The organism is Umezawaea sp., from assembly GCF_057122925.1.
Genome location: NZ_DBNGPQ010000143.1, coordinates 1 through 49,503, shown reverse-complemented (window position 1 = coordinate 49,503; position 49,503 = coordinate 1). Strand labels below are relative to the sequence as shown.

Annotated in this window: 45 protein-coding genes and 1 pseudogene; 34 read left to right on the top strand and 12 right to left on the bottom strand. The window is 72.6% G+C overall.

Features of this window, described 5'->3' with window-relative positions; translation table 11 throughout:
* Window positions 1-389: 389 nt before the first annotated feature.
* Window positions 390-848, bottom strand: a complete 459-nt coding sequence (locus AC156L_RS32935; protein WP_330875644.1) for a P-loop nucleotide/nucleoside kinase family protein — start codon at window positions 846-848, stop codon at window positions 390-392.
* Entirely contained in the window at window positions 849-2,069 is a 1,221-nt protein-coding gene (locus AC156L_RS32930) for an SGNH/GDSL hydrolase family protein (RefSeq protein ID WP_330875645.1), read from the bottom strand.
* A gap of 107 nt (window positions 2,070-2,176) precedes the next feature.
* On the opposite strand from AC156L_RS32930, the gene AC156L_RS32925 reads away from it, so the two are divergent.
* From AC156L_RS32925 to AC156L_RS32910, 4 genes are all read left to right on the top strand, one after another.
* Complete coding sequence (locus AC156L_RS32925; RefSeq protein ID WP_330875646.1) at window positions 2,177-4,177, top strand: primosomal protein N'; 2,001 nt, start codon at window positions 2,177-2,179, stop codon at window positions 4,175-4,177.
* 29 nt (window positions 4,178-4,206) lie between these two features.
* Window positions 4,207-5,979, top strand: a complete 1,773-nt coding sequence (gene ggt, locus AC156L_RS32920; protein WP_414719857.1) for a gamma-glutamyltransferase — start codon at window positions 4,207-4,209, stop codon at window positions 5,977-5,979.
* Between the two features lie 600 nt (window positions 5,980-6,579).
* Window positions 6,580-7,071 (top strand): SigE family RNA polymerase sigma factor, encoded by a 492-nt coding sequence (locus AC156L_RS32915; protein WP_330875647.1) that lies wholly within the window; start codon window positions 6,580-6,582, stop codon window positions 7,069-7,071.
* Entirely contained in the window at window positions 7,068-7,877 is an 810-nt protein-coding gene (locus AC156L_RS32910; protein ID WP_330875648.1) for a hypothetical protein, read from the top strand. Before AC156L_RS32915 ends, AC156L_RS32910 begins: the two co-directional genes overlap by 4 nt.
* A gap of 85 nt (window positions 7,878-7,962) precedes the next feature.
* Here AC156L_RS32910 and AC156L_RS32905 read toward each other — a convergent pair whose 3' ends face one another.
* Complete coding sequence (locus AC156L_RS32905; protein ID WP_330875649.1) at window positions 7,963-8,499, bottom strand: GNAT family N-acetyltransferase; 537 nt, start codon at window positions 8,497-8,499, stop codon at window positions 7,963-7,965.
* Between the two features lie 17 nt (window positions 8,500-8,516).
* Between AC156L_RS32905 and AC156L_RS32900 the strand changes: the two genes are divergently transcribed.
* From AC156L_RS32900 to AC156L_RS32870, 7 genes are all read left to right on the top strand, one after another.
* Window positions 8,517-9,080: a helix-turn-helix domain-containing protein gene (locus tag AC156L_RS32900; protein WP_330875650.1), complete on the top strand. Its 564-nt coding sequence runs from the start codon at window positions 8,517-8,519 to the stop codon at window positions 9,078-9,080.
* A 267-nt stretch (window positions 9,081-9,347) separates the two neighbouring features.
* On the top strand, window positions 9,348-9,494 hold the full coding sequence (locus AC156L_RS32895; protein WP_330875651.1) for a hypothetical protein: 147 nt from the start codon (window positions 9,348-9,350) through the stop codon (window positions 9,492-9,494).
* Window positions 9,495-9,543: 49 nt separating this feature from the next.
* A complete protein-coding gene (gene def / locus AC156L_RS32890; protein WP_330875652.1) occupies window positions 9,544-10,089 on the top strand; it encodes a peptide deformylase in 546 nt (181 codons plus the stop codon).
* A gap of 2 nt (window positions 10,090-10,091) precedes the next feature.
* Window positions 10,092-11,039, top strand: a complete 948-nt coding sequence (gene fmt / locus AC156L_RS32885; RefSeq protein WP_330875653.1) for a methionyl-tRNA formyltransferase — start codon at window positions 10,092-10,094, stop codon at window positions 11,037-11,039.
* Complete coding sequence (locus AC156L_RS32880) at window positions 11,036-12,481, top strand: RsmB/NOP family class I SAM-dependent RNA methyltransferase (RefSeq protein ID WP_330875654.1); 1,446 nt, start codon at window positions 11,036-11,038, stop codon at window positions 12,479-12,481. The genes fmt and AC156L_RS32880 overlap by 4 nt, the downstream gene beginning before the upstream one ends.
* Before the next feature lie 22 nt (window positions 12,482-12,503).
* Window positions 12,504-13,007, top strand: a complete 504-nt coding sequence (locus AC156L_RS32875; RefSeq protein WP_330875655.1) for a flavoprotein — start codon at window positions 12,504-12,506, stop codon at window positions 13,005-13,007.
* Between the two features lie 155 nt (window positions 13,008-13,162).
* On the top strand, window positions 13,163-15,610 hold the full coding sequence (locus AC156L_RS32870) for a helix-turn-helix transcriptional regulator (protein WP_330875656.1): 2,448 nt from the start codon (window positions 13,163-13,165) through the stop codon (window positions 15,608-15,610).
* Between the two features lie 204 nt (window positions 15,611-15,814).
* Here AC156L_RS32870 and AC156L_RS32865 read toward each other — a convergent pair whose 3' ends face one another.
* On the bottom strand, window positions 15,815-16,492 hold the full coding sequence (locus AC156L_RS32865; RefSeq protein ID WP_330875657.1) for an SDR family NAD(P)-dependent oxidoreductase: 678 nt from the start codon (window positions 16,490-16,492) through the stop codon (window positions 15,815-15,817).
* A 201-nt stretch (window positions 16,493-16,693) separates the two neighbouring features.
* Between AC156L_RS32865 and rpe the strand changes: the two genes are divergently transcribed.
* From rpe to AC156L_RS32830, 7 genes are all read left to right on the top strand, one after another.
* Window positions 16,694-17,353, top strand: a complete 660-nt coding sequence (rpe, locus tag AC156L_RS32860; RefSeq protein ID WP_330875719.1) for a ribulose-phosphate 3-epimerase — start codon at window positions 16,694-16,696, stop codon at window positions 17,351-17,353.
* On the top strand, window positions 17,353-18,360 hold the full coding sequence (gene ribD, locus AC156L_RS32855) for a bifunctional diaminohydroxyphosphoribosylaminopyrimidine deaminase/5-amino-6-(5-phosphoribosylamino)uracil reductase RibD (protein WP_330875658.1): 1,008 nt from the start codon (window positions 17,353-17,355) through the stop codon (window positions 18,358-18,360). The genes rpe and ribD overlap by 1 nt, the downstream gene beginning before the upstream one ends.
* A 9-nt stretch (window positions 18,361-18,369) precedes the next feature.
* Window positions 18,370-19,011 carry a riboflavin synthase gene (locus AC156L_RS32850; protein WP_330875659.1) on the top strand — a complete coding sequence of 214 codons (642 nt, stop codon included), beginning with the start codon at window positions 18,370-18,372 and terminating at the stop codon, window positions 19,009-19,011.
* Complete coding sequence (locus AC156L_RS32845; protein ID WP_330875660.1) at window positions 19,008-20,273, top strand: bifunctional 3,4-dihydroxy-2-butanone-4-phosphate synthase/GTP cyclohydrolase II; 1,266 nt, start codon at window positions 19,008-19,010, stop codon at window positions 20,271-20,273. Before AC156L_RS32850 ends, AC156L_RS32845 begins: the two co-directional genes overlap by 4 nt.
* 37 nt (window positions 20,274-20,310) lie before the next feature.
* On the top strand, window positions 20,311-20,808 hold the full coding sequence (ribH, locus tag AC156L_RS32840; protein ID WP_330875661.1) for a 6,7-dimethyl-8-ribityllumazine synthase: 498 nt from the start codon (window positions 20,311-20,313) through the stop codon (window positions 20,806-20,808).
* A 2-nt stretch (window positions 20,809-20,810) separates the two neighbouring features.
* Window positions 20,811-21,254, top strand: a complete 444-nt coding sequence (locus AC156L_RS32835; protein WP_414719860.1) for a PH domain-containing protein — start codon at window positions 20,811-20,813, stop codon at window positions 21,252-21,254.
* Between the two features lie 64 nt (window positions 21,255-21,318).
* Window positions 21,319-23,739, top strand: coding sequence for a hypothetical protein (locus AC156L_RS32830; RefSeq protein ID WP_330875663.1), 2,421 nt, complete (start codon window positions 21,319-21,321; stop codon window positions 23,737-23,739).
* A gap of 168 nt (window positions 23,740-23,907) precedes the next feature.
* Here AC156L_RS32830 and AC156L_RS32825 read toward each other — a convergent pair whose 3' ends face one another.
* A complete protein-coding gene (locus tag AC156L_RS32825; protein WP_330875664.1) occupies window positions 23,908-24,882 on the bottom strand; it encodes a helix-turn-helix transcriptional regulator in 975 nt (324 codons plus the stop codon).
* 119 nt (window positions 24,883-25,001) lie between these two features.
* Here AC156L_RS32825 and paaK point away from each other — a divergent pair, with 119 nt between their 5' ends.
* Together paaK and AC156L_RS32815 are read left to right on the top strand one after the other, a co-directional pair.
* Window positions 25,002-26,342, top strand: coding sequence for a phenylacetate--CoA ligase PaaK (gene paaK, locus AC156L_RS32820; RefSeq protein WP_330875665.1), 1,341 nt, complete (start codon window positions 25,002-25,004; stop codon window positions 26,340-26,342).
* A pseudogene (locus AC156L_RS32815) lies at window positions 26,339-26,795 on the top strand (TetR family transcriptional regulator). Before paaK ends, AC156L_RS32815 begins: the two are co-directional and overlap by 4 nt.
* On the opposite strand, the gene AC156L_RS32810 reads toward AC156L_RS32815, so the two are convergent.
* Window positions 26,792-27,271 (bottom strand): hypothetical protein, encoded by a 480-nt coding sequence (locus AC156L_RS32810; protein WP_330875666.1) that lies wholly within the window; start codon window positions 27,269-27,271, stop codon window positions 26,792-26,794. The pseudogene AC156L_RS32815 and the gene AC156L_RS32810 overlap by 4 nt on opposite strands.
* Window positions 27,272-28,768 (bottom strand): helix-turn-helix domain-containing protein, encoded by a 1,497-nt coding sequence (locus AC156L_RS32805; protein ID WP_330875667.1) that lies wholly within the window; start codon window positions 28,766-28,768, stop codon window positions 27,272-27,274.
* Between the two features lie 345 nt (window positions 28,769-29,113).
* Between AC156L_RS32805 and AC156L_RS32800 the strand changes: the two genes are divergently transcribed.
* From AC156L_RS32800 to AC156L_RS32745, 12 genes are all read left to right on the top strand, one after another.
* The gene (locus AC156L_RS32800) at window positions 29,114-29,605 is read left to right on the top strand and encodes a hypothetical protein (protein ID WP_330875668.1); all 492 of its coding nucleotides are present in this window, start codon (window positions 29,114-29,116) and stop codon (window positions 29,603-29,605) included.
* Window positions 29,606-30,221: 616 nt separating this feature from the next.
* Window positions 30,222-30,617, top strand: a complete 396-nt coding sequence (locus AC156L_RS32795) for a Rieske (2Fe-2S) protein (RefSeq protein ID WP_330875669.1) — start codon at window positions 30,222-30,224, stop codon at window positions 30,615-30,617.
* Between the two features lie 101 nt (window positions 30,618-30,718).
* A complete protein-coding gene (locus tag AC156L_RS32790) occupies window positions 30,719-31,207 on the top strand; it encodes a Rieske (2Fe-2S) protein (protein ID WP_330875670.1) in 489 nt (162 codons plus the stop codon).
* A 58-nt stretch (window positions 31,208-31,265) separates the two neighbouring features.
* A complete protein-coding gene (gene uvrC, locus AC156L_RS32785) occupies window positions 31,266-33,224 on the top strand; it encodes an excinuclease ABC subunit UvrC (protein ID WP_330875671.1) in 1,959 nt (652 codons plus the stop codon).
* Window positions 33,225-33,250: 26 nt separating this feature from the next.
* Window positions 33,251-34,108 (top strand): RNase adapter RapZ, encoded by an 858-nt coding sequence (rapZ, locus tag AC156L_RS32780; RefSeq protein ID WP_372506937.1) that lies wholly within the window; start codon window positions 33,251-33,253, stop codon window positions 34,106-34,108.
* Between the two features lie 8 nt (window positions 34,109-34,116).
* The gene (locus AC156L_RS32775) at window positions 34,117-35,136 is read left to right on the top strand and encodes a gluconeogenesis factor YvcK family protein (protein WP_330875720.1); all 1,020 of its coding nucleotides are present in this window, start codon (window positions 34,117-34,119) and stop codon (window positions 35,134-35,136) included.
* Complete coding sequence (whiA, locus tag AC156L_RS32770; RefSeq protein WP_330875672.1) at window positions 35,127-36,113, top strand: DNA-binding protein WhiA; 987 nt, start codon at window positions 35,127-35,129, stop codon at window positions 36,111-36,113. Before AC156L_RS32775 ends, whiA begins: the two co-directional genes overlap by 10 nt.
* Before the next feature lie 505 nt (window positions 36,114-36,618).
* Window positions 36,619-37,623, top strand: coding sequence for a type I glyceraldehyde-3-phosphate dehydrogenase (gap, locus tag AC156L_RS32765; RefSeq protein WP_330875673.1), 1,005 nt, complete (start codon window positions 36,619-36,621; stop codon window positions 37,621-37,623).
* A 7-nt stretch (window positions 37,624-37,630) separates the two neighbouring features.
* On the top strand, window positions 37,631-38,794 hold the full coding sequence (locus tag AC156L_RS32760; protein ID WP_330875674.1) for a phosphoglycerate kinase: 1,164 nt from the start codon (window positions 37,631-37,633) through the stop codon (window positions 38,792-38,794).
* Complete coding sequence (gene tpiA / locus AC156L_RS32755; protein WP_330875675.1) at window positions 38,794-39,582, top strand: triose-phosphate isomerase; 789 nt, start codon at window positions 38,794-38,796, stop codon at window positions 39,580-39,582. The genes AC156L_RS32760 and tpiA overlap by 1 nt, the downstream gene beginning before the upstream one ends.
* A 91-nt stretch (window positions 39,583-39,673) precedes the next feature.
* Window positions 39,674-39,907, top strand: a complete 234-nt coding sequence (gene secG, locus AC156L_RS32750) for a preprotein translocase subunit SecG (protein WP_330875676.1) — start codon at window positions 39,674-39,676, stop codon at window positions 39,905-39,907.
* A 51-nt stretch (window positions 39,908-39,958) separates the two neighbouring features.
* Window positions 39,959-40,303: an RNA polymerase-binding protein RbpA gene (locus tag AC156L_RS32745; RefSeq protein WP_106196854.1), complete on the top strand. Its 345-nt coding sequence runs from the start codon at window positions 39,959-39,961 to the stop codon at window positions 40,301-40,303.
* A 134-nt stretch (window positions 40,304-40,437) separates the two neighbouring features.
* On the opposite strand, the gene AC156L_RS32740 is transcribed toward AC156L_RS32745, so the two are convergent.
* Window positions 40,438-41,328, bottom strand: a complete 891-nt coding sequence (locus AC156L_RS32740; protein ID WP_330875677.1) for a hypothetical protein — start codon at window positions 41,326-41,328, stop codon at window positions 40,438-40,440.
* Window positions 41,329-41,517: 189 nt separating this feature from the next.
* Between AC156L_RS32740 and AC156L_RS32735 the strand changes: the two genes are divergently transcribed.
* Together AC156L_RS32735 and AC156L_RS32730 are read left to right on the top strand one after the other, a co-directional pair.
* On the top strand, window positions 41,518-42,300 hold the full coding sequence (locus AC156L_RS32735; protein ID WP_330875678.1) for a hypothetical protein: 783 nt from the start codon (window positions 41,518-41,520) through the stop codon (window positions 42,298-42,300).
* A complete protein-coding gene (locus AC156L_RS32730) occupies window positions 42,297-43,943 on the top strand; it encodes a serine/threonine-protein kinase (RefSeq protein WP_330875679.1) in 1,647 nt (548 codons plus the stop codon). The genes AC156L_RS32735 and AC156L_RS32730 overlap by 4 nt, the downstream gene beginning before the upstream one ends.
* A gap of 520 nt (window positions 43,944-44,463) precedes the next feature.
* Here AC156L_RS32730 and AC156L_RS32725 read toward each other — a convergent pair.
* The 4 genes from AC156L_RS32725 to zwf all read right to left on the bottom strand — a co-directional run.
* Window positions 44,464-45,684, bottom strand: a complete 1,221-nt coding sequence (locus AC156L_RS32725) for a sensor histidine kinase (protein WP_330875680.1) — start codon at window positions 45,682-45,684, stop codon at window positions 44,464-44,466.
* A gap of 654 nt (window positions 45,685-46,338) precedes the next feature.
* The gene (gene pgl / locus AC156L_RS32720) at window positions 46,339-47,118 is read right to left on the bottom strand and encodes a 6-phosphogluconolactonase (protein WP_330875681.1); all 780 of its coding nucleotides are present in this window, start codon (window positions 47,116-47,118) and stop codon (window positions 46,339-46,341) included.
* Window positions 47,115-48,263: a glucose-6-phosphate dehydrogenase assembly protein OpcA gene (gene opcA, locus AC156L_RS32715; protein ID WP_330875682.1), complete on the bottom strand. Its 1,149-nt coding sequence runs from the start codon at window positions 48,261-48,263 to the stop codon at window positions 47,115-47,117. Before opcA ends, pgl begins: the two co-directional genes overlap by 4 nt.
* On the bottom strand, window positions 48,260-49,503 hold a 1,244-nt coding region (zwf, locus tag AC156L_RS32710; protein ID WP_484407577.1), incomplete at its 5' end, for a glucose-6-phosphate dehydrogenase. The genes opcA and zwf, both read right to left, overlap by 4 nt.

The window sequence follows — 49,503 nt, the reverse complement described above, 5'->3', positions numbered from 1 at the left end:
ACCTGACCAACCTGATCGCTGGACGAGTTGACGAACCTGATCGGGCCCTGCGCGACTGGACCAACCGGCCTCGCTGAGCTTGCCGACCGGCTGCCTCATCTGGCCGAGCATGGCGGGTCCAGCCAGCGAGGCGCAGCCGGCGTGGCTGAACCTGTCGCCTGGTGCAACCGACGTGACCCGTCCTGACTGGCTTCAGCCAATGCCAGTAGCCCAGTCGAGCCAGCCAGCCGAGCCGAGTCTGACCCAACCCAACCCAACCCAACTCAACCCAGCACAGCCGAGCCGAGCCGTCAGGTTTCTCAGACCGTTCGGCTACTCAGGTCAACCCGCCGACCGTCAGCCAGCGGCCCCAGGGCAGCCGCGGCCCGATACCGCCCCTCCTCCCACACTCACTCCCGGACAGGGTCGAACAGGGCGATCTCAGCCGCGTCCGGTGGTTCGAACTGGGTCGTGTAGTGCTCCAGCATCGACCGCGTGATCGGCACCATCCCCGGTTGGTCGTTGCGCACCTCCAGCCGTCGCACCAGCTCCTCGAACGGCACGTCCAGGAACCGCAGCTCCACGCTCGCACCCAGCGCCCTGCCCTCCCGCAACACCACCTCCCGCTCCGCGCGCGACCAGAAGCCGTTCTCCAGCACCACCGTCACCCCCTGCACCAGCAGGGCCCGCGCGTGGCGCCAGAACACCGCCTCCAGGGCGGCGCGGAAGCGCTCGTCGAACAGGTCGACCCCGAGTGCGGCCATCCACTCGTCCGGGCACAGGCGGATGGCGGGCAGTTCCGCCGCCAGCTTCCTCGCCAGCGTCGTCTTGCCCGCCCCCGGCAGGCCGCACAGCACGATCAGGCGCATCTACAGCGCTCTCAGGTCCACCGCCGCGGCCATGGCGCGGTAGCCCGCGTCGTTGGGGTGCACGTGGTCACCGCTGTCGTACGCGGGCAGCAGAGCGCGCGGGTCGGCGGGGTCGGCCAGTGCGCGGTCGAAGTCGACCACGGCGTCGTACTCGCCGGACGTGCGGATCCACGCGTTCACCTCCGAGCGCACCGCCTCGATGCGCTCGCCGTAGGTGGCGAACCCCTTCACGGGCAGCAGCGTCGCGCCGACGACCCGCACACCCCGCGCGTGGGCCTGCCGGATGAGGGTGCGGTGGCCCGCGATCACCTCGGCGGCGGTCACCTCCGGGTTCGGGACGAAGCACTCGAACTCGACGTCGCTGGAGATGATGTCGTTGATGCCCTCCAGCACGACCACCGTGCGGACGTCCGGTCTGCCCAGCACGTCGCGCGTGAAGCGCTTCGTCGCGGACTCCCCGAAGCAGGGCGAGTCGTTGAGCACGCGGTTGCCGCCGATGCCCTCGTTGAGGACGCCGAACCGGCCGCGCAGCCGCTCGGCCAGCTCGTCGGGGTAGCGGTTGTCGGCGTCGACCGTCGACCCCACGCCGTCGGTGATGGAGTCGCCGAACGCCACGACCGTGCCACGTCTCGGCGAGGTGTCCAGCACGTCGACGCCCGTCAGGAAGTACCACGAGCGGGTGGTCTCGGTGAACGCGGCGGCCGACGTGTCGGACAGGTGCTCGCCCGACGCCCGGAAACTGGTCGCGAGGGCACTCGCGTGGAACGTCGCGGGGCCGGTCGGTCTCGCGAAGTGCAGCGTCACCGCCACCTCGTCGAGCGGACCGACGGGCAGGGCGGCCGCGTCGCTCACGATCTCGCGCCCCGCCGGGATCTCCACGCCCGCGCGGTGCCCGAAGGTCAGGCGCCGCACCGACCCCGGCCGCACCGCGCCCCCGTCGGCGGCACGGGCGATCGTCGCCCCCGTGAGCGACACCGGGCCGCTGTGCACAGTGGACAGTCGTACTCGGAGCAGCGGGCCGCCCGCGGTGACGCGGACCACCTGCCGGACGCTCTGGTCCGCGAAGCCCTCCCGCGACCAGTTCGGCTCGAAGCCCGCGACCGGCGCCTGGGGCGACGCCCCCCAGCCGCCAGCCCACCGCGCCTCGGCGGCCGAGGCGGCCGAAGGTGCGCTCATCAGCAACGATGTCGTGGCGACCAGCGCCACCGCGGTGCGTTTCACGTCCTTACCCCCGTTGGTTCGCGAGTTCTGAGGACAAGGTAGCGGCGGGGTCCGACAATTCCGGTCCGAGCGCTTTCCTGTCGTACTCCTCTGGTAGACCAAAGGGCATGGCGAGCAAAGCGACGACGAGGCGTGGTGAACGCACCCCCGCCGAGGTGCTGCCGGTCGCGCGCGTCTGTGTGGACGTCCCGCTCGCGCACCTGGACCGGGCGTTCGACTACCAGGTGTCGGCGGACCAGGCCGAGGCCGCGGTTCCGGGGTGCCGCGTGCGGGTGCGGTTCGCCGGTCAGCTCGTCGACGGGTTCCTCCTCGAACGGGTGGAGGGTTCGGAGTACGGGAAGAAGCTGACGTACCTGGAACGGGTGACGTCCCCGGAACCGGTGCTGTCGCCGGAGGTGGCGGAGCTGGCCCGCGTGGTCGCGGACCGGTTCGCGGGCACGCTGATCGACGTGCTGCGGATGGCGATCCCGCCGAGGCACGCCAGAGCGGAGGGGCAGCCGTCGCCGGAACCGGCCCCGCCGCCCGAGGTGCCGGTGGCGGCCGGGTGGACGCGGTACCCGTTCGGGCCCAACCTGCTCGACGCGCTGCTCTCCGGTCGGACGGCGCGCGCGGTGTGGCAGGCGCTGCCCGCCGAGGACTGGCCCGCGCGGCTGGCCGAGGCGGCGGCGACGGTCGCGAGCACCGGCAAGGGCGTGCTGCTGGTCGTGCCCGACCACCGCGACGTGGCGCGGTTGCGAGCGGCGTGCGCGGCGCTGGTGGGGGAGACCGGTGTGGTGACGCTGTCGGCCGACCTGGGGCCGTCCGAGCGGTACAAGAGGTGGCTCGCCGTGCGGCGCGGCTCGGTCCGGGTCGTCATCGGCACCAGGGCGGCGGCGTTCGCGCCCGTCGCGGACCTCGGCCTGGTCGTGGTGTGGGACGACGGCGACGACCTGCACTCCGAACCGAGGATGCCGTACCCGAACGTGCGGGACGTGCTGGTGCAGCGCGCCCACCTCACGGGGGCCGCGTTCCTGGTGGGCGGGTTCGCGCGCACGGCGGAGGCGCAGCTGCTCGTGGAGAGCGGGTGGGCGCACGAGGTGGTCGCGGCGCGCGAGACGCTGCGCACGGCTGCGCCGAGGGTCGCCGCCGTCGGCGACAGCGACTGGCAGGAGGTCAAGGACGCGGCGGCGCGGTCGGCCCGGCTGCCGTCGATCGCGTTCGACGCCGCGCGCGCCGCGCTGGCGGCCAGCGCTCCGGTGCTGATCCAGGTGCCGCGCCGCGGGTACGTGCCCGCGCTGGCGTGCGGGAGCTGCCGCGCGCCCACCCGGTGCCGGCGCTGCGCGGGCCCGCTGGCGCTGCCCGGCGGGTCGGACGACGGACTGCCGCGTCCGCCGTACTGCCGCTGGTGCGGGGCGACCGAGGCCGCCTACCGGTGTCCGGCGTGCGGTTCGCGCAAGCTGCGCGCGCAGATCGTCGGCGCCAGGAGAACGGCCGAGGAGCTGGGCCGCGCGTTCGCCGGCGTGCCGGTGCGGACGTCGGGCGGCGACGAGGTGCTGGCGTCGGTGACCGGCAAACCCGCGCTGGTCGTCGCGACACCGGGGGCCGAGCCGGTCGCCGAAGGCGGGTACGGAGCCGTGCTGCTGCTGGACGGCTGGTCGCTGCTCGGCCGCGCGGACCTGCGCGCCGCGGAGGAGGCGCTGCGCCGGTGGATGGCCGCCGCCGCGCTGGCGAAACCCGGTGTCGAGGGCGGGAGGGTCGTGGTCATCGCCGAGTCCGCGCTGGCGCCCGTGCAGGCGCTGGTCCGCTGGGACCCGGTGTGGCACGCCCGGCAGGAACTGGCCGCGCGCACCGAACTGGGGTTCCCGCCCGCGGTGCGGATGGCCACGGTCGACGGCTCGCCGGACGCGGTCGCGGCCCTGCTGGACGAGCTGCGGCTACCCCCGAGCGGGGAGGTGCTCGGGCCGGTGCCGCTGGACGAGGAGGGCACGAAGGAGCGCGCGCTGGTTCGGGTTTCCCGTGCCGAGGGGCGTGCGTTGGCCGCCGTGTTGACGGAAGCTCTTGGGGTGCGCAGCGCACGCAAGGACCCCGACCCCGTGCGCGTGAAGCTCGATCCGCTGGAGGTGCTGTGACCGTGTCACCCTCGGGTACGAAGAGGCCCGTGATCCGTGTGATCGCGTGTGCTCTCGTCGCGTCCACCGTTCTGCTGCCGGGCACCGCGCGGGCGAGCCAGGCCCCGCCGAGAGCACCCGAGGCCACCGGCTGGGGCGGTGCGGTGTCCAGCATCGATCCCGACGCCTCGCAGGTGGGCATCGACGTGCTGCGCCGCGGCGGCAACGCGGTCGACGCCGCCGTGGCCACCGCCGCCGCGCTCGGCGTGACCGACCCGTTCTCCGCTGGCATCGGCGGCGGCGGCTTCTTCGTCCACTACGACGCCCGCACCCGCCAGGTGTCCACCGTGGATGGTCGCGAGACCGCGCCCGCGTCCGCCACCGACGGGCTGTTCGTGGAGAACGGGGCCGCGATCCCGTTCGACCAGGCCGTGACCAGCGGGCTGTCCGTCGGCGTGCCCGGCACGCCCAGGACGTGGCAGGAAGCCCTGAAGCGGTGGGGCACGCTCTCGCTGCGCGAGGCGATCAGCCCGGCCGAGCGGATCGCGCGCGAGGGCTTCACGGTCGACGCGACCTTCGCCACGCAGATCACGAACAACGCCGCTCGCTTCGCGGACTTCCCGTCGACCAGGGAGCTGTACCTGCCGCGGGGCGCGGCGCCCGCGGTCGGCTCGCGCTTCCGCAACCCCGACCTCGCGGACACCTACCGCGAGATGGGCCGCCGCGGCGTGGACGCGTTCTACCGAGGCGAGATCGGCGCCGACCTGGTCGAGACCGTCCGCACACCCCCGGTCGACCCGGCTTCGACGCGGGTCGTGCGTCCCGGCGACCTGACCAGGTCCGACCTCGCGCGCTACACCGCGCCGCTGCGCGAACCCAGCCGCACGAGCTACCGGGGCCTCGACGTCTACGGGATGGCGCCGCCGTCGTCCGGCGGCACGACCGTCGGCGAGGCGTTGAACATCCTGGAGGGCGTCGACGTCGGCTCCCTCACCCCGACCCAGTACCTGCACCGGTTCATCGAGGCCAGCAGGCTGTCGTTCGCCGACCGCAACCGCTGGGTGGGCGACCCGGCGTTCGTCGACGTGCCCACCCGCGAACTGCTGTCGCAGCGCTTCGCCGACAGCCGCGCCTGCCTCATCGCGCCGGACAAGGTCCTGACGAGCCCGGTCGCTCCCGGCGACCCGCGCAATCCCGCCGCGTGCGCCACCGTCGGCGCCGCCGCGCCGACGCCGTACGAGGGCGAGCACACCACCCACCTGACGACCGCCGACCGGTGGGGCAACGTCGTGGCGTACACGCTGACGATCGAGCAGGAGGGCGGCAGCGGCATCGTCGTGCCGGGTCGCGGGTTCCTGCTCAACAACGAGCTGACCGACTTCTCGTTCACCCCGGTCACGCCCGGCGTACCCGACCCGAACCTGCCGGGACCGGGCAAGAGGCCGCGCTCGTCGATGGCGCCGACCATCGTGCTCGACCACGGCAAGGCCGTGCTGGCGGTGGGATCGCCGGGTGGCGCGAGCATCATCACGACGGTGTTGCAGGTGCTGGTCGGACAGGTCGACCGGGACCTGCCGCTGGTGCGGGCCATCGCCGCGCCGAGGGCTTCACAGCGCAACGCCGCGTCCACGCAGGCCGAGGCCGCGTTCCTGGGGACGCCGGAGGCCGCGGCGCTCCAGGCGCTGGGGCACCGGTTCACGTCCACGACGGAGATCGGGGCGGCGACCGGGGTGGAGTTGTTGCGCGATGGCCGGTGGAGGGCTGCCGCTGAGACGACTCGGAGGGGTGGAGGGGCTGCGAGGGTGGTGTTTCCGACGAAGTGAGGGTGGGGCTTGGTCAGGCCGTGGTGGGCCGGGTGGTGGGGGAGGACTCGGCTGCGGCTCTGGCTGGCTGAGTGCCGCTGGGTGGGGCGCCGCTGGGTGAGGCACTGCCGCGTGGGTGGTGACGGCTGGCTGGCTGGCGTGATGGTTGCCGGAGCGGTGGTGGCTGATCATCTCCAGCGGCGGATTCCAGCCGCCTGTGCCCAGGCCGCATCTGAGCCTCTTGGGCAGCACGGTGGTGACCTGCTCCGGGGCACGACGGTGCTGTGAGCCAGGGTCTTCGAGCTCAGTTCCCACCCCGCCCCCGATCCCCAGCGCCCTCATGGTCGGCCGTGCCGTGTCAAGGCATCTTTCCCGCCTTGACGCGGTGCGTCCGGCCATGGAGACCATCGCGCAAGCGGGGGGAGGTCCAGTGGTCGCAAAACGGCTCCCCACGGCAGCGGACCAGCAGCAGGCCACCGATCCCGGCACGGGCTCGGCGCTCCCGACAGCCGTCGACAGACCGAGCGCGCAGACCGAGCGCGCAGACCGAATGCAACGTATGAGGTCACTTCCGCATTAGGGGTGCGGAATCGAGGTCTGGTCGACGATCGGGAGTGGCCGATGGAGTTCGCTGAATACGTGGCAAGGCAGCGTCCCGCGCTGATGCGGTTCGCCACGGTCCTGACCTGCCGGACCTGGCTGGCCGAGGACCTGGTGAGCGATGTGCTGGGTCGGGCGTTCGAGCGCTGGGACCGGATCTCGGTGATGGCCGAGCCGAACGCCTACGTGCGGCGGATGGTCGTCAACGAGTACCTGTCCTGGCGCAGGAGGCTGACCCGTACGTCCCCGCGCGCCGAGGTCGAGCCGATGGTGATCTCGGACGGCGCGACCGAGCGGGCCGAGCGGGACGAGATGGTTCGCCGTCTCGCGGGTCTGCCCAGGAAGCAGCGCGCGGCCGTGGTGCTGCGCTACTACGCGGGCCTGTCCGACAAGGAGATCGCCACACAGCTGGGGTGCCGGGAACCGACCGTGCGCAGCCAGATCCACCGCGCGCTCAACGCTCTGCGCATCGACCTCACCGCCAGCGCCCCCAACTTCCAGGAGACCTCATGAGTGACCTGCGGACCCTCCACGACGCCTTCGCCGAGCTGGAGCGGCGCGCCGACGCCGCGGCCGCGGGTACGGCTACGGGTACGGCCCCGGTCGTGCGACCGCGGCGGGCCGTGCGGCTGGTGCCCGTCGCGGCCACCGTCGTCGCGGTGGCGGCCCTGGTCGCGGGTGCGGTGTGGCTGGTGCCGGGCGATCCCGGCTCGCACGTCGCAGGCCCGCAGTCCCCGTCGTCGCCCGCACCGACCACGACCACGACCACGGCGCGCGGCCCGGTCCCCGCGACGCCGGAAGACCTGATCGCCCGGTTCAGGGTGGTGCTCGGCGACACCGCGACGTTCGAGGTGGTCAAGGGGGTCACCGTGCCACCCCCGTCCTCGGCGAACCCCGCGCAACCGGGGACGGGATCGGCCGTGGCACCGCAGCGGGAGGACGCGAACGCCCCCACCAGCGCGTTCATCGACGGGACCCTGACCTCCGCGGGCGTCACCGGGGGCTTCAGCCTGACGATCTACCCCGGCGACTCCGAGCCCGACGTGTGGTGCGACTACTCCCGCATGGAGGTCTGCGACGTCAGCACGCTGCCCGACGGCTCCCGGCTGGCGACCGGGACCGCGAGGCGGTTTCCCGGCTCGGTGTCGTACCTGGCGTGCCTCAAGCGGCCCGACGGCACGATGGTGCTCATGCACGTCGGCAACCAGGAGGACCCCAGGGGCGCCGAGATCAACTCGCCGGGCGGTGCGATCTACGCGCCGAGGCCGCCGGTGACCCTCGACCAGATGAAGGCGATCGTCGCCTCCGACAGGTGGTGACGAGGTTGCGGGGTGGCCCGCCACCGGACGTCGAACGACGGGCCACCCCCGCGCGGGCGACGGCCGCGCCACCGCACGTGCCTGGTCACACTCGTCGGGACGGGAGGCTTCGTTGCAGCAGCACGGTGTCCAGGGTCTTCCCGTGCTTCACGCCCACGCCTGTCAGGCGGCCCGCTTCGACGAAGCCGCAGCGTTGGTGCAGGCGTTCCGAGGCCGCGTTGCCGTTGTCCGCCACGACGGCGATGATCTCGCGGATGCCCGCCGCCCCGCACCGGTCGACCAGGCTGGTCAGCAGCACCGTGCCCAGGCCCCGGCCCGCGGCCGAGGGGGCCAGGTAGATGGTGCTCTCGGCGGTGTAGCGGTAGGCCGTCTTGGTCTTCCAGGGTGAGCAGTACGCCATGCCGACCACCTCTCCCCCCACCTCGGCGGTGAGGAACGGCAGGCCGCGCGCCGTCAGGTCGGTGAGCCTGGCCTGCCACTCCGCCGCGTCGGGGGCGGTTTCGGCGAACGTGACGGTGGTGTTGTCCACGTAGTCGGCGTAGATCGCGGCAATCGCGGGCAGGTCGTCGGCGCGGGTGTCGCGGACCCGCTGATCGGCCACAATTTCCTCTATAGTGCTCACCATTCTACTATAGCGTCATGTTTGACCTGGATGAACTCGCCCGGCGGATCCAGCGGCTCCGGGCCGAGCGCGGGCACACCCTGTCCGCGCTGGCCACGCGGTGCTCGGTGAGCGTGAGCATGCTGTCCGCGGTCGAGCGGGCGGAGAAGGCGCCGACCGTCGTGGTCCTGGCGCGGATCGCGGACGGGCTGGGGGTGCCGTTGGTGTCGTTGCTGGAGGACGACGAGGAGCGGCGGTTCGTGGTTCGGCGCCGTGCGGAGCAGGAGCGGTCGACCCACCCCGGCGGGTGGGAGAAGACCGTGGTGTCGCCGGTGGTGGCCGGGGTCAACTTCGAGCTGGTGCGGGTGGTGCTGCCCGTCGGTTGTGACGCGGGCGGGTTCCCGGCCTACGCGCGCGGTTCGCACGAGTACGTGGTGGTCGAGACCGGGACGCTGCGGTTGACGGTCGGCGAGCGGGTGGTCGGCCTCGGAGCGGGCGATTCCGCCTACTTCGAGGCCGACCAGGAGCACGGGTTCGCCAACGCGGGCGGCGAGCCGTGCGTCTACCACGTGGCCGCGCTGATCATGCGGCCACGGGGGTGACCAACAGGCCCGGCGACGATCCCCGCCCGGCCCGACTCGTGGCCGGACGGGTGAACACGAGCGAGCCGGTGGTGCCCGCGAGGGTCGTCACGCCGCTCCCCGCCGGCTGGTCCGCTCCAGCCTCGTGGTCGGTGGGTGCCCACCGCCCGGCCGGGTGGCACGTCCGGGCCTACGACCAGGGGATGACGGCAGGGCGCTACTCCGAGTGGACGCGGGCGCACCCCCGCGCGGGTGATCCTGGGACCACCGAACGAAGAGGAGCCCGCCATGGTCACCACCACGATCGCCACGCCGCACACGCCCGCCGCCGTCACCGCGGCGGGCCGCGGCATCGTCAACGCCGCCCGTTTCGCGGGCCACTTCCTGCTCGCGCTGGTCGGCGTCGTGTTCCTGGGCACGGGCCTCGACCACTGAACCCGACGACTCTCCTAGACTGGTCGTCTGCCCAGTGCGAGGAGAGTGCGTGACCGTCCAACCCATCCGGCTGTTCGGCGACCCGGTGCTGCGGACACCCGCCGCCGAGGTCACCGACTTCGACGCCGAGCTGCGCACCCTGGTCAAGGACCTGTGGGACACGATGAGCGAGGCGGGCGGCGCCGGTCTGGCCGCACCGCAGCTGGGTGTCGGCCTGCGGGTGTTCACCTACCACGTCGACGGTTTCGCCGGACACCTGATCAACCCCACCTGGACCGTCGTCGGCGACGAGTTCCAGGACGGCCCCGAGGGCTGCCTGTCCATCCCGGAGATGCACTGGGACTGCCGCCGCCACCTGAACGTCGTGGCCAGGGGCTGGAACATGCACGGCGAGCCGGTGGTCGTCGAGGGCACGAACACGCTGGCCCGCTGCATCCAGCACGAGACCGACCACCTGGACGGCGTGCTGTTCCTGGACCGGCTCGACGCCGAGACCCGCAAGCAGGCGATGCGGGAGATCCGGCAGGCCGAGTGGTTCGACGGCGGGGTCCCCGTCCTGAAGCAGAGCCCGCACCCGCTCTTCGGGGGTAGGTAGTCGTGCGGTTGGTCTTCGCGGGCACACCGGAACCGGCGCTGCCGTCCCTCCGCGCCTTCATCGAGTCGCCGAACCACGAGGTCGTCGCGGTCGTCACCCGCCCGGACGCCCCCGCGGGCCGCGGTCGCCACCTCGAACGGTCGCCGGTCGGCGCGCTGGCCGACGAGCACGGCATCGAGGTGCTCACGCCCGCCAAGGCGAGCGACCCCGACTTCCTGCGCAGGCTCGCGGAGCTGGCGCCCGACGCGTGCCCCGTGGTCGCGTACGGCGCGCTGCTGCCCCAGGCCGCGCTGGACATCCCCACCCACGGATGGGTGAACCTGCACTTCTCGCTGCTGCCCGCCTGGCGCGGCGCGGCCCCCGTGCAGGCGGCCGTCCGCAACGGCGACGACATCGTCGGCGCGTCCACGTTCCGCATCGTCAAGCCGCTCGACGCGGGCCCGGTGTTCGGCACGATCACCGAGGAGGCCCGCCCCCGCGACACCGCCGGTGAGCTGCTGGCCCGGTTCGCCGAACGCGGCGCGCGGCTGCTGCTGGCCACCATCGACGGTATCGAGGACGGGACGCTGCGCCCGGTCGAGCAGCCGTCCGAGGGCGTCAGCTACGCCCCCAAGATCACCGTCGAGGACGCCCGGCTGGACTTCACCGCGCCCGCCGCGGCGGTCGACCGGCTGGCGCGCGCGGTCACGCCCGATCCGGGAGCCTGGGCCGAGTTCCGGGGCGAACGCCTCAAGCTCGGGCCCGTGACGCCCGTCGTCGTCGAGGAGGGCCAGGAGCCTCGGGAGAAGCTGGCTCCGGGAGAACTCCTGGTGCAGCGCAAGCAGGTGCTCGTCGGCACCGCCACCACACCGGTGGCGCTGGGCGACGTCCAGGCACCTGGCAAGAAGCGAATGGCCGCGACCGACTGGGCGCGCGGCGTCCGGGTCGAGGCAGGGGAGCGGATCTCATGAACGGCAATTCCTCCTCCCGACCCTCGCGGCCGTCCCGGCCGCGCAAGCCCGCGCCGCCGCGCAGGCGCGTGGGCCCGGAGCGCCCTCCCGTCGAGGACCCGGCCCGCCTGGCCGCGCTGGACACGCTGCGCGCGGTCCGCCAGCGCGACGCCTACGCGAACCTCGTGCTGCCGAAGCTGCTGCGCGAGCGGCGGATCACCGGCCGCGACGCGGCGCTGGCCACCGAACTGGCGTACGGCTCGGCGCGCGCGCAGGGCCTGCTGGACGCGGTGATCGGGGCGTGCTCCGACCGGCCGCTGTCCGATGTGGACGGGCTGCTGCTCGACGCGCTGCGCCTGGGCGCGTACCAGCTGCTGCGCACCAGGATCCCGGCGCACGCCGCCGTGGCGTCCACTGTGGACCTGGTCCGCGCGGGCCAGGGCTCCGGTGCGGCGGGCTTCGTCAACGCCGTCCTGCGCCGCGTCACCGAGCAGGACGAGGCGTCCTGGGTCGACGAGCTGGCCCCGGACCCGGATTCCGACCCGATCGGCCACGTCGCCCTCGCCAACGCGCACCCGCGCTGGATCGCGCAAGCGTTCGCGGAGGCCCTGGGCAGCCGCGACGAGCCGCTGCGCGACGCCCTGGCCGCGGACGACACCCGTCCCGAGGTGCACCTGGCCGCACGGCCGGGCGAGGTCAGCGCGGAGGAACTGGCCGCGATGACGGGCGGCGAGGTCGCCCCGTACTCGCCCTACGGCGTGCACCTGGAGTCCGGCTCCGGCGACCCCGGCGACCTCGACCCGCTGCGGGAGCACCTCGCCGTCGTGCAGGACGAGGGCAGCCAGCTCTGCGCGATCGCGCTGACGAACGTGCCGGTCGAGGGCACCGACGAGCGCTGGCTCGACCTGTGCGCGGGCCCCGGCGGCAAGGCCGTGATGCTCGGCGCGCTGGCCGCGTTGAACGGCGGCGCGCTGGACGCCGTCGAACTGGCCCCGCACCGCGCCGAGCTGGTGCGCAAGGCGACCAAGGGCCTCCCGATCACCGTCCACGTCGGCGACGCCCGCGAGACCGACCTGCCCGAGGGCGGCTTCGACCGCGTGCTCGTCGACGCGCCGTGCACCGGGCTGGGCGCGCTGCGCCGCAGGCCGGAGGCTCGGTGGCGGCGGCAGCCGTCGGACGTCGCGCCGCTGACCCGGTTGCAGCGCGAGCTGCTGACCAAGGCGCTGAAGCTGGTCCGGCCCGGCGGTGTCGTGGCGTACGTCGTGTGCTCGCCGCACCTGTCCGAGACGGTCGGCATCGTCGCGGACGTGGCCCGGCGGACCGGCGCGGAGCGGTTGGACACCAAGGAGTTCTTCCCCGGCGTCCCGCACCTGGCCGACCCGCACAACGTCCAGCTCTGGCCGCACCTGCACGGCACCGACGCGATGTTCTGCGCTCTGCTGCGGCGGCCGGCCGAGGCATGAGGAGCAGCGTGAGCGGCACCCGGTGAACGGCGGGGTGCTGGGTCTGGTCACCTCGGGCGCCGGTGGGGTCGAGCGGTGGTTCCGCACCGGCCTCGCCGCGCCCGCGGCCGACCGCGGCTGGCGGCTCGCCGTCACGCTCACGCCGACGGCCGCCCGCTGGCTCGACGAGGCGGGCGAGCTGGACCCGCTGGGGGCGCTGACGGACCTGCCGGTGCGCTGGACGTCCCGGCTGCCCGGTGAGCCCAAGCCGCACCCGCCACCGGACTGCTTCGTGTTCGCGCCCGCCACGGCGAACTCCGTGGCCAAGCTCGCGCTGGGCATCTCGGACAACCAGGCGCTGACCGTGCTCTGCGAGGCGCTGGGGACGCCGGACGTGCCGGTGATCGTGCAGCCGCAGTCGAACGAGGCCCAGCGGCGGCACCCGGCGTGGACCGGGCACCTGGAAACCCTGCGGAACGCCGGGGTGCTGGTCGTGCCCGAGGGCGGGCCGGAGCCGGTGCTGGCCGAACTCGACCGCTGGCGATGATCTTGCCCGGAGCCGCTCCCGCCGGGTCGCACCTGCTCTGACCGGGCCGTTCGGCCATTAGAAGTATTCATTCCACGCGAATTGACAGGCGCCGGACGGGCGTTGCACGCTGCACCGTGTCGATGGTCTCCGGGCGTGCGCGTGAATGGGGTTCGGTGCGCCGCTTTCTGCTGGCGGCGGGCTCCGGAGCCGGTGGTCTGCTCGTCCTGGACGGCCCGCCCGTGTCCGGCAAGACCCTCCTGCTGCACGAGGCCGTGCGCGTCGCCCGCGACCAGGACCTGCCCGTCGTGCTCGTCACGGCGACCTCCGGTGACCTGTTCGGCGGGTCGACCGACGCCGCCGAGGCGCTCGTCGCGGACCACCCGCTGCTGATCGCCGTCGACCACGCCCACCTCGACCCTGCGGGCGTGCTCGCGCTGCTGCCGAAGCTGAGCGGCACACCGCTGGCCGTGCTGATGGCGGTGAACGGCGCCACGGCGGGCACCGAGGCGCAGCGGGCCCTCGCGGCCCGCGCCGAGGTCGTCGTGCTGGGGCCGGTGGACGACGAGGCCGTCGACGAGATCGCCCGCGGGCTGCTCGGCGCGACCCCGCACGCCGACCTGCGCGCGCTCATCGCGGGAGCGGGCGGCAACCCGAGGCTGGTCACCGAGCTGATCGAGGGCCTGCGCGAGGAGGGCCAGCTGGAGCTGCGCGGCGGTGTCGCGCACGTGCGCGGCGGCTGGCTGCCGCAGCGGGTCGCGGCCCTCGTGCGCGACCGCGTCGACCTGCTGTCCGCCAAGGCGACGCAGCTGCTGCGGGTCGCCGCCGTCGTCGGCCGGTCGTTCCTGCTGCACGACGTCGCCACCATGATGAGCGAGACCACTGCCTCGCTGCTGCTGGCCGTGGACGAGGTCCTCCAGTCCGGTCTGCTCGTGCCCGCGCACGAGCGGCTGGAGTTCCCCAGCGACCTCGTGCGGCGCGCCGTCGTCGAGTCGATCCCGCGCTCGATCCTGCACGCGCTGCGCCACGACGTCGCCGTGCTGCGCCCGCCGTTCGCCGTCGAACCGACCGCGCACGCGCCGCTGCCGGGTGAGGTGGGCGGCGACGTCGTGCAGGGCGTGCGCACGCTCGCGGCGAGCGGCAGGCTCGGGTCGGCCATCGCGCTGGCGCGGGAGACGTTGGCGCAGCGCGTGCCCCCCACCGTCGCGGCGGAGCTGCACTGCGTGCTCGCGGGCATCCTGCTGGCCGACGGACGCCCCGGCGACGCGGTCGTGGAGACCGACCACGCGCTGACCATCCCGTCGGTGACCGGACCGCTGCGCAGGCTGTCCGCGGCGGGGCGGTTGCTGTCGCTGTACTTCGCGACCGGCAGCCGGGTCCGCGAGCACGCCCTGTCGCTGCTGACCGTCCGCGACCGGGACGCCGGCGACGCCGACGCCGTCATGGCCGCGACGGTGCACTCCTGCCTGGAGTGGAACGCCGGGAACCTCGCCGAGGGCGTCTACTGGGGGCGCGAGTCCACGAAGTGGCTGCCCACCGGGCCGTCGGCGTGGTGGTTCTCGCACACGCCCGTGGCCTACGCGCTGAAGCTGGCCGCGCTGGGGGAGTTCGACGAGGCCGAGGAACTGGTGGCGGGTGACGGGCCGGTCACCGACGACGCGGTCACCAGCGGTGCGCGGGCGGCCCGGCTGATCGCCCGGTCGCGGGTGCTCGTGCAGGCCGGGCGGTTGGCCGAGGCGCACTCGGCCGCTCGGGCCGGGTTGGCGCTGGCGCACGACCGCGGGCTGAGGTTGTTGGTGCCGTTGGCCTCCACGGTGCTGGGGACGGTGGCGATCTACCGCGGCGAGTACGAGGTGGCCGCCGAGCACGTGCGGCGGTACCGGGGTGACCTGGCCGGGGGGGAGGCGGTGCTGCACTCCGGGCAGTACGACTGGGTGGAGCTGCTGCTCGCCCACGCCTCCGGGGGGCCCGCGCGGGCCGTCGGGTTGGCTCGGGAGCGGGTGGCGGAGCGGAACTCGTTGCGGCGCATGGTGATCGAGGAGCCCGGTGCCGCTCCCTGGTTGGTGCGGCTGGGGTTGGCGGTGGGGGACAGCCGGATGGTGGCCGCCGTGCTGGTGGCCGCGGACGACCTCGCCGCGAACAACCCCGGCTACGGGTCGGTGTCGGTGTCCGCCGCTCACGCGCACGCGCTGGCGGATCGGGACGTGGAGGGGTTGCTGGTCGCCGCGGGGCGGCACCGGCATCCGTGGGCGAAGGCGTGCGCGAACGCGGATCTCGTCGCGCTGCACGGGGAGCGGGGGGAGGACGGCGGCCCCCACCTGGAGGTGGCGTGTCGGATCCTCGGGCAGATGGGGGCCGATGGGGAGATCGGCCGGTTGATGGCACGGCCCGTGGAGGGGGTCGGGGCCGGGGGCGCACGGGAGTGGCGGCGGTTGTCGGAGCCCGAGCGGGACATCGCGTTGTTGGTGGGGGCCGGGTTGACCAACCGGCAGGTGGCGAAGCAGTTGTTCCTGTCGCCCCACACGGTGAACTACCACCTGCGGGGGATCTTCCGGAAGTTGGGGATCAACTCTCGGGTGGAGCTGGCTCGGATGGCGCACGAGGAGGCTTCGTCGAGGTCTTGACGGGTGGCGGGGTGGGTCTGGGTGTCGCCCTGGCTGCGTGCGTCCCGTTGGGCGGGCGGGTGGCTGGGCTGGTTGCGTTGCCGCGCTTGGGGGTGGTGGGGCGGAGGGCTTGGGCGCGTTGCCTTGCGACCTGGAGCCCGGTCGTGGTGCCTGAGCACCCCCAGTGCTCAGGCACCCCCTACCGCCTGCGGGTTCGGCGGGAGGTCAGGCGCCCACGGCTGTGCCGTCGGCGTGGTGGGCCAGCGCTGCCAGGACGGCCGCCGTCACCGAGGTGGCGTGCGCGTTCTGGTCCGCCACCGAGCGGAGCACCGGGGTTTCCGGGCGGGTCGGGGTGATGACCGTGCAGTGGACGCCGTGGCGGGTGATCTCGGCCGCCAGGCCGTTGGCGTAGGTGGTGGCCGCTGCCTTGGACGCCGCGTAGGCGGTGAAGCCCGGCTGGTGGGGCGGCAGGGTCGTCGCGACGGTGACGATGGAGCCGCGCCCGCGCGGGACCATGCGGGAGGCCGCCGCGCGGCTCAGGTGGAAGACCGAGTGGGTGTTGATGGCGAAGCTCTGCGCCCAGTCGTCGTCGGTGAGGCCGGTGGCGCCGCCGGTGCGGAGCAGGTCCGCCGCGTTCACGGCGATGTCCACGGGGCCGACCTCGCGTTCCACCTGGTCGACCAGGGCCTCGACGGCGGGACCCGAGGTGATGTCCACCTGCCTGCCCGCCACGCGCAGGCCCTCGTGCTGGAGGCGTTCGACCAGGTCGCAGAGGGCGCGGCCGTCCCGGTCCACGGCTGTCACGACGGCACCGCGAGCCGCCAGCGCGGCGACCACCTCGGCTCCGACGGCGCCGCACGCGCCGGTCACCACCGCGGTCTTGCCGTCGAACTGCCGGTTCATCGCTGCCACTCCCAGATCGAACCCCCGCCCCGACGGTATGCGCCCCGGTACTCGGGTGGAACTACCTGCGTGAGTAGTGCGTCCGACGCGATGTCTTCGCAGCTCAGGGCTTTGTGGACATTGTTACCGCACAAACGAGTAGTCCGGGCCCGCGCGGTGGGGCGGCGGTACCTAGACTCCTGTTCCGTGGTCCACCAGCCGATGATCGCCCCCAGCATCCTGTCCGCCGACTTCGCCCACCTCGCCCGCGAGGCCGCGGCCGTCACCGGAGCGGACTGGCTGCACGTCGACGTGATGGACGCGCACTTCGTGCCGAACCTGACGCTGGGGCTGCCGGTGGTGAAGTCGCTGCTCAAGGCGACGGACATCCCGCTGGACTGCCACCTCATGATCGACGATCCGGACAGGTGGGCGATCGGCTACGCCGAGGCGGGCGCGCACAACGTGACCGTGCACGTCGAAGCGGCGGCCGACCCGGTCCAGCTCGCGAAGGACCTGCGCGCGGCGGGCTCCAAGGCCGGGCTGTCGATCAAGCCCGGCACGCCGCTGGAACCGTACGTCGAGGTGCTCAAGCACTACGACACGCTGCTGGTGATGTCCGTCGAGCCCGGTTTCGGCGGGCAGTCGTTCATGGCCGAGGTGCTGGACAAGGTGCGCACCGCGCGCAGGCTGGTCGACACCGGCCACCTGCGGCTGGTCGTCGAGATCGACGGCGGCATCAACTCCGACACCATCGCCGCCGCCGCGGAGGCCGGTGTCGACTGCTTCGTCGCGGGCTCGGCCGTCTACGACGCCGAGGACCCCGGCCGCGCGGTGGAGGCGCTGCGCGCGCTCGCCGCCGCGAACTCGACCCGCTCCTGATGCTCGACGAGGCGATGAGGCGCGCCATCGCCGCGAGCGAGCTGGTCAGGGGAACGACCAGCCCCAACCCGCCGGTCGGCGCCGTCGTCCTCGACCGCGACGGCGAGGTGGTCGGCGTCGGCGCGACGCAGCCGCCCGGCGGTCCGCACGCCGAGGTCGTGGCGCTCGCCGAAGCCGGTGGACGGGCACGCGGCGGCACGGCCGTCGTGACGCTCGAACCGTGCTCGCACCACGGCCGCACGCCGCCCTGCACGGGTGCGCTGCTCGCCGCGGGCGTGGCGCGCGTCCGGTACGCGGTGGCGGACCCGAACCCGAAGGCCGCCGGGGGTGGCGCGGTGCTGCGGGCGGCCGGGGTCGACGCCGAGGGCGGGCTGCTGGCCGTGGAGGTCGAGCGCGGACCGCTGCGCGCGTGGCTGCACTTCGCCCGCACCGGCCGCCCGCACGTCACGTGGAAGTACGCCTCGACGCTGGACGGCAGGGTCGCCGCCGCCGACCGCACGAGCCGGTGGATCAGCTCCGAGGAGTCGCGGGCGCAGGTGCACCTGCTGCGCACCCGGATCGATGCGATCATGGTCGGCACGGGCACCGTGCGCGCCGACGACCCCAGCCTGACCGCGCGGGGAATCCCGGAGGCCCGCCAGCCGTTGCGGGTGGTGGTGGGCGAGGGCGACCTGCCGCCGGGCGCGAAGGTGTCCGACGGCGGGGCCGAGACGCTGCACGTGCGCACGCACGACCCGGACGAGGTGCTCGCCGAGCTGGCGGCGCGCGGCGTCGTGGACGTGCTGCTCGAAGGCGGCCCGACGCTCGCCGGGGCGTTCGTCGCCGCGGGCCGGGTCGACCGGGTGTTGACCTACGTCGCGCCGAAGCTCCTGGGCGCGGGTCCGGTGGCGTTGGGCGATGCTGGGGTGGCGACCATCACCGACGCTGTCGGGTTGGTGGTCGAAGAGGTCAGTATGTGCGGGCCGGACGTGCGGATCTCCGCCGTTCCGGTGGGGTTGGACGGCTGAGGAGGAACGGTGTTCACCGGGATCGTTGAAGAGCTGGGCGAGGTTGTGGGGGTGACCGACCTGCCCGACGCCGCACGGCTGACCGTTCGAGGTCCGCTGGTGACGAGCGATGCCAAGCACGGCGACTCCATCGCGGTCAACGGGGTGTGCCTCACCGTCGTGGAGGTCGTCGACGGCGCCTTCACCGCGGACGTGATGCGCGAGACCCTCGTGCGCAGCAGCCTCGCCAAGGTGGCCACGGGCGACCGGGTCAACCTGGAGCGCGCCGCCGCGGTCGGCCAGCGGCTGGGCGGGCACATCGTGCAGGGCCACGTCGACGGCACCGGGACGGTGCTGGCGCGCGAGGCCACCGAGCACTGGGAGATCGTCCACATCGGACTGCCGCCGTCGCTGGCGCGGTACGTCGTGGAGAAGGGCTCCATCACGGTCGACGGCGTGTCGCTGACCGTCGTGACCGTCACCGACGACGAGTTCACGGTGAGCCTGATCCCCACGACGCTGGAGCTGACCACGCTCGGCAGGCGCGGCCCCGGTGACGCGGTCAACCTGGAGGTGGACGTGCTCGCGAAGTACGTCGAGCGCCTCACGATGCCGCACCTGCGCCACACTGGGGTCACGGACAGCGCCGAAGAGGGGGTGACCCGCTCGTGAGGGACTTCTCCGACATCGAGCAGGCGATCAAGGACATCGCGGACGGCAAGGCCGTGGTGGTCGTGGACGACGAGGACCGCGAGAACGAGGGCGACCTGGTGTTCGCGGCCGAGATGGCCACGCCGGAACTCGTCGCGTTCGTCATGACCGAGTGCCGCGGCCTGCTGTGCACGCCGATGGAGCCCGAGGCGCTGGACCGCCTGGAGATCGGCCAGATGGTCTCCCACAACACCGAGCGCATGGGCACCGCGTTCACCGTCTCCGTCGACGCCCGCGAAGGCGTCACGACCGGCATCTCGGCCGCCGACCGGGCGCTGACGATCCGCACGCTGGCAGACCCCGCGACGACCGCGTACGACGTGGTCCGCCCAGGTCACGTCTTCCCGCTGCGCGCCAGGGAGGGCGGCGTGCTGCGCCGCCCCGGCCACACCGAGGCCGCCGTCGACCTGGCCCGCCTCGCGGGCCTGCACCCGGCGGGCGCGATCTGCGAGATCGCCAACGCCGACGGCACCATGGCCCGCATGCCCGACCTGCGCGTGTTCGCCGAGAAGCACGGCCTGACGCTCATCTCGATCGTCGACCTCGTCGCCTACCGCCGCAGCCACGAGACCCAGGTGACGCGGGTCGCCGAGGCCCGCATCCCGACCGCGCACGGCACCTTCACCGCCGTCGGCTACGACAGCCTGCTCGACGGCATCGAGCACGTCGCGCTGGTCAACGGCGAGATCGGCGACGGCGAGGACGTGCTGGTCAGGGTGCACTCCGAGTGCCTGACCGGCGACATCTTCGGCTCGCTGCGCTGCGACTGCGGTCCGCAGCTCGACGCGGCCCTGGAGGCCGTCTCCGCGCAGGGCCGCGGCGTCGTGCTCTACATGCGCGGCCACGAGGGCCGCGGCATCGGCCTGATGCACAAGCTCCAGGCCTACCAGTTGCAGGACCAGGGCGCGGACACCGTCGACGCCAACCTCCAGCAGGGCCTGCCCGCCGACGCCCGCGACTACGGCACCGGCGCCCAGATCCTCGCGGACCTGGGCATCAAGTCCATGCGGCTGCTGACGAACAACCCGGCCAAGAGGGTCGGCCTGGAGGGCTACGGGCTGCGCGTGATCGACCGCGTGCCGCTGCCCATCTCGCCGAACCCGGAGAACCTGCGGTACCTGCGCACCAAGCGCGACCGCATGGGCCACGAGCTGCACCAGCTGGAGCAGTACGAGGCACAGGGCACCGACGGCGTCGTGGTGAGCGCGGAGAGCGCCGAATGAGCGGGCAGCACCGGATGAGCGAGCTGGGGGGCAGGGCATGAGCGGCGAGGGTCGTCCGGACATCGAGGTCCCGAGGAGCGAGGGCCTGCGGCTGGCGGTCGTCGCTACCCGGTGGCACGCCAGGATCACCGACAACCTGCTGGCGCGCGCCCTGGAGGCCGCCGCCAAGGCCGGTGTCGAGGACCCGACGGTGGTGCGGGTCGCGGGTGCCGTCGAGCTGCCCGTCGTGGTGCAGGCGCTCGCCCGCGACCACGACGCCGTGGTCGCGCTGGGCGTCGTCATCCGCGGTGGCACCCCCCACTTCGAGTACGTGTGCGACGCCGTGACGGCGGGTTTGACGCGCGTGGCCCTGGACGAATCGACTCCGGTCGGGAACGGTGTGCTCACCTGCGACACCGAGGAGCAGGCGCTCGCCCGTGCCGGCTTCCCGGACTCGGTCGAGGACAAGGGCGTGGAGGCGACGTCCGCCGCCCTGGACACCGCGCTGGTGCTCCAGGACCTGCGGCGGACGAAGGCGGAACGGGAGATCCGGTGAGCGTGGCCGTGGCCAAGACGGTGGAGTTCCGACCCAAGCGCATCCGCAAGGTCACCGTCGTGTGCGCGGTCGGGCTCGTGGCCGTGTTCACCGCGGTCGGGCTGCTGCTCGGCGACACGCCGACCGGGGTGATCTTCCGGGTGTCCGACCAGATCGCGATGGTGTGCCTGGGGGTGCTCCTGGCGTGCGGCGTGCTGCTGCTCGGCAGGCCGCGGGTGCGCGCCGACGCCGAGGGCGTCGAGGTGCGCAACGTGGTCACGGCCAGCCGGTACTCGTGGCAGGACGTCCTGCACGTGAGCTTCCCGGACGGGGCTTCGTGGGCGAGGCTGGAACTGCCCGACGACGAGTACGTCTCGGTCATGGCCGTGCAGGCCGTCGACCGCGAGCACGCGGTCGCCGCGGTACGGGCACTGCGGGAGTTGCACAAGGCCGCCACAGCACGGTGAGGGTTGTGAGCTGGAGGTGTTCGAACGGTTGAGGGGTTGGCGGGGCGTGCGCAAGGACTCTGCGGTGCAGGCGGAACGTGCCGTTCCAGCGGAACGCGCCGTGCAGCAGCAGCAGATTGTGGTGGAACAGGTGGCACCGGTGGAGCAGCAGCAAGAAGTACGCCCCGAACCCGAGCAGGCGGCCCCCGCACCCGCGGCCAACGCCTCCGTGGTCTTCGCGGGAGCGACACTCGTGGTGGGACCACCGGAGGGGGCGAGCCAGGCGGCGCTGACACTCGCGCGCTCCCTGCCCGCCGACCGAGGCCGGACCGTGGTCGTCATCGACTTCCCGTCGGGCAGCGAGAGCACGTTCTGGCAGGCGGCGGCGAACGCCCTGCGCGGCCGGGGCGGCATCCGGCTGGCGGTGTCGTTCGCGGGCAGCATGCGCCCGACAGCACCGGCCCAGTGGCTGGCGTCGCAGCTCAACGCCGAGGTCATCGCCCCGGACGGCGCGCTCACCACGGTCCCCGGCGCCGCGTTCGTGACCGGTTCGTCCGGCTACGGCAGCTGGCTCCGCTTCCTGCCCGGCGCGTCCCCGACGCCCTTCGGCAGGCGCTTCCCCGTTCCCGCGTGGGAGGCCATGGACCCGAACTCGGCGTGGCCGACCGGTGACGTCGGCATCGCCGAACCCATCCCCGCGGGCCTGTGGCTGCGCGCGCAGAGCGTGCCGTTCGACCCGAACTCCGCGGACGCGCGCGCCATCGTGGCGCTGCCGTGCCGCGAGAACGTGCTGACGATCGTGATCGGCGGGCCCGGCCAGCCGTCGATCCCGACCGAGGAGATCTGCAAGCTGCTCAACGCGCTGCCGTCCGCGGCCCGCAGCCGGGTCCGGCTGGTGCAGTACGACATCGAGTCGGGCACCGACCAGGCGCAGCTCGTGGCCGAGCAGCTCGGCGAGCCGATCACCGTCTACACCGGTCTGCCCGTGTCGAACCTGCGCGAGGGCGGCGGTGCCGTCGTGGTCGCGGTGAACCGGCGCGGCCAGCCGACGTGGCACCCGTTCGTCACCGAGCTGCGCTGCATCCCGCGCGCGATGAAGGACGAGAACGAGGTCTCCGGCTACCGCAACCCCGTGCCCGGCCTCGCCGAGCTGAGCCCCGGCGTGTTCGGGCTCGGCGACGGCGTGGTGCTGGAGGTCGTGGCCTCCGGGCTGTGGGTCCGCGAGGCCACCACCACCGGGGGTGCCGACGTGCGCTCCCTGCCGGTCGACCCGGAGTGGGCCCGCCTCACCGTGGGCACGCCGGGCCGGTCGACGCCGGGCGCGGTCGCCGTCGCGGGCGCCGCGCTGGTGGAACGCCTCGAACCCGAGGTGCGCAAGCTGCTGCGGCTGGTGTTCTGCGACGCGACCGAGACGGCCATCCCGTGGCCGACGGCCGTGGAGGAGGAGAGCACCCGGCCGACGCCGGTCTTCTCCGAACCGGACGAGCCCGTCCGCTCCGCCCCCGCCCACGCGCTGGCCGCCGAGCCCGCCACCGTCGTGACCGCGAAGCTCACCCCCGAGCCCGCCCCGGCGGCCCCGGCGGCCCCGGTGGTCGCCCACCAACCCGCTCCCCAGCCGGTCGCCCAGCCGCACGTCGAGCTGCCGACCCAGGTCACGGCCACCGCGTCGATCGAGGAGTCGGCAGGGCGGCACGAGGACCTCGCCGACTCCGAGGTGCCGCTGCGCGTCGAGGGTCCGGTGCCGACGCCGCCGTCGCCCGCGTGGGAGCCGAAGAACTCCAAGTGGGGCGAGGAGATCCACAACGAGCGCGAGACCGTCCCCGCCGACCACCGGACCACCGACCAGGAGCGCGACTCGGTCCGCCGGATCCTCGGCGAGCGCTACCCGTCCTACGCCACGGCCGTCGGCAGGCTGCTCGCGCAGCGGTCCGGCCCGCTCGTCGACACCGTGCCGGTGGAGACCCTCGTGACCGAGCTGGCGGCGCTGGCGGCGTTCGTCGGCCAGGACGAGGAGATGATCGTCGAGACCCTGCGCAAGGGCACGCTCGGCAGGCTCCGCCCGTACGTCGCGGCCATCGTCTCCGGGCTGAACAGGCTGCCGCTGCACCAGGGCATCACGACGTGCTGGAGCGTCGCGCCCGCCAACGTGGCCAACCGGTTCCGCACCGGCGAGGTGCTGGTGGAGCACGGCATCCTCAACACCCACGCCAACCCGCAGGAGTCGTTCGACGGCGGCGTCGAGTACCTGGTCTGGTCGCTCAGCGGCAGGCGCGTGGAGGTCGTGGACCGCCGCGCGGGCGTCGTGAACGAGCGCGTCCTGTTCGCACCCGGCTCCTGCTTCAAGGTGCTCGCGGTGTCCGAATCGGACGGTGCCGCGCCGACGCAGGTGCTGCTCCAGGAGGTCGCGGACTCGCGCACCGAGCGGCAGCTCGCCCAGATGCGGCCGGGCGTCCTGACCCAGCTCGAACGCGCCGCCGTGGCGCTGCGGTCGCTGTCCAACGCCTGACGCCGACCCCCTGACCGCACCCGGCGGCGCGGTCAGGGGGTTCGTCCGGCAGCGCGCGGCGCGCCAGGGGAGGGCGAGCACCACCATCCGAACCCGCGACGCGGTGGCCACGCCGTCGACGGTGCCCGGTGGGAAGCGGTGGCGCAGCTGAAGGTTCGTGGCCGAGCGTCAATCCGCGCTGAGGTGCTCGGCCCCGGCGGCCCTGGTGAACCGCTCACCCAGCACGCGCAGGTGTTCGCGCAGCTCCGGCGGGTCGAGGACCTCGAAGTCGAAGCCCATCACGCCGAGGTGGATGGCGAGCACGTCGAGGCGTTCGGCACCGGTCGTCATCAGGCAGCTGTGCTCGTCGACGGCCTCCAGCGACGCCGAGGTCGGTGACGTCTCCTCCCGCACGGCCTCGATCGGCGCGTGCACGAGCAGCCGCGCCCGGTGCCGGTACACGACGCTGCTCACCTGCCGCGACACGTACACCGCGAGGTCCTCGTGCGGGGGCTCGCGCGGGGTGAAGCGGGCGGCGAGCGTCGGGTCGCCGTCGATGCGGTCGAGCCGGAACGTCCGCCAGTCGGCGCGGTCGAGGTCCCACGCGACGAGGTACCAGCGCCTGCCGGTGTGCACCATGCCCCGCGGTTCCACGTGCCGGGGGGCCGCGTCCGCGTCGCGGCCCTGGTAGCGGAACCGGATCGCCTGGTGGTCGCGCGTCGCGCCCGCGATGGTCGTCAGCGTCCCGGCGTCGATCGTCGGCCCGAACGGTGCCAGCGTCGACGTGTGCGCGGTCAGCGCGCTGACCCGCCGCCGCAGCCTGGACGGCAGCACCTGTTCGAGCTTCGTCAGCGCCCGCACGGACGTCTCCTCGATGCCGGACACCGTCCCGTTCGCGGCGGTGCGCAGGCCGACGGCGACCGCCACCGCCTCGTCGTCGTCCAGCAGCAGCGGCGGCAGCTCGGCGCCCGCGCCCAGCTGGTAGCCGCCCGCGACGCCCGAGGTCGCGTTCACCGGGTACCCGAGGCTGCGCAGCTTGTCCACGTCGCGGCGCACCGTGCGCACGTCCACGCCGAGGCGGCTCGCGAGGTCGGCCCCGGTCCAGTCGCGGCGCACCTGCAACAGCGACAACAGGCGCAGCAGTCGAGCTGAGGTCTCCAGCATGGGACGAGTCTCGCACCCATCGCGGACAAGGACGGTCCGCGATGGGTGCGGACCTTGACCGGAAGCCCGGCGCTAATTACCGTCCATTCGGTCAGTAAACCGCGCGGAGAGGTGACCTCGTGACCACCACGCACAGCGGCGTGCCCCGGTCGAGGCGGCTCGGCGCCGCCCCGTCGCGGGACGAGCTGACGGCCGTCGAGCGGCTCGGCGTCGACGAGCTGCGCGCCCTCCAGCTCGACCGCCTCCGGTGGACGCTGCGGCACGCCTACGACAACGTCCCCTTCTACCGGGCCGCGTTCGACGCGGCGGGCGTGCACCCCGACGACTGCCGCGAGCTGGCGGACCTCGCGAAGTTCCCCGCCACCACCAAGCACGACCTGCGCGACAACTACCCGTTCGGCATGTTCGCCGTGCCGCAGCGCGACGTCCGGCGCATCCACGCGTCCAGCGGCACCACCGGCAAACCCACCGTCGTCGGCTACACCGAGCGCGACGTCGACACGTGGGCCACGGTCATGGCGCGGTCCATCTTCGCCGCGGGCGGACGGGCGGGGCACAAGGTCCACGTCGCCTACGGGTACGGGCTGTTCACCGGCGGGCTCGGCGCGCACTACGGCGCGGAGAAGCTGGGCGCGACCGTCATCCCGGCGTCGGGCGGCATGACGGCCCGCCAGGTGCAGATCATCACCGACTTCCAGCCGGAGGTCATCATGGTGACCCCCTCCTACATGCTGACGCTGCTGGACGAGTTCGAGCGCCAGGGCGTCGACCCGCGCACCAGTTCGCTCAAGACCGGCATCTTCGGCGCCGAGCCGTGGACCGAGCAGATGCGCCTGGAGATCGAGGAGCGCGCGGACCTCGACGCGGTCGACGTCTACGGCCTGTCCGAGGTCATGGGGCCGGGCGTCGCCCAGGAGTGCGCGGAGACCAAGGACGGGCTGCACGTGTGGGAGGACCACTTCCTGCCCGAGGTGATCGACCCGGAGACGGGGGAGTCCCGCCCCGACGGCGAGGACGGGGAGCTGCTGTTCACCTCGCTCACCAAGGAGGCGCTGCCGATCATCCGGTACCGCACCCGCGACCTCACGAAGCTGCTGCCCGGCACCGCGCGGCCCGCGTTCCGGCGGATGGAGAAGGTGACCGGCCGCACCGACGACATGATCATCCTGCGCGGGGTGAACGTGTTCCCCACCCAGATCGAGGAGATCGTCCTCCGGGTCGACGGGGTCGCGCCGCACTTCCAGATCCTGCTCACCCGCCGGGAGCGGCTCGACCGCCTCACCGTGCTGGTCGAGGCCCGCCCGGACACCACGGCCGACCGGCGCCGGTCCGCCGCCGACGAGATCCGTGCCGGGGTCAAGGACGGCGTCGGGGTCAGCGTCGAGGTGGACGTCGTCGACCCGGACACGCTGGAGCGCTCGGTGGGCAAGATGCGGCGCGTGATCGACCAGCGCCCGTGACCGGGGCGGCCCGCCGCGGCAGGCCGGGTCACGACCTGGAGTCGCTGCTGCGGGTCGCGGTCGGCCGGGCGCTCGACGGCCTGTTCGCGCTGGCCGCCGAGGTCGAGCGGCACGACGGCCGCGCGCTGGAACGGCTGGAGCACCTGGTGCGCGGCAGCGTCCTGCTGCTGGTCGACCGGCTGCCGTTCGTCACGCTGCCGCCGCGCGTGCGCGGCGACACCGACGCCGCCCCCGCCCGCCGCCGCTGGTTCGACGGCGCGGTCGCGGGCCTGGTCGCCCAGGCCGTCGACGACGATCCGCGGGCCGACGTCGACCCCGCCACCGCCGCCCGCCCGCTGTTCGGCGTGGTCGACTCGCCGGTCGAGTGGAACCGGCCGGGTCGGCGACGTCCGCGCCGCCGACCCGGCCGACGCCGTGGCGGCGACGGCGTCCACCGGTCTGCGCGTGCGCTAGCCGCGGGCGGCGCCCTCCGGCCACACCACGACCACCGGCACGCCGGACGCGCGGGCGTGCTCGACCACGTCGCCGGTGCCACCCCTGCCGCCCGCGGGCTGCCCGTCCCACACCGCCACGAGCAGCTCCACGCTGGCGAGCATCCGCTCGTTCGCCGCCACGTACGCCTGCCGCCCGGACAGCATGAACGGCAGGACGCTGACGATGTCCGCCCTCGCGATCAGCTCGTCGTAGGCGGCCACCCGTTCCGGCTTGAGCTTGGCGCGGTAGTCCATCGCGGGCAGCACGACCTCGACCTTGCCGCCCAGCTCCAGGACCACGCGCGCGAACAACTGGTCCGCGCCGGGGGCCAGGCAGGTCACCCCGATCAGGGATGACCCGCCCGCCTCCTCGACGAGCACCGCGCGGATCGCCGCGTGCACGGCGTCCACGCACTCCGGCACCAGATTCGTGTGCCCGGTGATGCCGACCCGCATTCAGGCCGTCCGCATGGCGCGGATGGCGTCGCGCGTGTCCTGGACACCGGGCAGGTTCCGGTGCCTCTCCGCCTCCTTCGAGAAGTCCTGCAACTTCCGCAGCACCCGGCCAGACGAGAGCCGTTCCACGGTCGGCAGCACGTCGCCGATCAGGTCGCACGCCTCCTCCGGTTCACCCGCGACCATCTTCGTGCGGGCCAACCCGATCACGTCGAACGCCCGGTTGCGCACCCGTGACGGGTCGCGCAGGTCGAGCGCCCGCCGGATGTGCAGCTCGGCCGACGGAGCCTGCCGGGGATCGTGCCCCGCCAGGTCCCTCGTCCGCGCGCCGATCACGCCCTCCAGCTCGGCCTCGTCGAAGCTGTGCAACCACCACGGCTCCGTGTCGGCCTCGCGCTGCGAGAAGCTGTCCTGCGCGAGCCCGACCACCCGGTCGAACTCCCGCACCTGACCCATCTGCGCGTACGCCCACGCCTCCCTCGTCAGCAACAGCGCCTGGAGGGTCGGCGTCGCCGTCCGCCTCGTGCCGTACTGGGCGAGCTGCACCAGCTCCAGCCCGTCCTCGGGACGCCCGAGGTCGAACATCTGCCTGGCCATCGCGGCCAGGCAGAGCGCGGCGAACGGGTCGTTGCGGCCCGCTTTCGCCATGCGGACACCGAGCACGTAGTAGCGCTGCGCGGCGTCGTGCAGCCCCGCGTCCCACGACATGCTCGCCGCCACCTTCGACAGCTCCGCACCGATGAAGAAGGCCCGTTCCGTCGTCGGGCCCGCCGGTGCGCGCGACAGCCTCTCGGCCAGCTCGTCGAGCTGACCGAGCACCGCCTTGCGGGCCAACCCGAACCCGCCCCGCCCGCCCCAACCGCGCAGTCCGTCCGCGACGCGCTGGAGCGCCGCCAACTCCTCCTCGCTGATCGCCGAACTCGACGACCACCTGGACATGGTCTGCAACGGATGTAGCCACCGCTGAAGCGGTTCGACCAGTGCGGGACCCACTGCCACAGCGGCCGCTCCCGCGAGCGCCGCTCGTCTGCTGATCGCCAAGTCGTTCCTCGCCGTCTCCTCGACCGATCGGGCAATGCTCGACGCGTCCCACGCCGCGCCGAGCACATCGGGCGGGGCAGCCGTTTCCGGGCCCGCCTGGCTCTGGATGCCGGACCGGTCGAACCACAACCGGTCGCCGGGAATGCCCAGCGTCTGCGCGAAGTGGCGCAGGCGGTCCATCCGGTCGATCGGGTTCTCACCGCTCTCGTACCGGGACAGTTGTGCTTGGCTGATGCCCAGCCAGGAGGCCATGCGGTCCTGGGTCACCCGGCTGACGTGCTGCGGGTGGCGGCGGTACGCGGCGAGGACCGCGCCCATGTCGCGTTCGGCCAGTGCCCCCGCGATCGTCAGGTGGTCCCAGAACTCGGCAGGCTGCTCGGGAGGCCCGAAGACGTCGGCTCGCGCGCTGCGCCTGCACCCGTGGCAGAGCCGGTCCGTGTTGTCGGCGGCGATCAACGCCCCGCACGGGCATGCGCGCCTGGAACTGGATGCCCTTGGGCTGTTCTGTGCCATGGCCTTCGCTCCCGTCACTGAGCGTGCACACAAGTGTATGCCGCGGTGATCGGGAGTCCATGCATTTCGTGCATAAAGCGCGGTCGACGTCGGGAAAGAGCCCCGGTGACGCCGAGTGGTGGATGCCGGCGATGCATCCGGTGCATGAGCCGCACCCGCCGGGCGTGTGGTGTCCGCGTCGCGGGACCAGCACCCTGCTCCCATCACCGTCAACGGGCCTGATCCCCGTGCCGGAGGAGATCAGCACGTGCCTGAGTGCGACCACCCGACCAGGGAGGACGACCACCCATGAGCATCACCGCCGCAACCACCTCCGAGACCGCCAAGCGACCGGGAGTCCCGCACAGCCGCGCCCACGAGCAGTTATTGGGCGAGGCCATCGCCGGGTACCGGCTCCTCGGGTGGCGGGTGTCCGTCACCGAGCAGGGGGTGTTCCTGCCCCTCGGCCCCTCCACGACCGCGCTCGCCATGCCCGCCAGGATCGGCTCCCGCGTGCTGGCCGACCTCAAGGCGCGCATGCTCGCGGGCCCGGTCACCGTCATCCCCGGCCCGCGCGAGCACTGGATCTTCCTGGCCGAACTGGTCGCCCTGCTGCCGACCCACCTCAAGGCCCCGCCGGAGGTGCAGTTCGTCAGGTCCCCGCAGCGCATCGCGCTCCCGCCGACCATGACCCGCTACGGCTCGCTCCGCTGGGCCAACCCGCCGTCGCACAGCAGGCACTGGTTCCCGCCGTTCACGGCGGTGCTGGCGCTGGCGCGGAGCGCGGCGAACGACCGCTGATTTCCGGTGGGCGCCCACGCGCCCACGTCGGAACACCCACCAGAAGTCCGGTGGGTGGACGTCTCCGCCTGTTCTCGGGGATCGAGCAGGGGAGACGGGGCCACAGGCCACCGCGGCGAACAGTCGCGGTGGAAGTGGGCCGCAACGCGAAGCACCTGGCCACGGCAACCCCGCGACCAGGTGCTCGGCTCACACCCAGGAGGGGCCACGCCCGACTCCGACGACCCGGCTCCGGACCCACCGCCGTCAGGCGTGACGACCCGTCCGGCCGCTGGAGTCGCTGCCATGGGACGTGATCGCTCCGTCCGGTCGTCGGGATACCGCGCTTGACGAGCCGCGATGACGGGTCGGGCCTGTTCGTGACGATCTGTCCGGCTGCCGGCGTGGCCTGCGGAGTCGCTGCCATCGGACGTGACCGCCCCGTCCGGCCGCCGCGACACCGCGTCCGGCGGGCCGCGATCACGCGCCGGACCCACCGCCGTCAGGCGTGACGACCCGTCCGGCCACCGGGGCACTGCCTCTGACCAGCCGCGATCACGTGCCGGACCCGCCGAGGGCAGGCGTGACCACCCCCGTCCGGCACCCGCGACCCAACCGCGGGGGCACACTGGCCGGGGTGAACCGCCGAACCCTCCTGTGCGGACTGGCCGCCCTCCCGCTCGCGGCCTGCGCCTCCACCCCCGGCAAGACCCCCGGCCCCGGCACCGCGAAACCGGGCGACCGCCTCGCCGCCCTCGCCGACGTCCCGGTGGGCGGCGGTGTCCTCGTGGACACCCCCGGCAACGGCCAGCTGCTCCTCACCCAGCCCGGGGCGGGCACGGTGAAGGCCTTCAACCCGGCCTGCCCGCACCAGGGCACCACGGTCGCCCCGCCCACCGCGGGCGAGATCACCTGCCCCACCCACCGGAGCGGCTTCGACCCCGCCACCGGCGCCGTCCTGACTGGTCCAGCGCCCAGGGGCCTGACCGAGGTGGCGGTGAGGATCACCCCGGAGGGTGTGGTCCTGGCCTGAAGACTCGCTGAATGTGGCGAACTGGTGAACCCTTGATCCGCCGAACGCGTAATTGTCCGGTGTAGCCCGAACCACCACCCCACCACTACGCGGAGGATCGGTTGACTTCCCTAGCCGAGAACGCAGGCCCGTTGACGTCCCGCCGCTCGATGCTGTGCGGGCTCGCGGTCGCGATGGTCGTGCCCGGCGGTCTGGCCGCGTGCAGCACGACGACGACCAACCCGAGCACGGGCACCGGCAACACCGGCGGCAGCACCGGGACCGGCAACACCACCGGCGGCAGCACCGGCAGCGCGGGCGCGGCCGGCCTGGCCGCGCTGGCGGACGTGCCCGACGGCGGCGGCCTGATCGTCGAGTCCGGCGGCAAGCCGCTGGTCCTCACCCGGACCGGTGACGTCGTCAAGGCGTTCGGCGCGGCCTGCCCGCACGCGGGGACGACGGTCAGCCCGCCCAAGGGCGGGATCATCACCTGCCCGAACCACGGCAGCCAGTTCGCCGCCACCGACGGCTCCCTGAAGAAGGGGCCCTCGACGAAGGGGCTCACCGAGGTGCCGGTGAAGGTCGACGGCGACCAGGTGGTCATGGCCTGAGGGCGCCGATGGGTCGGCCACGCGCAGAACTGTCGGTGGCCGCACGTAGGCTTGTCCCGTGGCCGACCCGTCGACCTACCGACCCTCGCCCGGCACCATCCCGGAAGCCCCCGGCGTCTACAAGTTCCGCGACGCCGGCGGTCGTGTGGTGTACGTGGGCAAGGCGAAAAGCCTCCGCTCCCGGCTGAACTCGTACTTCGCGGACCTCGCGGGCCTGCACGACCGCACGCGCCAGATGGTGACGACGGCCGCCAGTGTCGAGTGGACGATCGTCAGCACCGAGGTCGAGGCGCTCCAGCTGGAGTACAACTGGATCAAGGAGTTCGACCCGAGGTTCAACGTCCGGTACCGGGACGACAAGTCCTACCCGGTCCTCGCGGTCACGCTGCACGAGCAGTTCCCCCGGCTCTACGTCTACCGCGGCCCCCGCCGCAAGGGCGTCCGCTACTTCGGCCCGTACGCGCACGCGTGGGCGATCCGCGAGACGCTCGACCTGCTGCTGCGGGTGTTCCCCGCGCGCACCTGCTCGGCGGGCGTGTTCAAGCGGCACAACCAGATGGGCCGCCCCTGCCTGCTCGGCTACATCGACAAGTGCTCCGCCCCGTGCGTCGGCCGGGTCAGCGCAGCCGAGCACCGCGACATCGTGGACGACTTCTGCGACTTCCTCGCGGGCAAGACCGACGCGATGGTGCGCCGCGTCGAGAAGGAGATGCTGGCCGCCTCCGAGGAGCTGGAGTTCGAGCGCGCCGCCCGCCTGCGCGACGACCTCGGCGCGCTGCGCCGGGCGCTGGAGAAGCAGGCCGTGGTGCTCGGCGACGGCACGGACGCCGACGTGGTGGCGTTCGCCCAGGACGAGCTGGAGGCGTCGGTCCAGGTCTTCCACGTGCGCGGCGGCCGGGTGCGCGGCCAGCGCGGGTGGGTCGTCGACAAGGTCGAGGAGGTCGACGTCGCCGGGCTGGTCGACCAGTTCGTCACCCAGTTCTACGGCGAGCAGGTCGAGGGCGCCGAGTCCAGCGGCGTGGTCGCCATGGCCGTCCCGCGCGAGGTGCTCGTCCCCGAGCTGCCCGCGGACGCCGAGGTGCTGGAGCGCTGGCTCAGCGACCAGCGCGGCAGCAGGGTGCAGATCAGGGTCCCGCAGCGGGGCGACAAGCGGGCGCTGATGGAGACGGTCGCGCGCAACGCCCAGGAGCAGTTCCAGCTGCACAAGCTCAAGCGCGCGGGCGACCTGACGGCCCGGTCGGCGGCGTTGCAGGAGCTCCAGGAGCTGCTGGGCCTCGACACGGCACCGCTGCGCATCGAGTGCACGGACATCAGCCACGTCCAGGGCACGGACGTCGTCGCCTCGCTCGTGGTGTTCGAGGACGGGCTGGCGCGCAAGTCGGAGTACCGGCGCTTCGCGATCCGGGAGGCCGCGGACGAGGGCGACGTGGCCTCGATCGCGGAGGTCGTGCGGCGCCGGTTCCAGGCGTACCTGAGGGAGACGGCCAACGACGTGCCCGGCCAGGTGCCCGGCATCGACCCCGAGACGGGCAAGCCCCGCCGGTTCTCCTACGCGCCGAACCTGCTGGTGGTCGACGGCGCGGGCCCGCAGGCGCAGGCCGCCGCGGACGTGCTGGCCGAGCTGGGCATCACCGACGTGGCCGTGGTCGGCCTGGCCAAGCGCCTGGAGGAGGTGTGGGTGCCGGGCGAACCCGACCCGGTGATCCTGCCCCGCGCCAGCGAAGCCCTCTACCTGCTGCAACGCGTGCGCGACGAGGCGCACCGGTTCGCCATCGCGTACCACCGGCAGAAGCGGTCCAAGCGGATGACCACGTCCGAGCTGGACGAGGTGCCCGGTCTCGGGCAGACCCGCAAGGCCGCTCTCCTCAAGCACTTCGGCTCGCTGAAGAAGCTTCGCGAGGCGAGCGTCGACGAGATCAGCGGTGTGCCCGGCGTGGGCAGGCGCACCGCGGAAGCCGTGCACGCGTCCCTGACGACGGGGAGCGGCGCGGCGAGTACCGAAGGGGAGAAATCGTGAGCGCACCGGCCGGCGAGAAGTCCGGCATCGAAGTCGCGGTGGTGACCGGCCTGTCGGGAGCGGGCCGCAGCACCGCCGCGAAGTGCTTGGAGGACCTCGGCTGGTTCGTGGTCGACAACCTGCCGCCCGAGCTGATCGCGACCATGGTCGAGCTGGGCGCGCAGGCGCGCGGCGCGATCACCAGGGTCGCGGTCGTCATGGACGTGCGCAGCCGCGCGTTCACCGAGGACCTGGCCGCCATCATCAAGGACCTCGACGCCAGGGGCTACAAGCCGAAGGTGCTGTTCCTGGAGGCGACCGACGACGTGCTGATCCGCCGGTTCGAGGCGGTCCGGCGCGGCCACCCGATGCAGGGGGACGGGCGGCTCGCGGACGGCATCGAGTCCGAGCGGATCCTGCTGACCCCGCTGCGCGAGGAAGCGGACCTGGTGCTCGACACCTCGGCGCTGTCCATCCACCAGCTGCGCGCCAAGATCGAGGACACGTTCGGCACCGAGTCGGCGACCCGCACCCGCGTGACGGTGCTGTCGTTCGGCTACAAGTACGGCCTGCCGATGGACTCCGACCTGGTCATGGACGTCCGGTTCCTGCCGAACCCGTTCTGGATCCCGGAGCTGCGCGAGCAGACCGGCCTGGACGGCGAGGTGCGCAACTACGTGCTCAGCCAGGAGGGGGCCGAGGAGTTCCTCGACCGCTACCACGAGCTGCTGCGGCTCATCGGCGCGGGCTACCGGCGTGAGGGCAAGCGGTACCTGACCCTCGCGGTCGGCTGCACGGGCGGCAAGCACCGCAGCGTCGCGATCTCGGAGGAGCTGGCGTCGCGCCTGGCCACCGAGGACGGCATGGCCGTGAAGGTCGTCCACCGGGATCTGGGTCGCGAGTGACCCGTTCGTTGAAGGCGGTGGCGTTGGGTGGAGGTCACGGCCTCCACGCGACGCTGACCGCGCTCCGCCTGCTCACCGACGACGTGACCGCCGTGGTCACCGTCGCCGACGACGGCGGGTCGTCCGGTCGGCTGCGCCGCGAGCTGGGCCTGTTGCCGCCCGGAGACCTGCGCAAGGCCATGGCCGCCCTGGCGGGCACCGACGAGTCCAGCAAGCTCTGGACCAGCCTCTTCGGCCACCGCTTCGGCGGGACCGGCGCGCTGGCGGGCCACGCTGTCGGGAACCTGGTGCTCGCCGGGCTGCTGGAGCAGCTCGGCGACCCGGTCGCCGTGCTGGACGAGGCGTGCAAGCTGCTCGGCGTTCGAGGGCGGGTGCTGCCGATGAGCGTGCAGCCGCTCCAGATCGAGGCGGACGTGGTCGGCCTGGACGAGGACGCGGCGCAGGTGCGCCGCATCCGCGGGCAGGTCGCCGTCGCCACGACCCCCGGCCGGGTCGAGCGGATCCGGCTGCGCGGGCCCGGCGGTGAGCGGGCGCGAGGGTGCCCGCAGGCCGTCGAGGCGGTGCTCGGCGCGGACGTCGTGCTGCTCGGGCCGGGCTCGTGGTTCACCAGCGTGCTGCCGCACCTGCTCGTGCCGGAACTGCGCGAAGCGCTCGAAGCGACCGCGGCGAAGCGGGTCGTGGTGCTGAACCTCGTCCCCCAACCGGGCGAAACCGAAGGCTTCTCGCCGGAGCTGCACCTCGACGTCCTGTGGCAGCACGCGCCGGATTTGAAGGTCGACGCCGTCATCGCGGACGTCGACTCCGTGCCCGTCCCGGACCGCCTTCGCCGCGCCGCCGCTGCTCTGGGCGCTGCGGCGCACCTCTCGCGCGTCGCGGAACGGGGGGAACCGGAGCGCCACGACCCCGCCGCGTTGGCCGCCAGTCTCCACCGCGCGTTGGGTGGCCCCGGTGAAAGCGCCGGTCAGACGTCCAGTAGAACGCTCCACAGGAGTAGTCAGCACAGGGGAGGCGAGGAATCATGGCGATGACCTCGGCGGTCAAGGACGAGCTGAGCAGGCTCGCCGTCTCGAAGACCTGCTGCCGCCGTGCCGAGGTGTCCTCGCTGCTGCGGTTCGCCGGAGGCCTGCACATCGTGGCTGGCCGAGTGGTCGTGGAAGCAGAGGTTGACCTCGGGTCCACGGCGCGTCGGTTGCGTCGGGAGATCCACGAGCTGTACGGGCACCAGTCGGAGGTCTTCACGATCACCTCCAGCGGGTTGCGCAAGGGGACCCGGTACGTGGTGCGGGTCGTGAAGGACGGGGAGGGGCTGGCCCGGCAGACCGGGTTGCTGGATCCCCGAGGCCGCCCGGTCCGGGGCCTACCGGCACCCGTGGTGTCCGGCGGCGTCTGCGACGCCGAGGCCGCGTGGCGGGGAGCCTTCCTGGCGCACGGGTCGTTGACGGAGCCGGGGCGGTCGTCCTCGCTGGAGATCACCTGCCCCGGACCTGAGGCGGCGTTGGCGCTGGTCGGCGCCGCTCGTCGCATGGGTATCGCGTCGAAGTCCCGCGAGGTGCGGGGTGCTGAACGGGTCGTCATCCGCGACGGCGACGCCATCGGGGCGATGCTGACCCGCCTCGGCGCGCACGACAGCGTGCTGGCCTGGGAAGAACGCCGGATGCGGCGCGAGGTGCGGGCGACGGCCAACCGCCTGGCCAACTTCGACGACGCGAACCTGCGGCGCTCGGCCAGGGCCGCCGTCGCCGCCGCCGCTCGGGTGCAGAGGGCGTTGGAGATCCTGGGCGCGGAGGCCCCGGACCACCTGGCAGCCGCCGGCGCGTTGAGGTTGGCGCACCGACAGGCCTCGTTGGAAGAACTGGGGCAGCTGTCCGAACCCCAGATGACGAAGGACGCCGTCGCCGGCCGCATAAGGCGCCTGCTGGCCATGGCCGACAAGCGCGCGAAGGACCTCGGCATGGACGACACCGAGTCAGCGGTCACCGCCGACATGCTCGAAGCAGAGGTGTAGCAGCGGCTCAGCACAGGTGGGTCGGCTCGCTTGAGACCCGACCCACCACCTGAGCAGGACGGGGCCCTGGACCGTGGCCGGCTCCGCTCGGGGTTTTCGGCGCTGGCACTGGTCGGGCTCAGGGCGTTCAACCCCGCCCTTGTGGCCTGCCCAGCGCCACAAGAGGGGCCCCGAGTCGCATCGGCCACCCACGCTGGAAGCGGCGGACGGCCAGCGGTCGAACTGGAAGCGGCGACCATCGGCAACTCCACCATGCGGAATCTACTTTCTGTGATGTGGATTTCCCCTTCCTGGCGGTTGCCCCTCCACGCTCACCCCCGGACACTGGACAAGCTCACTCCTCGGGATTAACACCCCCGCAACCTGGATTTTCTTGCTCGATCAAGAGATCCTGTAGGTCCACGTGACCAGGGCCGCAGTGATGGGGATAGTCTGGCCGTGGCTGACTGAAAGCCCATCCGTACGCCCTGGCCCACCCGCCAGTCGAGCATCGAGGAGACGTACCGTGACGGTTCGCGTAGGTGTCAATGGTTTCGGCCGCATCGGTCGCAACTTCTGGCGCGCCGTTCAGGCCAGTGGGCACGACATCGAGATCGTCGCGTTCAACGACCTCGGTGACGTCAAGACCATGGCTCACCTGCTCAAGTACGACAGCGTCCTCGGTCGGCTGCCCAACGAGGTGACCGTGAACGACGAGGGCATCTCGGTCGACGGCAAGACCATCAAGGCGCTGGCCGAGCGCGACCCCGGCAAGCTGCCCTGGAAGGACCTGGGCGTCGACGTCGTCGTCGAGTCGACGGGTTTCTTCACCGACGCGACCGTCGCGCGCAAGCACGTCGACGAGGGCGGCGCGAAGAAGGTCATCATCTCCGCGCCCGCGAAGAACGAGGACCTCACGATCGTCCTCGGCGCGAACGAGGACCTCTACGACGGCTCTCAGACCGTCATCTCGAACGCCTCGTGCACGACCAACTGCCTCGCGCCGCTGGCGAAGGTCCTGCACGACAGCTTCACCATCGAGCGTGGCCTCATGACCACGATCCACGCGTACACGCAGGACCAGAACCTCCAGGACGCGCCGCACAGCGACCTCCGCCGCGCCCGCGCCGCCGCGCTGAACATCGTGCCGACCTCCACCGGCGCCGCGAAGGCCATCGGCCTGGTCCTGCCGGAGCTGAAGGGCAAGCTGGACGGCTACGCGCTGCGCGTGCCGATCCCCACCGGCTCCGCCACCGACCTGACCGTCACCCTGGGCCGCGAGACCACGGTGGAAGAGGTCAACGCCGCCTACAAGGCCGCCGCGGAAGGCCCGCTCAAGGGCTACCTGCGCTACAACACGGACCCGATCGTGTCCACGGACATCGTGACGGACCCGGCGTCATGCATCTTCGACGCGCCGCTGACCAAGGTCATCGGCGACCAGGTCAAGGTCGTCGGCTGGTACGACAACGAGTGGGGCTACTCCAACCGCCTCGTGGACCTCGTCAACCTCGTCGCCTCCAAGCTCTGAGGAACACGTGAAGACTCTTAGCGACCTGCTCGCCGAGGGTGTGTCGGGTCGGCGCGTGCTGGTGCGCGCCGACCTGAACGTGCCGCTCGACGGCGACAAGATCACCGACGACGGCCGCGTGCGCGCGTCGGTGCCGACGCTGAAGGCGCTCACCGAGGCCGGTGCGCGCGTGCTCGTGGCCGCCCACCTCGGCCGCCCGAAGGGCGAGCCGGACCCGAAGTTCTCCCTCGCGCCGGTCGTGGCGCGGCTGGGTGAGCTGCTCGGGGCGCCGGTGGAGATCGGCACCGAGGCCGGTGCCGAGGGCACCGTGGTGCTGCTGGAGAACATCCGCTTCGACGCCCGCGAGACCAGCAAGGTCGACGCGGAGCGCGAGGCCCTCGCCGACGAGCTGGCCGCGAAGGCCGACGCGTTCGTCTCCGACGGCTTCGGCGTCGTGCACCGCAAGCAGGCGTCGGTCTACGACGTGGCGAAGAAGCTGCCGCACTACGCGGGCGGCCTCGTGCTGTCCGAGGTCCAGGTGCTGCACAAGCTCACCGAGGACCTGAAGCGCCCGTACGTCGTGGTGCTCGGCGGCGCGAAGGTCTCCGACAAGCTCGGCGTAATCAAGAACCTGCTGTCCAAGGTCGACCGGCTGCTCGTCGGCGGCGGCATGGCGTACACCTTCCTCAAGGCCCAGGGCCACGAGGTCGGCAACTCGCTGCTCCAGGCCGACCAGCTCGACCAGGTCCGCGGCTTCCTCGCCGAGGCGGAGGAGCGCGGCGTCGAACTCGTGCTGCCGGTCGACGTGCTGGCCGCGACGAAGTTCGCGCCCGACGCCGAGTTCGAGGTCGTCCCCGCGACCGAGATCCCGGCCGACCGCGAGGGCCTGGACATCGGCCCGAAGACCCGCGAGCTGTTCGCGTCCAAGCTGGCCGACGCGGCCACCGTGTTCTGGAACGGCCCGATGGGCGTGTTCGAGTTCGAGTCCTTCGCCGGTGGCACCCGTGCCGTCGCCGAGGCGCTCGTCGCGAGCGACGCGTTCACCGTGGTCGGCGGTGGCGACTCGGCCGCGGCCGTGCGCGCGCTCGGCCTGCCCGAGGACGGCTTCTCGCACATCTCCACCGGTGGTGGGGCCTCCCTGGAGTTCCTTGAGGGCAAGGAACTCCCCGGCGTTTCCGTTTTGGAGCAGTGATGGCCTCCCGTCTGCCGCTCATCGCGGGCAACTGGAAGATGAACCTCAACCACCTCGAGGCCATCTCCCTGACGCAGAAGATCGCGTTCTCGCTCCCGGAGAAGTACTACGCCAAGGTCGAGGTGGCGGTGCTCCCGCCGTTCACCGACATCCGCAGCGTGCAGACGCTGACGGACGGCGACAAGCTGCTCCTCAAGTACGGCGCGCAGGACATCTCCGCGTTCGACTCCGGTGCCTACACCGGTGAGGTCTCGGGCGCGATGCTCGCCAAGCTCGGCTGCACCTACGTCACCGTGGGCCACTCCGAGCGCCGCGAGTACCACAACGAGTCCGACGAGCTGGTCAACCGCAAGGTGAAGGCCGCGCTCAAGCACGGGATCACCCCCATCCTGTGCGTGGGCGAGCAGCTCGACGTGCGCGAGGCGGGCAACCACGTGGCGCACTGCAACACCCAGCTCGTCGAGGGCCTCAAGGACCTCACGGGTGAGCAGGTCGCCAAGGTCGTCGTCGCCTACGAGCCCGTGTGGGCCATCGGCACCGGCCGCGTCGCCAGCTCCACCGACGCGCAGGAGGTCTGCGCGGCGATCCGCGTCCAGCTCGCCGAGAAGTACGGCGAGGAGGTCGCGGCCGTCGTGCGGGTGCTCTACGGCGGTTCGGTGAAGTCCGGCAACATCGGCGAGCTCATCGCGCAGAAGGACATCGACGGCGCCCTCGTGGGCGGCGCGAGCCTCCAGGCGGACGAGTTCACCAAGCTGTGCGCGCTCGCCGCGGGCGGCCCACTACCCTGATCCCCAACATTCCCTTTTTCCACAGGGTGGGTCCACGTTCGGCAGTTGAACCGGTACTCTGTGGCGTCAACTGCCTGACAGCGAGGAAGAAATGATCCTGTTCCTTCAGATCCTTTTGATCGTCTCCAGCCTGCTGCTGATCCTGCTGGTGCTGCTTCACCGCGGCCGTGGCGGCGGTCTGTCCTCGCTGTTCGGTGGCGGCATGCAGTCGAGCCTGTCCGGCTCCAGCGTCGTGGAGAAGAACCTCGACCGCCTGACGCTGTTCGTCGGCGCGGTGTGGGTCATCGCCATCGTCGGGATCGGGCTGCTCATCAAGGTCGGCTGAGCACGGGTCTATCAGGCGCAGGACAACCACGTGGTGGGGGTGTAAGGGTCGATGGCTGGTGGTAACGCGATTCGCGGTACCCGCGTCGGCGCAGGTCCGATGGGTGAATCGGAGCGCGGGGAATCCGCGCCCCGGAATCGGGTCTCGTACTGGTGTGCGAACGGGCACGAGTCACGGCCGTCGTTCGCTATGGAGGCTGACATCCCCGAGGTCTGGGACTGCCCGCGGTGCGGGCTCCCGGCCGGGCGGGACGAGCAGGCCCCGCCTGCTCCTCCGCGGAACGAGCCGTACAAGACTCATCTGGCGTACGTGAAGGAACGGCGTTCCGACGCCGACGGCGAAGCGATCCTCCAGGAAGCGCTCACCAAGCTGCGCAAGCAGCGCGAAGTGCCGTAAATCGGACGACAGCGCGAAGGCCCGCACCTTTCGAGGTGCGGGCCTTCGTCGTGTACTAGGCCGAATGCGCGTGCATTCGCACGAGCGGCCCGGAATTCGATTCCACACCGAATTTCGGTGCGGAACCGCTCCGATCAGTTCTTGGTGGGCACGCGCAGGGCGCTGAACTGGCGGCGCAGCATCGTCGCCCCGATCAGGATGAAGAACACCAGCACCACGAGCGTCGACGACGTCCCGCTGGTGCCGCTCGTCAGCGACACGTCGACGTTGCCGACGAGCAGGATGTCGCACTGCGCCCGGATGACGTGGCGGCCGGGCTCGATCGTGCCGAACTCGACGGGGGAGCTGAACCTGCCCGCGCTGTCGGCCTTCGCCGTGCCGACGTTCTCGTCCTTCGAGCTGAGCTTCACCTCGGACCCCGGCGCACACCCCGTGCCGGAGGCGTTGAGCTGGTCGCCGGGCTGGATGTTGTCCTTGTCGAGCGTCAGCTCGCCGTCGGAGTCGATCGCGAGGGTCGTCGAGCCGCTGCTGCTCGGTGCGGACGAGGACGACGAGCTGGAGCCGGTGGTCGTGGTCGTCGTCGTGGTGACGGCGGTGGTCGTGGTCGTCACGACGGGGCGGGTCGTGGTCGTGACGACCGGAGGGGGCGGCGGGGTCGTCGTGGTGACCACCGGAGGAGGCGGGGTGGTCGTCGTCACGACCGGTGGCGGGATGATCACCGTGAAGTTGCCGGAGGCGGCGTTGCACGCACCTCGCGCGGTGACGCGGTGGCTGCCCGCGGTCGCACCGGTGGGTACGGTCGCGCCTGCCGACCCCGTGCCAACGCGGATGGGCATCGTGGCGGAGCCGACGGGCTGCTGTCCGTCCCACAGGATGGTGACGACCCGGTCCTTGCACGACGGGTCGAAGCCCGCCCACCCCACGGTGAACCCGCTGCCGGGGGCGCCCTGGTTCGGCTTGATCGACACCGTCGGTGGTTGCTGGGCCACGGCGGGTGTGACGGCGAGCACGGTAACGGAGAGCACCGCCAGACCGAGTACACCTAGTGTTCTGGTCGCCCGCATGGCCATCTCCCGAATGTGTCGCCGTCAGCGGCGCCGGAATGTAGCATCCGCCCGCAGAACGCCGTGCTGAACTAGAGGTGCATCGTGAGACGTTTGACCGGCGGTGCGGGTTTACTCCTGCTGTGCGGGATTTTCCTGGGATCGGTTCCGGTGGCGTCCGCGGCGCCCGGCGAGGTCACGGTCAACGCGACCGTCGACCGGCAACCGGTTGGCGGCTCCGAACAGCTGGTGCTCGACCCGACCCGGTCCATCCGCGTCGAGGTGACCGTCCACAACGGAACTGACGCGGATCGCAAGGTGAAGACCGTGCGGTTGTCCGGCACGGCGCTGGCGCTGACGTTCTTCGCCTACGACACCACGGTTCCGTTCGACGTCCCCGCGAAGGAGAGCGTCACCCGCGCCTTCCAGCTCGACCTCGCGGACCTCGGCGGCCAGGCGACCGGCCTGCTGCCGACGGAGATCGAGGTGCTCGACGAGAACCGGGCCGTGCTGGGCTCGGTGGAGACGACCGGCGACGTCGTCGGTTCGATGTGGTCGGTCTACGCGGTGTTCGGGCTCGGCGTGCTGCTGTTGACGGTCTTCTCCTGGGCAGGCGCGCTGTTCGCGCTCGCCCGCCGCAGGCTCCCGGTGAACCGGTGGCAGCGCGCGATGCGGTTCCTGCCCGCGGGCATCGGCACCGGGCTCGTCGCGGTCATCTCGCTGTCCGTGCTGACACTGGTGGCGCCCTCACCCGCCGCCGAGATCCCGTTCATCCTCGGGTCGGCGGCGGTCGCGCTGCTGCTCGGCTACCTGACCCCGCACCCCGGTGACGGCGACGCGCCCCGCCCGGTCGACGACGCCGACCGCGAGACCGACGCCTTCACCGCCACCTACGACGCGGTCCCGTTGACCGAGCGCACGACCCGTCCGCTGCCGCCCGGCGGTGCGGTGTGACCGTCGCCCCGAGCGTCGTCGCCGCGCTGCCGCAGTACCAGTTGGGTGAGCAGATCGGGCACGGAGGCATGGGCGTGGTGTACGCGGCCGTGCACCGGCCGCTCGGCCGTCCCGTCGCGATCAAGAGGCTCCCCGGCCTGTTGGCCGAGGACCAGGGGATGAGCGCCCGCTTCGAGCACGAGGCCCGGTTGCTCGCGCGGCTCGACCACCCGCACATCGTGCCGGTCTACGACTACGTGCAGAACAACGGCGAGCACCTCCTGGTGATGGAGAAGCTCGACGGCGGCACCGTGTGGTCGAAGTTCAGCGAGGAGGGCGTCACCGCGGGGCAGGCGTGCGCCATCGGCCTCGCGACCCTGTCCGGCCTGCACGCCGCCCACGTCGCGGGCGTGCTGCACCTGGACGTGAAGCCGAAGAACCTGCTGTTCACGTCGTCCGGTGTCCTGAAGGTCGCCGACTTCGGCATCTCGCAGGTCGTCAGCGAGGGCGCCACCCTCATGACGCACGCCGGTCAGGTGCTCGGCACACCCGCCTACATCGCGCCCGAACAGGCACTGGGCAACCCGCTGACGCCCGCCGCCGACGTCTACGGCACCGGCACCGTCCTCTACGAACTGCTCTCCGGCGCGCTGCCCTACGAGAGCGGCGGCGGTCCGCTCGCCATGATCCAGCGGCACGTCCACCAGGAACCCCGCCCGCTCGGCCCGTCCGTGCCCGCGCCGCTGGCCGAGGTCGTGATGCGCAGCCTGGCGCGCGAACCGCAGGCCCGCTACCGCAACGCGGAGACGTTCGCGATCGACCTGGCGGGCGCCGCGGCCCAGGTGTTCGGGCCCGACTGGCTGACCCGCCTCGGCGTCCGCGTCCACCTGTCGCCCGCCGTCGCGACCGGCAGCACCCGCCCGTCCCCGCACCCGACCCAGCCGCGCGAGACGCTGGCGCTGAACCGGGTGCGCGGCACGGCGGTGGACGCGCCCCCGGTCACCCAGATCGGCAGCCAGACCCTCATCCCGGCCAGCACCGTGCTCGCGGCGGGCCCGCCCGCCCGCAGGACGCCGCGCTGGTTCGCGCTGGCGGGAGCGCTGACCGCGATCCTCATGCTGGTGCTGCCGTTCACCGTCACCGGCCGCGACCTGCCCGTGCTGACCCGCGACCTCAGCCAACCGGTGGTGCTCGACCTCCCGTCCTCACCGCCGGTCACGCTGACCCTCACCGTCGCGGGCGTGCCCCTCGCCACCGTCACCGGCGACCCGACCGCGGGCCTGGTCCTGCCGGGCGTGACCCGCTGGATCGCGGGCGGCGCGGTCGTCGCCGAGGTGACGGGGGAGAGCAGGCAGGAGTACCTGCTCACGCCCCCGGCCAACCCGCTGCTGAGCATCATGGGCGTTGGCAGCGCGGTGGTGCTCCTGTTCACCCTGGCGTACCTGGAGTCGATCCTGCGCTCCCTGCGCCGCCGCCAGGCGGGCACCGGCGCGACCATCATGGCGGCCCCGCTCGGCTTCGGCCTCGGCGTCGCGGTCTGGCTGCTCCCGACCGTCCTGCTCCGCAACGAACCGGCCCTGCTCCCCACCCTGGTGTGCGGCGTGCTCGGCGCGATCTCCGCCGTGTGCGTCGCCGTCGCCACCCGACGGGCCGCACCGGCCTAGGGCCTGTCCTCAAAGCCAGAGGACGAGAGTCGCCAAGTCGATCACCGCCCGGTAGGACGGAGCCGTTTTGTCGTAACGGGTGGCGATGGCGCGGAACTGCTCGATCCGGTTGAGGCAGCGTTCGACCACGGTCCACGCGGTGCGCGGCGGAACCGACCTCGCCGCTACATCGACCAGTACCCGACCGCCCGACCGGCGCTGACGGTGCACAGCGCGAAGCAGCTCGACCTCCCGCCCGGCCTCGTGGCGGAGACCAGGACCGCGGACCCGGACGGGAGGGCCCGCCACCGGTACTCGGGTCTCCGGCCGCCGTCCTACGCCAACGACCGCTGGGTCGTGATCGTGGGCCGGGAACCCGGACGTCCACGGGTCACCGTCTCGCTGCTCACGGACTCCGGCGACATCCGCGTCGAGATCACGGGTCACCAGCGGGCCGAACCGGCTCGGCGGCCGGGCAGGCCCGGCCGCCGAGCGCTCGACTCACAACCAGGACGGCGGCCTGGTCGCGGACGTCTCACCCCTACCGCAGGGTCGGCAGGGTCATCCTCACGGCGAAACCGCCGTCGTCGGTGGCACCCGCCTCGAAGGTGCCGCTGAGCAGGTCCGCCCGTTCCCGCAGCCCCATCAGCCCGTGGCCACCGCTGGGCAGCGCGGGTGACGCCTGCGGGACGGGCGGCGGGCTGTTGCGGACCTCGACGCGCACCTCGTCGTCACCCAGGTCGACGCGCACGGTCACCAGCGACCCGTTGGCGTGCTTGCGGACGTTGGTCAGCGCCTCCTGCACCGTCCGGTACGCCGCGCCCGAGATGGACGCGGGCACCTCGGCCGACCCGATCACCGTCAGGTTCACGGGCATGCCGCACCCGGCGACCAGCTGCGGCAGCTCCTCGACACCGGGCTGCGGCGAGTCGTCGCCGTTGGTCGTGCGCAGCACGCTGACCAGCTGCCGCAGCTCGTCCAGGGTTCTCGTGCTGAGCATCCGGATCGTGCCCGCGACCTGCTTCGCGTTCTGGTCGACGGCCGCCACCCGCAACGCGCCCGCCTGCATCGCGATGAGGCTGACCTGGTGCGACACGACGTCGTGCATCTCCCGAGCCAGCCGCGCTCGCTCGTCGGCCCTGATGGCGTGCGCGTGCAGCAAACGTTCGCGCTCGCGGCTCACGGCGAGTTCGGCGATGCGGCTCGACAGCTCCTCCCGCGCGTGCGCGAGCAGCGCGATGGCCAGCGGGAGCCCGGCGACCAGGCAGCCGTAGATGGCGTTGTGCACGTGCTGCTGCCACTCGGCGGCGAGGAACTTGTCCGGCGGCCACCAGAAGAACCGGGCCGCCCACACCAGCGCCGCCCCGACCAGCGTCTGCCAGCCGAGCGCCCTGCGCCGGGCGAGGGTGGCGAGCGCGATCATCGCGGCCAGCTCGGACCACCCGACGAAGAACCCCGGCACGGTCAGCAGCAGCGTGAGGAACGGGAACCGCCCGCGGAACACGAGCGCCGCCGCCGCGACCCCGGACAGCACGAGCGAGTACAGCTCCGCGTCGCGGTTCCAGCTGTACCCGAGCCACACGTCCGCGGCTCCGACCAGCACCGCGGCGATGTCCACCAGCGGTTGCCTGCGCTTCGCGAGCCAGCCCCACCGCCCGCGCACGACCTGCTCGACGGCCGCCGCCGCCACGGCGGGCACATCGACCCCAGGCCGTCTCCGCACAGCGTTGCCGACCAGGACCCGACCTCCAGAGTCACCCACTTGCCGATCCTCACCGTACTGCGCCGGTGTCACGGTTGGCATGGCCGCCCCTTCGCCCCGGCGCACCTGACGTGCCCCGTTACTGATGGAGACGAGTCGACCACAGGAACGGGACGCCGCACCCGGCAGAACATGACACAAATGTGCGGACGCACACGTCAAGCGCGCGAACAGCGCACGCGGGACTCCACGAACACCCGCACGGCCCCCCGCCGGTCGGCGGCGCGCCACAGCACCGCAGGCCACGAAGCACCGCAGATCCAGGAGCCGCACACCCACAACCGCACGTCACGACAACGGGTCCGGGACGTCAGCCGGCCCGCGACCGGGCATCGGGGCAGTGCTCCGGCCCGTCCCCGAGCGCGGCCCCTCCGCTGGGGTCGGAAGCCGGGTGGTCAAGGAGGGCTTGACGTCGGATGCCGTGCTGACCAGGCGGCAGGCGCTGGTGGGGGTGGCGGCGGCCGTCGGAACCGCTCTGGTGGGGGCACCGGGGCCTCCGCCGCCGCACCGGTGTTCACCCTCGGAGTGGCCGGCGGTGACCCGCTGCCCGACGGGGTGGTGCTTGTGGACCCGCGTGGTGGAGGCGGGCAGTACCGGGTGTGACGAGCCCCGGCAGGGTGGTTCGGCGCCCCGAGCGGGGCGCCGAACCACCGCTCACGCCAGTGGCGGGGTGAAGAGGTCGGGCACCTTCGACGCCGCCGTGGTGTCGAGCAGCCACAGGGTGCGGCGCTGGCCCGTCGCCCCGGCCGCGGGCAACTGCGCTTCGCCCGCGCCGGTCAACCCCATCGCGACCGCGGCGGCCTTCGCCTCACCGGTGGTCATCAGCCACACCTCCCGAGCCCGTCGAACGGCCGGGAGCGTCAGCGACACGCGCGTGGGCGGCGGCTTGGGGCAGTTCCGCACCGCCACCACCGACCGCTCCACCTCGTGCACCGCCGGGGACTCCGGGAAGATCGAGGCGACGTGCCCCTCCTCCCCGACACCCAGCAGGCACACGTCGAACGAGGGCACCGACCCGTGGTCCTCCGGCCGGGCCGCCTCGGCGAGCACGTCGGCGTAGGCCTCGGCGGCGGCGTCCGGGTCGTCGCCGAACCGACCGTCGGAGGCCTCCACCGCGTGCACCCGCGCCGGGTCCACCGGGATGTGGTCCAGCAGGGCGGCACGGGCCTGGGTCTCGTTGCGGTCCGGGTGGCCGGAGGGCAGGAACCGCTCGTCGCCCCAGTACAGGTCGACCCGGCTCCAGTCCACGGCGTGCAGCGCGGGCAGCGCCCGCAGGTGCTCCAGCACCGCCGTGCCGGTGCGGCCACCGGTGAGCACGAGCGACGCCGACCCGCGGGCCGCCTGGGCGTCCACCAACCGGGTCAGCAGGCGGGCGGCCGTGGCGGCGGCCAGCAGGTCGCCGTCACGGTGCACCACCACCTGGGGGCCGTTCACGAACTCGCCTTCGAAGCCGACGGCTTCGAGTCCTTGGACTTGGCCACGACGGCCTTGCCGCCCGAGGTCTTCGCCGCCGACACCTTCGCTGGCACCCCCTTGGCCGAGACCTTCTCCGCGGCCTTCGCCGAGTCGGCCTTGGCCGAGTCGGCCTTGGCCGAATCGGACTTCGGGGCCGCCTTGGCCGCGGGCTTGCGCGCCGCGGCGGGCTTCGCCGTGTGGGCCCGGCCGCGCACGACCTTCCCCAGCGACTTCAGCGCCAGCTCGTACACCTCGTCGGGGTCGAGGCGGCGCAGCTCCTCCGCGAGGCAGTCGCGGATGGACCGGCGCTGCAACGCCACCCTGCGCTCCGGCTGACCGGGCTGGAGCAGCGTGCCGACGCGCCCGTCCGGACGCGACAGCTCCACACCACCGGACTTCCGGTCGAGCGTCACGAGGCAGATGCCCTCGCCGCGCACGGCCTTGGTCCGCTTGACCGGGATCTTCAGCCCGGACGCCAGCCACGCCGCCAGCAGCTCGGTGGACGGGGAGTCCGCCTCGCCGCTGACCTCGGCGTCCACGACCCGCTCGAACGGCGGCAGGTCCAGCGCCGAGGCGAGCATGGCCCGCCACAGCGTGAGCCGCGTCCACGCGAGGTCGGTGTCGCCCGGCGTGTAGGCGCTCCTGCGCTGCTCCAACGCCTTGATCGGGTTCTTCTCGGCGGCGGCGTCGGTGATCCGCCGCTGGGCGAGCACGCCGATCGGGTCCTTCGCGGGCACCGCGGGGGCCTCGAAGGGCCACCACGCCACCACGGGGGTGTCCGGCAGCAGCAGCGGGACGACGCAGCTCGCGCCCTCGTCCGCCAGCTCGCCGTACAGGCGCAGCACGATGACCTCGCTGGCGCCCGCGTCACCACCCACGCGGATCTGGGCGTCCAACCGGGGCGACGCCTTGCGGGCGCCGCGCGCCACCACGATCACCCGGCACGGGTGCTCGCGGCTGGCGTCGTTGGCCGCTTCCACGGCCTCCTCGGTCTTCTCCCCGTCGTTGGTGACGATCACCAGCGTCAGGACGCGCCCGAGGGTGACGGCGCCACCCTCGTCGCGCAGCCGGACCAGCTTGCTGTTGATGCGTGAGGTGGTCGTCGACGGCAGGTCGATGATCACGGTCGCCTCCAGTTGCGCCCCGTGCGGGCGACCATCTCGTCGGCGGACGGTGGGCCCCACGTGCCCGCCTTGTACGGCTCCAGGGCGGGCTCGTCCTTCTTCGCCCAGTGCTCCAGGATCGGGTCCAGGATCTCCCAGGACAGCTCGACCTCGTCGTTCTTCGGGAACAGCGACGGTTCGCCGAGGAGCACGTCGAGCAGCAGCCGCTCGTACGCCTCGGGCGACGACTCGGTGAACGCGTGGCCGTAGCCGAAGTCCATCGTGACGTCGCGGACCTCCATCGTGTTGCCCGGCACCTTCGAGCCGAACCGGATGGTGACGCCCTCGTCCGGCTGCACGCGCACGACGAGCGCGTTCTGGCCCAGCTCCTCGGTCGCGGTGTCGTCGAACGGCAGGTGCGGCGCGCGCTTGAACACCACGGCCACCTCCGTCACGCGCCTGCCCAGCCGCTTGCCGGTGCGCAGGTAGAACGGCACACCCGCCCAGCGCCGCGTGTTGACGCCGACGGTGATGGCGCCGAACGTCTCCGTCTTCGACTCGGGCGAGAAGCCGCCCTCCTCCAGCAGACCGGGCACCTTCTGCCCGCCCTGCCAGCCGCCGGTGTACTGGCCGCGCGCGGACGTCTCGCCGTACGGCTGGATCGGCTTGGTCGCCGAGAGGACCTTCACCTTCTCCGCCCGCAGGTCCGCCGGGGCGAAGGAGACGGGCTCCTCCATCGCGGTCAGCGCCAGCAGCTGGAGCAGGTGGTTCTGGATCACGTCGCGGGTCGCGCCGATGCCGTCGTAGTACCCCGCGCGACCGCCGAGACCGATGTCCTCGGCCATGGTGATCTGCACGTGGTCGACGTAGTTCGAGTTCCAGATGGGTTCGTAGAGCTGGTTCGCGAACCGCAGCGCCAGGATGTTCTGGACGGTCTCCTTGCCGAGGTAGTGGTCGATGCGGAACACGTCGTCGGGGGTGAAGACCTCGCTGACGACCTCGTTCAGCGCTTGCGCGCTCGCCAGGTCGTGACCGAACGGCTTCTCGATGACGACCCGGCGCCACTGGTCGGCGGACGTCTGGGCGAGGCCGGCGCGCTTGAGCTGGTTGATCACCGTCGGGAACGCGCCCGGCGGGATCGACAGGTAGAACGCGTGGTTGCCGTTGGTCCCGCGCTCCGAGTCGAGCTCGGCGACGCAGTGGGCGAGCCGGTCGAACGCCTCGTCGTCGTCGAACGTGCCCTGCACGAAGCGCAGACCCT

Coding starts and splice junctions, on each gene's coding strand:
- secG (WP_330875676.1), top strand. CDS start 39,674: ATGATCCTGTTCCTTCAGATCCTTTTGATCGTCTCCAGCCTGCTGCTG.
- ribD (WP_330875658.1), top strand. CDS start 17,353: ATGCTCGACGAGGCGATGAGGCGCGCCATCGCCGCGAGCGAGCTGGTC.
- tpiA (WP_330875675.1), top strand. CDS start 38,794: ATGGCCTCCCGTCTGCCGCTCATCGCGGGCAACTGGAAGATGAACCTC.
- AC156L_RS32910 (WP_330875648.1), top strand. CDS start 7,068: ATGAGTGACCTGCGGACCCTCCACGACGCCTTCGCCGAGCTGGAGCGG.
- AC156L_RS32825 (WP_330875664.1), bottom strand. CDS start 24,882: ATGCTGGAGACCTCAGCTCGACTGCTGCGCCTGTTGTCGCTGTTGCAG.
- rpe (WP_330875719.1), top strand. CDS start 16,694: ATGATCGCCCCCAGCATCCTGTCCGCCGACTTCGCCCACCTCGCCCGC.
- AC156L_RS32810 (WP_330875666.1), bottom strand. CDS start 27,271: ATGCGGGTCGGCATCACCGGGCACACGAATCTGGTGCCGGAGTGCGTG.
- whiA (WP_330875672.1), top strand. CDS start 35,127: ATGGCGATGACCTCGGCGGTCAAGGACGAGCTGAGCAGGCTCGCCGTC.
- AC156L_RS32895 (WP_330875651.1), top strand. CDS start 9,348: ATGGTCACCACCACGATCGCCACGCCGCACACGCCCGCCGCCGTCACC.
- AC156L_RS32880 (WP_330875654.1), top strand. CDS start 11,036: ATGAACGGCAATTCCTCCTCCCGACCCTCGCGGCCGTCCCGGCCGCGC.
- AC156L_RS32925 (WP_330875646.1), top strand. CDS start 2,177: ATGGCGAGCAAAGCGACGACGAGGCGTGGTGAACGCACCCCCGCCGAG.
- AC156L_RS32745 (WP_106196854.1), top strand. CDS start 39,959: ATGGCTGGTGGTAACGCGATTCGCGGTACCCGCGTCGGCGCAGGTCCG.
- ribH (WP_330875661.1), top strand. CDS start 20,311: ATGAGCGGCGAGGGTCGTCCGGACATCGAGGTCCCGAGGAGCGAGGGC.
- AC156L_RS32935 (WP_330875644.1), bottom strand. CDS start 848: ATGCGCCTGATCGTGCTGTGCGGCCTGCCGGGGGCGGGCAAGACGACG.
- AC156L_RS32900 (WP_330875650.1), top strand. CDS start 8,517: ATGTTTGACCTGGATGAACTCGCCCGGCGGATCCAGCGGCTCCGGGCC.
- AC156L_RS32915 (WP_330875647.1), top strand. CDS start 6,580: ATGGAGTTCGCTGAATACGTGGCAAGGCAGCGTCCCGCGCTGATGCGG.
- AC156L_RS32865 (WP_330875657.1), bottom strand. CDS start 16,492: ATGAACCGGCAGTTCGACGGCAAGACCGCGGTGGTGACCGGCGCGTGC.
- AC156L_RS32800 (WP_330875668.1), top strand. CDS start 29,114: ATGAGCATCACCGCCGCAACCACCTCCGAGACCGCCAAGCGACCGGGA.